Below are 57,671 nucleotides of genomic sequence, written 5' to 3'. Positions count from 1 at the left end.
CATGGGAAGGGAATGATCTTCAGATCAGAACCTTTTGCGAGAGACTTGTATTGACTGCGAAGAAGCGAGTGGTTGATGAGATTGTGCTAAAAAAGTTATACGAGGAACTGTATCCTCAATTGAAAAGAGTAGATGGGGCAACAAGACAGATTATTTATCAGTCTCCGGAAGGCGAGCAAATTTGTGAACTTCTGCAGAAGCATTTTGGAAATCGAAAAGCAGTTGCGGATCAACTGGGAATTAGTACGACGACGCTTTGGCGCCGCATGAAAAAGTATGGAATTGAGAAGTGACGGAAATTATTAGAGGGACAAATTATGATATGAAATGAATGAAATAAATCCGAAATGAGTAATAGCAAAAAATGAAAATGTGATACTGCTACACAAAAATATAGATGAAATCTTGATGACTTCGCCCATGGAATTCAGATTTTTAGTTGTATATCCTAACTCTATCAAACAACAGAGCGCGCTGTTGCATAGGGAGAAGGTAAAGTGAAAGTCAAACTTGAAGGGAGTTAGGAAATCCATGAGTGATGCAAGCAGGATGATACTGGGATTGATCATTGGCATAGGACTGATGATTTTCCTGGTCATGAAAACAAAGGTTCACACATTTATTGCACTTCTTTTGGCAGCTCTGGTTACTGGATTGATTGGGGGAATGCCGATCAATGATGTCGTATCAGGATCAAAGAAAACGGTGGGGGTTATCAGTGCGATTCAAGATGGTTTCGGCAGTACATTAAAGAGTACGGGCATTATCATTGGCCTTGGCGTTATGATGGGAGGAATTTTAGAAGCATCAGGGGCAGCGGAACGTCTGGCTTTTACGTTTATTAAGAGGCTTGGTCAAAAGCACATTGATTGGGCGTTAGCTATTACAGGATGGGTGGTTGCGATTCCTGTTTTTGCGGATTCCGCGATTGTTATTTTCGCGCCCCTGGTCAAGGCACTTTCTTCCGTAACAGGAATTTCTGTTGTCGGGCTTGCGCTTGCCCTGGCCTGTGGACTCCAATTGACCCATTGCCTGGTTCCGCCAACACCTGGACCGCTGACTGCGGCTGGCATGCTGGGAGTGGATGTGGGACAGATGATCTTTGTTGGGGCCCTGGTTTCTATTCCTATGCTGATCATTGTGATGTTTTATGTGAAATCAATTGGCAAGAAAATTTATCAATTGCCTTTGGAGAATGGAGAGTTTGAGCGCAGGGATTTCAAGAAAGAATATATTAGAACTATGGATGAGGTGGAGAGTGTCATGGACACGAAGAAGCTCCCGGCATTTGGAGCCTCAATAGCGCCTATTATTGTTCCGATTTTACTTATTTTTGTAAAGACTTTTTGGGATATGTACAAGAAGGGAAATACTTCTGTTGCCGGAAGCATACCAGACACTCTGATCAGTCTTCTGGGAGCCCCCATTGTTGCGCTGGGAATCGGTACAATCTTGGCAATCTATGGTCTGGTCGGAAGTGTCGATAAAAAGAAGGTTCTGGGGATTATGGATCTGGCAATCAAAGATACTGGAGCAATTATGTTGATTACCGGGGCTGGCGGATCTCTGGGAAATGTGATTAAGGTTGCAGGTATTGGAGATGTTCTGGGAAATGCAATTGCGGCGACACCTCTTCCGGCAATCCTGATTCCATTTATCATTGCAGCTTGCATGAGACTTGCGCTGGGATCTGCGACTGTGGCGATTACAACGGCAGCATCTATTTCGGCGGGTCTGATCGGGACGATTTCGGTATCTCCACTTTTGATGGCTATCAGTTCTTGTGTCGGAGCGATTTCTTTCTCCTACTTTAATGATTCTGGTTTCTGGGTATTTAATGGTATGTTTGGCTTATCGGAATTAAAGGATCAGGTGAGATGCAAGACGGCTGTATCGCTGATTATGGCGGCGGTGGGGATTGTTGAGCTACTGCTCATGGGATTGTTTATTCGCTGAATTAAATGGAGCGGTTGGCCTAGAATTAGATAAGGAGAACGGAAATGTCAAAGATTATTAAAATGGAAGTAATTCCAGTGGCTGGTAAGGACTGCATGGAATTAAATTTGAGCGGCGCACATGCGCCTTACTTCACTAGAAATATTGTTATTCTGACCGATGAAAACGGAGTTGAAGGAATCGGAGAGGTTCCGGGTGGAGGCAAGATTACAAAAGCATTGGAGGATTGCATCCCTCTCGTTGAGGGAAAGAGAACAGAGGAGTACAGAAATATTCTGCTTGATGTACAACACCATTTGAATTCTAAGGGAGAAGAAGATGTTCGTGGAAACCAGACATTCGATCTTCGAACGGGAGTTCATGTTCGAACGGCGATTGAGGCTCCTTGCCTTGACCTTTTGGGAAAGCAGCTGGGGGTTCCGGTTTGCAGACTCCTTGGTGATGGACAGCAGAGGGATAAGGTTCGGATGCTTGGATATCTTTTCTTTGTTGGCGATCGAAAAAAAACGGATCTGGAATATGATTCGGAGCCGGATACGGAGTGTGAATGGTATCGGATTCGCCATGAAGAAGCTCTTGATGCGGAGCATGTTGTTGCCTTTGCGAAGGCGACACAGGAGAAATATGGATTTAAAGATTTCAAGCTTAAGGGGGGGGTTCTTGCCGGCGATCAGGAGATGGAGGTGATCCGGGCACTGAAGGAAGCTTTTCCAGATGCTAGAATCGATTTGGATCCGAACGGCGGTTGGACTTTGGAACAGGCTTGTGAATACGTCAAGGGGATGAAAGGAATTCTTACATATTGTGAGGATCCATGCGGTGCAGAAGGCGTATACTCTGGGCGTGAGGTGATGAGTGAGTTCCGGCGCCGAACAGGTTTCCCAACGGCGACAAACATGATTGCCACAGACTGGAGGCAGGTGGGACATTCTTTGGAATCGCAGGCGGTGGATATTATTTTAGCGGACCCGCATTTCTGGACTATGAGCGGTTCTGTCAGAGTGGCTCAAATGTGCCATGAATTTGGTTATACGTGGGGGTCGCACTCCAATAATCATTTTGACATATCCCTGGCCATGTTTACGCAGGTGGGGGCAGCTGTACCAGGAGAGTACAATGCTCTTGATACGCATTGGATTTGGCAGGAAGGGAGAGAACGCCTGACCAGAGAGCCGCTGCAAATCAGAGATGGATGTGTGACAGTACCTGATAAGCCAGGGCTGGGAGTGGAGATTGACCGAACACAAGTTGCGAAAGCGCATGAACTTTACAAGAATAAATGTTTGGGAGCCAGAGACGATTCCATTGGTATGCAGTACTTGATTCCTGGCTGGAAGTTCGATCCTAAGAGGCCGTGTCTTGTCAGATGAGACTGGGCTAAGAGGCTGTATTAGCAGCCTGACAGGAACAGTATTGTTTATAGTCCGGTCAGCAGGGCATAGGTGTTATATAACAACTGGATGATTTGATCGAAAGGAGAAGATGCAGTATGAAGATAGGATTTATTGGACTTGGAATTATGGGAAGCCCCATGGCAAAGAATATCATGAAGGCAGGATATGATCTCGTGGTGAACACACACAATGCCGCGACGGTCCGGGAATTTGTCGGTCTGGGTGCGGAAGCGGCTGCAAATGGACGTGAAGTTGCAGAGAAGGCAGAGGTGATCATCACAATGCTGCCGAATTCCCCGCAGGTCAGAGAGGTGTGCCTTGGAGAAGGCGGCGTGCTGGAGGGAGCAGGGGACAGAACGGTTGTCATTGATATGTCATCCATTGACCCTACGGAATCCAGGGCAATTGCTGCAGAGCTGTCTAAGAAGGGAATTGAGATGCTTGACTGCCCGGTATCCGGAGGAGAGCCTAAGGCCATTGACGGTTCCCTCTCTGTGATGTGCGGCGGCAGGAAAGAGATTTGGGACAAGTATTATGATTTGCTTATGACAATGGCGGGGTCTGTTGTCTATGTGGGGCCGATCGGTTCCGGCAATGTTGCCAAGCTGGCGAATCAGATGATTGTTGCAGCTAATATCGGGATTGTCGCAGAGGCTTTGACCTTTGCCAAGAAGGCGGGCACGGATCCGGAACTCGTCTACAAGGCGATCCGCGGAGGATTGGCAGGCTCTACCGTGCTTGACGCGAAGGCGCCGATGATGCTTGCAGGAGATTATAAGCCGGGCTTCCGTATCAATCTTCATGTTAAGGATCTGACGAATGCATTGAATGCATCCCATGCGATCAACATGCCAGTGCCAATGACAGCGCATATGATGGAAGTGATGCAGGAGCTGATGAATCATGAGGAAGGGGGATGCGATCATAATGATGTCGTTCGTTATTATGAGCGTATGACCGGGGTATCGATTGCAGAGGACAAAGAGCAATGAATACAGATTATATCAAAGGGGTGATTGTTCCAATCATCACCCCATGCGATGCGGATGAAAAAATTGATGAGGCGGGTTTGCGGAGACAGGTTGATTTCTGCATTGACGGTGGTCTCCAGGGGATTTTGGCCTTCGGCTCAAACGGTGAGTTCTATCAGATCGAAGAAAATGAGATGGAGCGGGGGTTGGAAATCATGCTTGATCAATCTGCAGGCCGTGTTCCGATCTACTTTGGCATTGGAGCGATTAACACAAGAAAATGTGTCCGTCTGGCTCAAATGGCGGCAGCGCATGGGGTCGCCGGCATTTCCGTGCTTCAGCCGATGTTTTTAAAGCCGACGCATCGGGAACTGTTTTTGCATTTTAAAACAATCGCAGAAGCGGTACCGGATACACCGGTTCTTCTCTACAATAATCCCGGCCGTGTCGGTTACAGTATGACGGCGGATCTGGTTGACGATTTGGCTCATAAGGTGGAAAACATTGTGGGAATGAAGGATACCTCAGGCGATATTACATTGACGGAGGAGTTCATTCGAAGAACAAGGGATGTGGGATTTAAAGTGTTTGGAGGCAAGGATACGCTTCTGTATGCCAGTCTCTGTCTGGGGGCTGTCGGCGGTGTCTGTACATCCGGGAACTTCATGCCGGAGATGATCGAGAAAATCTATGCCAGGTATGTCGCCGGCGATGTAGGGGGGGCATTGGAAGCGCAGTTTGAATTGAATCCGGTGCGCCTGGCTATGGATGGGGCTAGTTTTCCTGTTGCATCCAAGGACATGGCGAATATACGCGGCCTGGCTGTCGGCAATCCTTACAGACCGAGTTTACCGACAGAGGAAGAGCCTGTTTATGAGATGATGTGCGCCAGGATGAGAGAAGCAGGTCTGATTTGATCAGAATTTTTGAAAAGCAGAATAATCTGAAAGAGAGATTTGGCCTGGCTGAAATTTGTATGACAGTTAAAACCTGCCGTAAATGAATCATAAATTTTTATGATTCATTTACGGCAGGTTTTTTGTTGGGACATATAGATTTGTTTATGAGATGGACTTGTATGAATTTGCTTTTTTTGCAAGCATGAAATGAGGGGATTATTGATAAACTGTTAAAATCCCTGCAGAGAACATGCAAAAGAGGTAATATAACAGAAAAGAATGATAGCGTGTTGGAAGCCGCTTTGGACCACGGCTGAAAGTCAGATGATACAGGGTTCATGCCCGGGTCTGTTGAAAAAGCCGGAGCGAGTGAGTATGAGGGAGGAAGAACATGGCAGTAGAATACGCATTCGGGATCGATATTGGTGGAACAACGGTTAAAATCGGCATTTTTACAGATGACGGCAAGTTGGAGGATAAATGGGAGATTCCGACTCGCACCGAGAATAATGGAGAAATGATCTTAGATGATATTGCTGCCTCGATTCGGGAATATCTTGAGAAGAAGGAAATTACTTCGGACAAGGTGCTGGGCATTGGAATTGATGTGCCGGGACCGGTTTTAGGCGCTTCGGTCGTCAACAAGTGCGTCAATTTGGGCTGGGGCGTGACGGATGTCGCTTCCAAGATGCGCATGCTGACCGATGTTGAAAATGTCCAGGTGGCCAACGATGCCAATGCAGCCGCACTCGGCGAGATGTGGCAGGGGGGAGGCCAGGGACATGATAATGTGGTTATGATTACTCTTGGAACTGGCGTTGGCGGAGGCATTATCCTGAACGGTCAGATCGTGGAGGGGAATTTCGGCGCAGGCGGAGAGATCGGGCATATGATTATGAATCCCCATGAGAAGCAGGCTTGTGGCTGTGGCAAGAAAGGGCATCTGGAGCAGTATGCCTCAGCAACAGGCATTGTCCGCAAGGCCAATGAAGTGCTGTCGGCAGATCAGAGAGAGTCTGCCCTTCGCAGGCATAAGAAGCTGACGGCCAAGGATGTCTACGACGCGGCTAAGGCAGGTGATCCGCTGGCGCTGGAGATTGCGGATTTCGTTGGGCGAATGCTCGGCCTGGCCTGCGCCCGTATCTCCTGTGTGATTGATCCGGAGATTTATGTGATCGGGGGCGGAGTGTCCAAGGCGGGTGACATTCTGCTTGAGAGCATCAAGAAGCATTTTATCGAGGAGGCCTTCCACGCTTCTGAGGAGGCTCGCTTTGCTTTGGCAACCCTGGGCAATGATGCCGGCATGTACGGGTCTGTGAAGATGGTGCTGTAGGGTGATTCGGACAAACACATATGCTTCGCCCATGATTGCCCTCCTCGAAGGTCGGTCAATATATAATACAGAAAATGAGGGGAATTATGTGACAATAACGTTGCTGTATGATTTGGATGTTCCATATGTATTCCATGATAATACGTTCCTGCGAGATGTGCTTGATTATACGGAAGATGACCAGGTATCTGTAATTTTGATGAATCCTCCATACGGCGGTTCGGAAAAAGCTGAGGTGAAGAATCATTTTCCGTCCGATTTGGCGAGTAGCGAAACGGTTGACTATGTCGGTTATCATGTATCGTCTGAAGGGAAACGGTCGTGCGGCAGTCATCCTGCAGGATGGTTTTCTGTTCGGCATTGATCTGACCGAGCGGGATTAACTTGAGGTGCCATACTGGAACCTCAAAAAAGAATTGTTTGAGGTTTCAATTTGTGACATCAAAGCAAGGAGAATGGACGCATGAATGAAATAACTACAGAGAATTCAAATGTATTGGATCCTGCTGCAGTCATTAATGCCGATATACGAAGTCTCGTTTATGTAATTCGCGGGCAACAGGTCATTTTGGACAGTGATCTGGCAGCATTGTATCAGGTAGAGACAAAAAATTTCAACAAAGCAGTTGGACGTAATATAGAGCGTTTTCCGGAAGATTTTCGTTTTCAGCTCACGAAAGAAGAATTCGATGATTTGAGGTTCCAAATTGGAACCTCAAACAACAGAGGTGGTCGTAGATACCTTCCATATGCATTTACAGAGCAAGGCATATCCATGTTGGCCAGCGTGCTTCACAGCGATGTTGCTGTGCAGGCGAGCATTAAGATCATGCGGGCGTTTGCTGAGATGCGCCGCTTCATTTCAAACAATGCGCTGCTCTTTGAGCAGATCAGCAGCATTGAATTGAAGCAGCTGGAGTATCAGAAGAGTACCAATGAACGCTTCGACAGGGTGTTTCAATACATTGATAACCATGCCGAATCAGAGCAGAAAATCTTCTTCGATGAGCAGATTTACGATGCGTTCAGCCTGCTGGTCTCCATTATTCAAAAAGCCAGCAAAGAAATTATTCTGATCGACGGATATGTGGATGTTGATACGCTGGATTTGCTGGCAAAGAAGAAAAGCGGCGTCAATGTAAGATGCTATACATTCTCGAACACAACGCTCAGCAAACAGGATATCAGTAAATTCAATGCTCAGTATGCAACGCTGACGGTGAAGAAAACGTCAGTTTTCCATGACAGATTTTTGCTTTTAGACGGAAAGACATCCTATCATATCGGTGCGTCCCTGAAGGATGCCGGAAAAAAATGCTTCGGCATTTCACTTTTGACAGATCCCGATATGGTGAAGGAGCTTTTGGATCGACTGAAAACAGTGTAAGGAGGGCAATATTCATTTCGACATACTCTTTCGATAAGCAGTAGGATTCATTTTCATCTGTCTCTGGAAGGCGCGGGTGAAGGCCTCGGAATTCTCATAGCCGACTTCTTCGCTGATCCTGGCAATGCTCTGCCCTGTGGAGTTGAGAAGGCCACAGGCCCGGTCGATCCGGGTCGTTCGCAGGATAGAACAGAAGTTGCGGCCGGTCTCCTCCTTGATAACCGGAAACAGTGGGATGTGGAGTGGTGAAAATGGCCAGCTAATTCTTGCAGGCTGATCTGCCTGAAATTCTGATTGATATAGGCCAGAGGGGCCATGGCACGCTCGTTGTTGGACTGATTGCGCTCATGTATGATGGAGGCGCTCCGGGAGTATTTGCGAAGAACCTAGGCGAAGAAGATGGGAACCATGTTCTCCAGGGAAAATGCGCTGTATTTATCCTGTGACTGGGATTCTAAGTACATTTCAAGCACAGAATCCCGAATGTCAGAGTCGTCGCCTGTAGAGAAAACAATTCGTTTCATGGGGTGTCTGCTGTAAAGACTGTTCATGAAGAAACTGGTTAAATATATTGAAAAAGACATGTTCAAAGGTCTTTCAACGCAGCAGCAGATTAATCGCGATGCTGTCATTGAAGATTTCCAGAGTGTACTTGCGCTTGGAAGCAATAAAACAGATATCCCTGGCATGCAGGGGAAGGTCCTCTTTGTCCAGGGTTTGTTTGCAGGATCCGGAGAGCATATAGATGATTTCGAAGTAAGTGTGGCTGTGCTCAAGAGCCGGTGTGTAGCGGTAGTGTTTGCTCAGGTAGACAGAAGCAGAGAAAAGCGAGATCAGGGAATGAGAGAGGAGCATCATCCGGCTTGGCTGTCATGCCTGGAGCTGTGCCCCCGCCTGTTTCCTGAGAAAATACTATCAATCAGATTGCGAATTGAAGAGAGATTGATTCAAAGAGGAATATATTAGCTAACGTTACGGGGATTCTGTGGAAAAGTGATATTTCACTCTTCCACAGCCTTTTTAGTCAAATCCTGAACCGCCTGACGCTTGTGGAGTGTAACGGGGATGTATTCCGTATGAGGAAAGTCACTGTAGTCTCCGTTCATCCGTCGGATCAGAATTTTGGATATCTGCAGAGAAAATAGATCCATGTCCTGAGAGACGGCTGTGATCGATGGATATACACATTTAAAAAGAGCATCATCATCAAAAGAAATAACAGAGAAATCCTGAGGGATGCGATAGCCGTGCGTGTTGATTGCAGCGAGTCCGCCCAGAGCCAGTTCGTATGATGTAAAAATCACGGCAGAGATTTCAGGATGCTTATGAATGGCGACAGGGAGAGTCTGCTCCCCGTATTTTTTGATTGCTTCCGGGGTGGTATACCTGTGGCTTTTCTCGATCATTGGAAGCGGCAGTCCGGCATGAGAATAAGAATCCGTAATTCCCAGGATCCTCTGGCCGATATTATATGAATCGTCGAGTGGGGCATTAACATACACATGTTGATGCCCTGATTCTGTGAGATGCTTGGCAATCTCTCTGCCGCCGCTGTAACCGTCGCTCAGCACACAGTCCACAGGGGTACTTTCCATTGCGTTTGGGATCTGGTCAATGACGACGATCGGTATATTTGCACGAATAAAAGGCTGATAGGAAGTGTCCTTTGCGTTGTCGGCAAGAAGAATAATGCCGCTGAAATTTTGAGTGCACATTTCCTGCGTGAGCTTCTTTTTTTGATCCGTATTGCGATAGTAAGAGCGAACGATCACAGTGTATCCGGATTGAGAAAAAATCTGGGTCAAATTCGCGATGAGGGGCCCCCAGAAGTAGTTCCCGATATCGCTGATGATCAGACCGATCAGATTCGTTTTCCCGGAGCGAAGAGACTGTGCCGCCAGATTGGGTTCATAATGCAGCTTTTGGATTGCGTTTTGGATCAGCTCCTGATTTGCCTGGCTGATCGGCTTGTTGTTTAAATATTTTGAAATCGTTGCTGTGGAAAGCCCGGTACTTTTGGCGATATCCTTTATGGTTGTTTTCATGTTTCCCTCACAGAAGACTTTTCTTTTTATTAGCAAAATTTTAGCATCCTTTTTTGCCTTACTCAACAAAATATATGTCATTAGCAGGAAAATAAACGAAACGATTTATACATGATAGAAATATTTATAGTGAAAAATAGACAAAAAGAAAAGAAAATATCTATATAAAACAGACAAATATACAGGATATACTTGAAATATTCTTTTTAAGGCACATATAATATAGCTAAAGAAAACGAAACGTTTTACATATAAATCGAATCTTAAGGAGGGGAAAATGAAGAAACGAATGCTTAGTTTACTGCTGGCGGCTGCAATCACCGGATCGCTCCTTTATGGTTGTGGCAACAAGACATCCAATTCGACGAAGACGGCACCGAATGACGATGCGCTCAATATTGAGAATCGTGAGTACAAGGATGTGCATATTACTTTTTTGAACAGGATGGATTCAGGACTGAAGGATGGGCAGTGGTATCAAAAGAAAATCCAGGAGTTCATGGAGAAATACCCGGGGATTACCGTAGAAAATATTTCGATTCCCACAGAGGCTGATTATCTGGATCAGGAATCTGTACTTATGTCCGATGCCAGCTCTATGCCGAGCATCTTCCAGGAATATGGAGGATCTCGTGTGGCGAACTATATTAAGGCCAAGAACTTAGTTGATCTGAAGCCTTATTACGATGCGGATTCTGCCTGGAAGAATACGTTTGGCGAAGTCGGCTGGGGGCTTACCGATTTTAAAGACTATGGATATAAAGGAGTTTATGGCGTTCCCTGGTCAACGTATTTTATCTCTCTTTTTTACAATGAAGATCTCCTGAAAGAGGCAAATGTTGACCCCAAATCCATCAAGAGCTGGGACGACCTGATGGAGGCCTGCAAAAAGCTCAAGGCAGCAGGGATTCAGCCCTTTGAGATGGGAGAAAAGGATAACTACAGGTTTGGTCATCTTCATACGGTTTTGAACTATAAGTCCTATGGTACAGATGTTGCGACTAAGCTTGGCAAGGATGAAATTTCCTATGATGGCGATGAGGAGAAAGCAATTTATCAAAAGATGATCGATGCGACGCAAAATGGCTATCTGGGAACGAACCTGCTGGGATACGATGATGATCAGGAGCGGGAGCTGTTTAACACAGGCAAGGCGGCCTTTTTGTTCCTGGGATCCTGGTATTGCGCAGAAGCATCAACGGGGAATAATGAGCTCTACAATAACAAAAAAGTACATGCGATCGCTTTTCCCTATGTCAACAAAGAGTATGAGCATTCGGATATGGGCGGGGCAAACGAGTGCTTTTATGTGACAGATACCGGAGATAAGGACAAAATTGCGGCCTCTGTTCTCCTGTTAAAGTTCCTCACAAGCCAGAAGAATATTGATGAACTGGTGGGATCTTATCCTGTGCTGACAGCAGTGAATCCGACCGTTACCGCCGATAATTATCTGATGAAGGAGGTCTCTGACCTGATGAAACAGTCGACGGATATCAAGGGAGATATCGAAAATTATGATACGCAGCAGCATATGATCAACACGGTCCGCAATGCTCTGCAGGGGATCCCGACAGGCCATACGGCGGAAGAGGTCGGAAAGGATATTGTGGAGACGTCAAAGGAGTACGAATAGCTTCTGAGAAAATGAAGGGGACGTTTTCAGAAGCCGGTAGAAGCTCGTGAATTGAGGCTGTGAAAAAATGACTTTCTCATTTCTTCACAGCCCTTTTGGGAAAGGGGTCTAATGATGCGGTCCAGAGCTTATAAAAAACAAAGGCGCCAGGCATTTCTGTTTTTACTGCCGGGTGTTATTTTGACCATGATTTTTGTTATTTATCCGACGATCCGGACTTTTATTCTCTCCTTTCAGAATTGGAACGGAGTGGCAAATGCGGCGAGAGAATGGGTTGGAGTCAACAATTATGTGTCTGTGCTGACAAGCAAAAAGTTTTGGAATGCCATGCTTAATTCCCTGTATTTTACGATAGGCGGCTTTGTTATCTTAATGCCGGTGGCTTTTTTGATGGCTCATCTTGTCACAGCCAAAATTAAATTCACAGGTTTCTTCAAGACGACCTATTTATTCCCCGTTATGCTGGGGACGACTGCGGTCGGGCTGATGTGGACATTTATTTTAAATTCCAAGTTCGGCGTCATCGCTCAATTTCTCACATCCATCGGTCTCTCTGATCATATTATCGATTGGCTGAGCACGCCGACGGTCAATATATGGTGTGTTGTTCTGGTGAATGAGTGGATGTACGCGGGATATAATATGCTCATTTTTGCGGCCGGTCTGGTCGCGATTCCGAGAGATATTCATGATGCCTGCAAGATAGACGGGTGTACTGGAATCAAGAAATTGATTTATGTGACGATTCCACTGTGCAAGAACATGTTTATGGTCTTCTCTGTTCTCTGCATTACAGGGTGTTTGAAAGCGTTTGACATTGTCTGGTCTATGACGAGGGGAGGCCCGATGGGGCGCAGCTCCACCCCGGCGATTCTATTGTACACAGAGGGATTTCAGTTCAAGCTAATGGGACGAAGTAGCGCGATAGGAATTATTCTTTTAGTCCTTGGCCTCGTGATCTCTGTCGGTTTGAATAATACGCTTTTTAAGCCGGATCAAAATCAGTAGGGAGGAATCATCATGAACCGATATGTGATGAGAAGAGGAATCCGAAAGACAGCGCTTTATTTGATTGGTTTTCTCTTAGTTGCCTTGTTTGTGTTACCGCTGATCATTACGTTTTTGTCATCTTTTAAGTCAAACTCGGACATTTTACTTGGAATGTTTTCGTGGCCAAGGGAATGGCTGGTCAGCAATTACACGGAAGCAGTAAAGACGGCCGACGCGCTTCACTCCATTACAAATTCCCTGTTGGTGGCATTCATGACGCTGACGCTTACAATTGTGTTCGCTTTTCCGGCGGCCTATATGCTTGCGCGCAAGGACTACAAATTTATTAAGCCAATCTATTTTCTATTTATGGCAGGGGTCATGGTACCGGTGCACTGTACGCTGACATCCATTTCAGAAATGGCGAGTACCTTTGGAACGAAAAACAGCTATCTATTCCTGGTCCTTCTCTATGTGGCTTTCAATATATCACAGGCGATTTTTCTCTTTACCGGATATATTCGCGGCATTGACCGCGGGCTCGATGAGGCGGCAAGAATTGATGGCGCGAGTGATCTGAAGATCATCTGGGGGATTATCTTTCCGCTTTGCAAACCGATTGTCGCGACAGAGTCGATACTGGTCTTTATCTATGGTTATGGAGAGCTGATCTTCTCCCTGGTACTTCTTACGGACCAGCGAAAATACACCATATCCAGGGCAATGCTGAATTTTACGGCAAATTTCACCACGAGCTACGGACCTCAGTTTGCCTTTGTCATAATGTCCATGATTCCGATGGTTATCGTATATGTTTTGCTGCACAAGCAGGTTCAGGAAGGAATGCTCTCCGGAGCAATTAAGGGTTGAGACTGCTGCTGAGCGATCAAAAATAAGGATATGCCTGTCTGAGGAGGAAGGAAAATGAAAGATACGAAACAAAAATGGTTTAAAGAGGCGAAGTTTGGCTTGTTCATTCATTTTGGTCTCTATTCTCTTCTCGCCGGAGAATATAAGGGGGAGAGAACGGATAGTATTGCGGAATGGATTATGAACGATTTGGATATTCCAGCCAAAGAATATGAAAAGCTGATAAAAGACTTTAATCCGGTTCGCTTTGATCCAAAGTTAATTGTCTCAAAGGCCAAGTCATGGGGGATGAGGTACATTGTCCTGACATCGAAGCATCACGAGGGTTTTGCCCTGTATCACTCCAGGGTATCTGATTACAATATCATGAATACGCCATATGGAAGAGATCTGCTGAGGGAGCTCAAGGATGAATGCGACAGGCAGGGGATGAAGATGGGGCTGTACTATTCGCAGGCTCAGGACTGGGATGATCCGAATGGGTATGCGGCGCGAAAGGATAACAGCCGGAAAAATTTCCGGAAGTATCTGGATCAAAAGTGCCTGCCTCAAATCGAAGAGCTTCTGACGCAGTATGGAGATATCGCCCTGCTCTGGTTTGATACCCCGATGGGGACGACAGAGGAAGAAAGCCGTGAGATTGTAGAGACAGTCAAAAAGCTTCAGCCAAACTGTATTGTCAGCGGGAGAATCGGCAATGGCCTTGGCGAATATATGACGACAGGGGACAATTTTATACCGGCAGTGCCGTTTGAGGGGGATTGGGAAGTTCCGGCAACCTTGAACGATACCTGGGGCTACAGCAAATTTGATCACGCGTGGAAAAATTCACAGAAGTTAATCCGGATACTGCTGAAAATAAATGCCAGAGGAGGAAACTATTTACTGAATATCGGGCCAAAAGCAGACGGATCGATTCCCGAGGAGTCCGTTGAAATTCTTGATCAGGTTGGCGGGTATGTTCGCGAAAATGCGGATAGTATCTTCGATACCTTTCGTCTCCCGAGTTATTCATACGAAATACAGGAGCTGCTGTTTACCTGCAAGCCGCACAAGCTGTTCGCGCATGTAGTGGAAGCGATTCACAGATCCTGCCTTGAGATCTTAAATATTGCCAATCGGGTAAATCGGGCTTATATCACAGCCACTGGAGAGGAACTGGAGTTTGAGAGCGGAATTACCTGTGAGGGAGATGGCTTCCTGAGTATCAGGCTGCCAGAAAAATATAGAGAAAAAGCCTACTATTGTATTACTATTGAATATGAAGAAGAGAAGCCAAGATTTACAGAGATCAGAGACAAAGACTGATCTGTCTGTCACGAGGGGGAGTTGTCAATCACATGTCAGTTACGATTAAGGATGTTGCAAAAGAAGCGGGGCTTGCAATATCAACCATATCCAAATATCTCAACGGCGGAAATGTACGGGAGGATAATAGGATAAAAATCGTGGCCGCGATTGAAAAACTCAGCTATGTGATAAACTCCTCCGCCAGGCAATTGAGATCCGCACGAACTTATATGATAGGCGTTTTGATCGGGGCGGCGAAAAGCCCTTATACGGCAAATCTTTTAAGTGAGATCGAAAAATATCTTCAAGAACAGGGCTATGCGGTCACCTTTGCGGGACAGAATCTGTCACCTGAAAGAGTTCTGCGTTTTGCAAACTACCTGCTCACACAGGGGGTCGATGGGATGATTGTGTGGCCCGTATTTGCCGGCCTGCAGAGCATGGAGTTGCTCAGGGGAGAGAACGTGCCCGTGGTCATGCTGGAAGAAAACTGGGAGGGGTCTCCCTTTGACTGCGTGCAGGTCGACTGCAGCAAAGGCACATATGATCTGGTGGATCATTTGATTCGGAACAAGCATGAGAGAATCGCAATGATCACAGGACCAAGGGGCAGAACAGTAGCAGATGAGCGGCTGAATGGTTATATGAGGGTGATGGAGGATTACTGTCTGCCGGTCAAAAAGGAGGCGGTGATTCGCGCGGATTTCTCTTTTGAGAGTGGATACGAGGGGATGAAGAAGCTTTGGGGATTGAAAGATAGGCCGACAGCTATTCTTGCGGGCAATTATGATTTGGCCCAGGGAATGATGGCGGCTGTGGCGGAATTAAAGATTTCTGTTCCGGAGGAACTGTCGATTGTTGTGTTTGACGATTTTGAGTTAAGCCAAATGGTGAGACCGAAATTGACGGCATTTCAGCAACCGGCAATTGCCCTGGCGGATTCGGCCTGTCAATTGCTCCTGGATCAGATTACAAACGGTATCCCGGCGAAAAGGAGGGTGGTTCGTATTCCCGGAGAAATTCAGTACCGGAATTCTGTCAGAAATCTGCTGGAGTGCGAGACGACAATGCCGACACCATCGTCTGACATCAGAAGATAGAGAACCGCATCCTCTTAGGTTACCGAGACCAGAAAAATGCAGGATCCTTGGAAGTATGCATCCATGCAGAGAATTATAACTCTCATTTCTCTTCCCTGGGGATTCGTATGGTTACCTCTGTCCCCCGGCCGGGAACAGATTGGTAGCTGAGTCCATAGCCCTCGCCGTAGAGGAGGCGGAGGCGGGAGTGGATGTTGTAGATGGCGACATTGGAGCCGTTTGCCTTGAACATGGGGGTGTAGGTCAGAAGATGATCGAGAAGCTCCTGATCCATGCCGACGCCGTCGTCCGAAATCAGCAGATAGAGGGCGTTATCCTCCCAGGCAGTGATGACGATAGTTCCGGTCGGCGGGTTTTTCTCCAGGATGCCGTGGAGGATGGCATTCTCCAGGATAGGCTGGAGGGTGAGCTTGGGGATATGACAGGAGTTCAGCTCGTCCGGGACGTCCACCACCAGGTCGATGGCATTTTCAAAGCGCATATTCTGCAGCTGGACATAAATACTGGCGTGCTCGATCTCGTCTCCGATGGTGGAGACGGGATCTTTTTTTGACAGGGTCAGCTTGTAGAAGCGGGACAGGCGCATGACAATCTCGCTCACTTTGTCGTACTGCCGGGCCTGAGCCATCCAGTGGATCATATCCATGGTGTTGTAGAGAAAATGGGGGTTGATCTGGGCCTGCAGGGCGTTGAACTCAGCGATAGTCTTTTCCTCGGAAATCCGCTGCTGTTCAGCCACAAGCGCGTTGATGCGGCCGGCCATATAGTTGTAGGAATCCACCAGCTGGCCCACCTCATCCTTATAGGGAGAGGGGGGCATGGGAGAGGGGGTATCGTCGGCTTTGACCTGGGACATCTGGGCGGAGACCTGGCGGATTCGCCGGACGATAGACCCGGCCAGAAGCTCGGCGATGAAAATACCGCCGACCATGCAGATGAAAATGATGGCGAGATAGCGCAGGATGATCTGATTGCCCTGGCGGATCAGGCTGCTCTTGGGGATGATGATCACCAGGTACCATGAGGGGCCGGGGATCCTGTGGAAGGCGGCGTAGACATCGGATCCGAGGACATTTTTCTCGACAAAGGCGTTGGAGGACTCCAGATAGTCGGTGATCTGGCCATAGTCGATGCGGTAGGTGGCGGACCGGGCCCTGTCGGTCTCGGCGATGATCTGATTGCGGTCGTTGATCAGATAGGAGACCCCATCGGGAAAGGTCAGATTGTCGCGCAGGGCTTGTCGGTAGAGGCCTGAGGAGTAGTAGACAGCCAGATAGCCGGACAGGGACTTTCCCTGATAGAGAAAACGAAAACGGCGGATGTAGGCGCTGTCGCCGTAGGTGCTGGCCTCGATCGGTCCCAGATAAGAGGAGGGGCAGTAGAGGTGATCGACAGAAGAGGCCTGGAAAATGCCATACCAATAGCGGCCTCTGGCCTGGGTCAGGGGCGCGAATATAGGAGAAGCAGTTGGACTGGCGAAGAAGTCATCCCCCTCCGGAAGATCGATGTAGATCCGGGTCTGATAGCCCTCTGACTGATAGGAATGCGCCTTGGTCAGAAAGTCCTGTGCCAGGGAGGTCTGCGCAGCCTCTTTGAAATCGGCCGGGGCGGCGGATGAGAAGAGATTCTGGTAGTAGGCACAGGAGGACAGGTCGTTGGCGACATTCTGGGAGCGGACGGCAAGGGCTCGCAGAATCGGAGAGGCCTTGGCGGAGGATTTCTGAGCCTGGGAGATGGTGTTGGAGATCACCATATCGCGAAAGTCCGCGGAGAAGGCAAGCCCGATGAAGAGAGCGGGTATGACGACAGCGGCCAGGAGGACAAGGGACAGCTTGGTTCGTATTTTCAGGTTCAGAAGGATCTTTTTCATTGCGAAGCCTCGTTACGACCTTTACAGGCGCTGTCCCAAAATCTCTCAGCGAGTGAGAAAAGAGAAGCGGTTACCTGGCGCTGTGGGGTTACTATTTCCAGAGTTTCTCGCGGAATTCTGTGGGAGAGAGCCCGGTCGACTTTCGAAAGCTCTTGCTGAAATAGTTGCCGTCGTTGTAGCCGACCATGCCGGAGATTTCGCTGATCCGGTTGCGGGGGTCAGACAGGAGCTGCTTGGCCCGTTCCATCCGAAAATCGGTCAGATAGGCATTCAGGGTCTGCCCGGTCTCGCCCTTGAAGAAGGTGCAGAGGTAGGAGACGGAGAGGTTGGCATAGTCGGCGATGTCCTTGACGGAGAGCGAGGACTGGCTGTAATGCTGCCCGATGTAGCTTCGGATCAGATAGATGGTTTGGTTTTCGGCCTTCTGAGAGGAGAGGTCCTCGAAATACGCCCGGATACGGTCCTTGAGTCCCCGGTTCAGGTCATCCAGGCAGAAGCAGGCATTGACCTGATCCATGACGGATTCCGTGGGGGTCAATGGCGAGGGGACAATTCCCTGCTTTTCGCGGATATGGTCGAGCTCGCGAAAGAGATCGATATAGAGGGACTTGATCTGGCTGGGAAGCAGAGCCCGGGATTTGAGGCTGAGATCGGAAAGCTCTGCTCTGTACTGGTTGGCGTCTTCTTTTCGCCCGTCAGCCAGGGCATCTGTCAGAAGACGGCCCAAGTCCTGCAGGTCTGACAGAGAAACTTCTGGGATCTCAGACCAGTCGGTTTGGTTTAAGATGCTGCCGGGTGGACAGGAAAAAGCCCTCTGCAGGAGGAGGACAGCGGACTGAAAGGAGAGATAGGCCCGGCTGATTCCCCGCTCCATTTCTCCGACGGCGACATAAGAGCGGCTGAAGGGGAGGAAGGCCTCCCGCAGGAAATTGGCGGCCAGCTCTATCTGCCGGGGCTGATATCTCTGACCGCTATAGATATGGTAGACCACATAGTAGAGGTGTTTCTCGCTGGAAATGACATGAAGACCGTGGGGGGCCAGCATCTGCGCAAGCCCCTGATGGATGGAGGGAAGCTGTGGAATCACAGAGGAGACGTCCTCTAACTGGACGACAATGGAGTTTACATAGAGAAAGTTATCTTCCTTGTCTTCCCGACAGTAGCTGCAGTAATCGGCCCAGAGACGATCGACCCGGTCGGCGTCCTGGGCGTAGGGAACGGTCAGCTGAAAAGCCAGGGTCTCGGAAATTTGCTCTAAAGACCGCTTGTGACTGTCCTGCTGCAGGCGGTTGGCTTGAACCTGAGATACGGCTTTTCGCAGGGCGTTCCTCAGCTCTTCAATATCGATGGGCTTATCAATGTAGTTGACAGCTCCGAGCCGCAGGGCGGTCTTTACGTATTCCCGGTCGGTGTAGCCGCTCATGAAGATGGTGACCAAGTTAGGATTTGTCTTCTGCAGGGCGCTGACCATGGTCAGGCCGTCCATTTTGGGCATGCGGATATCCGAGAGAAGGAGATCGACCGGCTGCTCACAAGCGATCCGAATTCCCTCCGCCCCGTCTCTCGCGCTGAGAATCTGATCGATTCCCAATCCGGCAAAATCAACCGAGCCCAGGATCCCCTGCCTGGTCAGTTCTTCGTCGTCAACGATCAGTAAAGTCATAATAATCCCAATTTCTCCTCTCACCCTTGCTCTCAGTCTACAAGATTGCCCGGTCGAATGACAGAAAAATAATACCCGGGATCAGAAAAATTTCCTCTTTTGGCGGATGACTCCGGCTGTTAGCATTAATTTCAGAGAGAGTCTATCAGGAAAAGGGGGCGTGAACTTGTCTGATTATGTATTGGAATTAAAGGGAATTACCAAGATTTTTCCCGGCGTTAAGGCATTGGATCATGTGCAGTTCCAACTCAAGCCGGGGGAGATTCATGCCCTGATGGGGGAGAACGGAGCCGGAAAATCAACCTTTATCAAGGTGATCACAGGGGTACACCAGGCGGAAGAGGGAGAGATGTATCTGGACGGCAAGAAGGTCTCCTTCCGGGGGCCGAGGGATGCCCAGGCAGCGGGAATCGCCGCGGTCTATCAGCATCCGACCTCCTACCCGGATCTGTCCGTGACGGAAAATATCTTTATGAATCATGAGCGGGTCAAGGGCGGTTTCATGCAGTGGAAGGAGATGAACCGCCTGGCCCAGGACTATCTGGATCAGCTGGATGCTGATTTCGAGAGCACAGCGGAAATGGGAACCCTGTCCGTCGCCCAGCAGCAGATGGTTGAGATCGCCAAGGCGGTGTCAACATGTGCCAAGATCGTGATTTTGGATGAGCCGACAGCGGCTTTGACGGCCAATGAGTCCGAGAAGCTCTACAAAATTGTAGAGAAATTAAGGGACGACGGGGTCTCCGTCATCTTCATCTCGCACCGCTTTGAGGATATGTACCGGCTGGCCTCCCGGGTTACGGTCTTTCGCGACAGCCAGTATATTGGCACCTATCAGGTCGATGAGATCAGCAATGCCCAGTTGATCAAGCACATGGTCGGCCGGGAAATCAGTGATATGTATCCCAAGGAGAAGGTGGAGGTCGGAGAAGACATGCTCCGCGTCGAGAACTTTTCCAGGCTGGGCTATTTCAAGGATGTCAGCTTCCATGTCAGGGCCGGCGAGATCGTTGGACTGACCGGGCTGGTCGGCGCGGGACGAACGGAAGTCGTCGAGGCGATCTGCGGGATCACGGGACACAAGGATGGCCGGGTTTTTGTCGAGGGCAAGGAGGTTCGCATTAAGAATCCCACGGACTCCAAGAACCTGGGTCTGGTTCTTCTGCCGGAGGACCGGCAGAAGACGGGGCTGATCATGAGCTGGGGACTGGGACGCAATGTCACCCTTCCTATCTATGACCGGCTCTCTAAGCGGGGATTTACCGATGAGAAGCGGGAGAGGACGCTGGCCAAGGAGGTCCTCGAAGGGGTTGACACCAAGGCGGTCAGCATCTTCGACGCGGCGTCGACCCTCTCCGGCGGCAACCAGCAGAAGGTGGTCGTGGCCAAGGCCCTGGCCCAGGACAACATGAAGGTGGTCATCATGGACGAGCCGACCAAGGGTGTTGATGTCGGCGCCAAGTCGGAGATCTACGGCATTATGAGCAAGCTGGCCAAACAGGGCTACGCCATCATCATGGTCTCCTCGGAAATGCCTGAAATCCTGGGGATGTGCGATCGGATCTACGTCATGTGCAAGGGCAGAATCACAGGAGAGCTGCCCGTCGACCAGGCGAGCCAGGAGAAGATTTTAGAGCTCGCCATGGAAAAGGAGTCTGGGGGGAGAGAAGTCTAATGGAGAAGAAGTCATTTTTGAAGAAAATCGGCGGATCAAGAGAGATATCCCTCTTTCTGATCCTGCTTGTCCTGATCGGGCTGGTGTCCATCAAGTCCCCCGGCTTTTTGTCCATGCAGAATATCACGGAAATTCTCAAGAACAATTCCGTGACCATGATCCTCTCGTTAGGGATGCTCATGGTTCTTCTGATCGGGGGGATTGATATCTCCGTGGCCTCCACCCTGGGATTTGCCGGGATGACGGTCGGCATGCTCTTTAAGACCGGCCTGGTGTCAAGCACGCTTCTGGGCTTTGTTATCGCCATCGGTATGGGGGCGGTCTGCGGACTTGTGGTCGGCCTGATTATCTCCTATGGAAGGGTGGCTCCCATCATCTGTACCATGGGCGCCATGTATATCTATCGGGGTCTGGCCTACCTTGTGGCTAATGACCAGTGGGCCGGTGCGGACGCCCTGGGAGAGTTCAAGAGCTTCGCTCTGACGAGCAGTCTGGGCATCAACAATGTCATCCTGGTCACGATTGTCTGCTATCTGCTCTTCTTCGTTATTTTGAAGTGGACCAAGTTCGGCCGCAATATTTACGCGGTCGGCTCCAATGAAGAGGCGGCGGGGATTTCCGGAATCAATGTCCATGGAGTCAAGATCGCCGTCTATACCCTGATGGGTACGCTAGCAGGACTGTCCGGAGCCCTGTCCACATCGGTCTATGCGTCAGCCCAGCCCAATATGCAGTACGGCAAGGAGATGGACGTCATCGCGGCCTGTGTCATCGGCGGTGTCAGCATGAGCGGCGGCAGAGGCAGCGTCATCGGCGCCCTCCTGGGAGCGCTGATTCTGGCGGTTATTTCCAAGGCCCTGCCCCTGATCGGAATCGGGGCTTTGGCCCAGAACACCATCAAGGGGGTTCTGATCGTCGCGGTAATCATTGCCAATGTCATCACGCAGAGGATTATGGTTCGGTCGACGCTGGAGAAGAGAGAGATCTAAGGGGGATATTATGGCAGGAAAATCTGGAAGAACGATTGCGGCAACCGAGAACAAGCCGCTGGCAAGCAGACTGCTGAACTGGGAGTCCATGCTCGTAGTTCTGCTTGTGCTCGTCAATATCATCTGTATCGGCATTTCTCCCGTATACAACGCGACCAATCTGCTGCGGGAGAGCCCCAAATACCTGGCGGAGATTTTTCTCCTCTTTCCCATGGCCTTCATTCTGCTTCTGGGAGAGATCGATATCTCGGTCGGATCGATTGTCTGCCTCTGCGCGACGACGGCCGGCATGGCGTCCAACCTCAAGATCCCCTTCGTCGGCGTCTTTCTTCTGACCCTCCTTGTGGGTCTTGCCTGCGGGGCCATCAATGGACTTCTGGCCGTGGAATTCCGCGAACTGCCGACCATGATTATTACGCTGGGAACACAGATCATATACCGGGGGATAGCGGAGCTGATGCTGGGCGAGGGAGGGTCAGTCTCGATCAAGGATTTTCGGGGATTTAAGGTCCTGTCAACCAAAGTCGGACCCTTCCCGATCAGTTTCTTTCTGGTCGTGCTCACAGGCATCGTCTTCATCATCGTCGCGTCCAGGATGAATTACGGACGCAAGCTCTATGCCATCGGCAGCAACGCGAGAACATCTTTCTATTCCGGGATTAAGGTGAAGCGGACGATCTTTATCGCATACGCTTTGATGGGTCTCTTTTCCGGTCTTGCCGCTCTCTTTTTGACAGCGGCGACCTATGGGGCCAATACGACGACCGGCAAGGGCTTTGAGATGGACGCCATTGCCATGGCTGTATTCGGCGGGGTGTCCACGACAGGAGGAAAGGGAAAGATCCTGGGAGCCTTCATCGCGGCCTTTACCATCCTCTGTCTTAGGGTCGGCCTGGGACAGAAGAACTTAAATTCACAGATCATCTTGATTATCATCGGCATTCTCCTGATAGTCTCTGTCCTGATCCCCAATATTTCCGGCGGATTCAAGGTCAGAAGAAAGCAGGCGTAGAAAAAAGAATATGAGTGTCCTCAGGGACTCATAGATATAGAAATCATGGGGTAGACAGAAGGAGGAAAACCATGAAGAAGAAAGTGTTGAGTTTGCTTTTATGTATGACCATGGCTGTGGGGCTCTTCGCGGCATGCGGAGGGAACTCCAAGAAGGAAGAGTCCAACAAGTCGGGCGGAGATGCCAAGACGGAGAGCGCGTCCGGCAAGACCTTCGCCCTTGTTCCTAAGAGCGCGGGCAATCCCTTCAATGAGAAGGAGGCCGAGGGCTTTCAGAAGGCCGTTCAGAAGCTGGGCGGCAAGGCTGTCGTTCAGTATCCGGAATCAGCCACTGCGGATGCGCAGATCACAGTCATTCAGTCTCTGATCTCACAGAAGGTGGATTCCATCTGTGTGGCAGCCAACGATGAGAATGCCCTGGCAGCAGCCCTTCAGGAGGCAAAGGACGCAGGCATCAAGGTCTGCTCCGTAGACTCTGCTGTCGCCGCGTCCAGCCGCGCGGTTCATGTCAATCAGGCAGGTACCGATGAGATCGGATCCGCCCTGATTCAGGCGGTCTATGATATCACCGGAGGAGAGGGACAGTTCGCCATCCTCTCCGCGTCTTCCCAGGCAACCAACCAGAATGCCTGGATCAGCTCCATGAAGTCCTACATGGAGAAGGACAGCAAGTACTCTAAGCTTGAACTGGTAGAAGTGGCTTACGGGGATGACGAGGCGCAGAAGTCTACGGATCAGACCCAGGCCCTCCTGCAGAAGTATCCCAAGCTCAAGGTCATCTGCTCCCCCACGACAGTAGGTATCTCTGCCGCGGCCAAGGTCCTGCAGGACAAGAAGTCCTCTGTCAAATTGACCGGACTGGGACTTCCCTCTGAGATGGCAGCCTACATCGGAAATGACGACGCACATTCCTGCCCCTATATGTTCCTCTGGAACCCCATTGACTTAGGCGCTCTGGGAGCCTATACGTCAGCAGCTCTTGTGACGGGAAGCATCAAGGGAAATGAGGGGGATACCTTCAAGTGCGATCTGGGCGACTATAAGGTGGTCAAGGCTTCTGACGGCGGCACCGAGATTATCCTGGGCGCTCCCTTCAAATTTGATCCCAGCAATATCAACGAGTGGAAGAGTGTATATTAATGGTCAAGGGATTTAAGATGAAACTCTATCCGGGTCAGGAGGCGGAGTATGAGCGCCGCCACAGGGAACTCTGGCCCGAGATGGTTGAAATGATCCATGCCCATGGAGGCAAAAACTATTCCATTTTCCTGGACCGAGAGACCCTGACTCTCTTCGCCTATATCGAGATAGAAGATGAAGAAGTCTGGAACCAGGGGGCGGACACCGCGATTAACCGCAAGTGGTGGGACTTCATGGCGGACATCATGGAGACCAACCCGGACAAGAGTCCGGTGGCGGTGGATTTAAAGCCACTCTTTCATCTGGATTAGCTGATCCGGGGAAAGCGCAGGATAGGAAGTTTTTAAGAGCCTGGGCCCTGCAAATGAATATCGGGGCTAAAACCCCGTGAATGAAATATCGGAGCACGGAGCCCCAAAATAAAATATCGGATCCTGAGTTTCGGAAATAAAATATCAGGAGTCTGGGTCCTATGAGCCCGGCTAATCTGTCATCGTAAGGCAGATTGGCCGGGTTTTCTAATAAAAAACTCTCGCGAAATAATAGCATCGCAGAAACTGTGAAATATTTGTCAAAAAACGAGCAATACTTGCCAGAGGGACTTGTAAATTCATCCCCTGTCAATTACTCTTAGAACAGAAAAACCGAAACGTTTCGGATTTGCAATGATTTGTAATGTCAGGGAAAAAGGAAATAAGAAGCTATCGGATGTAATTGATCGTAAGGAGGGGAAAATGTCATTTGTCACTTCAGACAAGATGCTTGCGGATGCCCAAAGAGGGCGTTACGCAGTAGGAGCCTTCAATGTAGAGAATATGGAGATGATCAAGGCGGTCATCGCCGCCGCGGAGGAAGCGCAGGCGCCGGTCATGCTGCAGACGACTCCCTCGACGGTCCGCTACGGTTCGCTGGAGACCTTTGTCGCCATGGTGAGGGCGGAAGCGGATAAGACAGAGATCCCGGTCTGTCTCCATCTGGACCATGGGGACAGCTTTGAGCTCGCGATACAGGCCATTAAGGCAGGATATACATCGGTCATGATTGACGGCTCCAAGCTTCCTTTTGAGGAGAATGCCGCACTGACCCGGCGTGTGGTCGATGTGGCTCGTGCAGTCGGAATTCCGGTGGAGGCTGAGCTCGGCAGGGTCGGCGGCAAGGAGGATGACCTGGAAGCGCATGCCGATCAGAATACAGATCCGGATCAGGCCAGGCAATTCGAGGAGTTGACCGGCATTTCGTCTCTGGCAGTAGCCATCGGGACAGCGCATGGTTTTTATGTGGGAGAGCCTGTGCTGGATAAGGAAAGAGTGGCGGAGATCGCTGCCAAGGTCAAGGCCCCTTTGGTGCTCCACGGGGCTTCCGGTCTCAGTGAGTCGGACGTTAGAGAGTGCGTGTCCAAGGGGATGTGCAAGGTGAATTTCGCCACTGAGCTTCGCGTCGCCTATACCGACGCGGTGAAAAAGCTGCTGGCCGAGGCTCCGAAGACCTATGATCCAAAGAAGCTGGGACTGGCTGCCACGGAGGCGGTCAAAGAACAGGTGATTGCCCGCATGAAAATGTGCGGATGTGTGGGAAAGGCATTTGTCTGAAGGACAAGGAGCATCTATGGGAGCGACCATCAAGGATATTGCCCGGGAGACAGGGCTTGGTCTGGCGACCATATCCTCCTATCTGAATGGTAGAAATGTCCGGGAGAAGAACCGGATTAAGATCGAGGCGGCGATTGAAAAGTTGCACTTTGAAGTCAACGAGACAGCCCGGGGCCTGAAAACTAACCGGACCAGGACGATCGGGATTTTGATTCCGGAGCTCAACAATGTCTTCTGCGCTGAGATTATCTCCGAGGCGGAAGACATTCTGCGGCAGAAGGGCTATGCGACCATCCTCTGCGACTGTCGCACGGATCCCGCGCGAGAGAGGGAAGCCATTGCCTTTCTGCTGCGCAGGCGGGCGGACGGCCTGATGGTCATGCCGACAGGGGAGAACGGAGAAATTTTAAAGACCTTCCTGCGCCGCAAGCGTCCTGTGGTTGTTCTTGATCGAAAGATCAGAGGGCTGGACGCGGACTGTGTGCTTGTTGATAACGAAGACGCGGCCAAAAAGGCGGTGGATCGATTCCGGGCAGCCGGGCACACAAAAATCGGACTGATTACCGGCCCGCAGGATATCTATACTGCCGCCGCCAGAAGGCAGGGCTTTCAGGCGGCCATGGCAGACGCCGGATTGGAAGTCTCAGATTCTATGGTCGTCTGCGGTGATTACACGATTCAGGGCGGGGCCAGGGCCATGCACAAGCTCCGGGAGGAAGAACCTGAGATCACGGCGGTTCTTGTCGCCAACTACGAGATGACGATCGGAGCCATGATAGAAATCAACGAGTCCGGGATTCAGATTCCCGAAGAGATGTCTGTAATCGGCTTTGACAATCTGGAGTTTGCCAAGGCAGTTGCCCCACGTCTTAGCATTATCACCCAGCCCACCAGGGAGATTGCCAGGGAGGCGGTGGACCTGCTCTTGACCCGCCTGTCGGGCGATGCCGGGAGGCCGACGCAAACCGTGGTGCTGCCGACCGATTACGTTGAGGGGAAGTCCGTCGGGGTCAGGGCAGAAGAGGTGAGGACTGCGCCTTCTGACGAGAGATTGTCGGACAGGATAATCCCGGGCACTTGAGGAGGGATTGTCTGCATGTCGTCAGGAAGTTTGCGATGGGGAGGAAACCCCGGACATCTGAGAGAACTGTATTTATACCGGGCAGAATGATACGAATCCGGGAAAATCCTGGCAGTCTGAAGTATATTGTCGGACAGAACATCTGTGAGGGGAATTTATGGGGACATACTTGTTGGGAATCGATATTGGGACCAGCGCCTGCAAGGTCGCCGTCTTTGATCAAAAGGGGCGCTTGATGGCCTCCGGGACGGGCGATTACAGGGTCTATTATCCACACCCCGGCTGGGCGGAACAGGATCCGCAGGACTGGTGGAACGCGGTCTGCCGGACACTTCCCGGGGTCTTAGAAAAGAGCCACATTCATCCGCGAAAGATCGCAGGGATTGGAATTGCCGGCCAGAGCTGGTCTGCCGTCGCCCTGGATCATGAGGGAGGGGTTCTTTGCAGGACACCCATCTGGATGGATACGAGAGCGTCTGAGATCTGCCGGGAGGTGAATGCCAAAATCGGAGCAGACAGGATCTTCGATTTGTGCGGAAATCCCCTGCAGCCCTCCTACACCACGCCAAAGATCCTCTGGTATCAGAAGAAGACACCTGAACTGTACGGGAAAATCCGCTGGATTCTACAGTCCAACAGCTATATTGCGTATCGTCTGACCGGTCATCTCTCGCAGGACCTGTCGCAGGGCTATGGCCTGCATTGCTTTGATATGGCAAGGGGAAGATGGGATGGTGATATGGCCGGGGATATGGGCATTTCCACAGATATTTTTCCGGACATCTATCCCTGCCATGCCATTGTGGGAAAGGTGACGGCTCAGGCGGCCAAAGAGTGCGGACTCTGCCAGGGAATCCCGGTTGTGGCCGGTGGTCTGGATGCCGCCTGCGGAGCCCTGGGAACGGGTGTACTGCATCCGGGACAGACCCAGGAGCAGGGAGGTCAGGCCGGAGGGATGAGCATCTGCATGGACCAGCCGCGGGGAGACGTGAGGCTGATTTTAGGCTGTCATGTTGTGCCGGATCGCTGGCTCTTACAGGGCGGGACCACAGGCGGCGGCGGTGTGATGCGCTGGCTGGAGAAGGAATTTGGCGCCTATGAGAGAGTCCTTGCCGAAAAGCAGGGGAGAAAGTCCCTGGATCTTTTGAATGAGGAGGCGGATGCCGTGGCGGCCGGAAGCGAGGGGCTGATCTTCCTCCCCTATATGGCGGGGGAGCGCTCTCCGATCTGGGACCCAAAGGCCAAGGGCGTCTTCTATGGACTGGATTTTTCCAAGACCAGGGGGCATCTGATTCGCGCGGCTATGGAGGGGGTAGCCTTTTCCCTAAAGCACAATCTCGATGTCGCCGAGTCCCTGGGAGTCAAGGTGGATGTCCTTCGCGCCATGGGAGGAAGCGCCAACTCTCTCCTCTGGACCCAGATCAAATCGGATGTCACCGGCAAGCCCGTCGATGTACCGGCGTCTGATACGGCGACGACGCTGGGAGCAGTTCTGTTGGCTGGAGTCGGCGTCGGACTGTATGAGGATTTTGACCGGGCGGTGGATCAGACCGTTGAGGTTCGAAGAAGGCACCTGCCCGACCCGGATAAGAGGCTTGTCTATGAGGCCAATTACAGGAACTATCGGAAGTTATATGACCAGCTCAAGGATATGATGAGAGAGGGAGGAGACAGTTGACAGCAAAGACGATGAAGGCCGGCCTGCTGCGCGCCACGTGCGACATTCGCTATGAGGATATTGAAAAACCGGTTCCCCGGAGAGATCAGGTTTTGATCAAGGTGAAATATACCGGGATCTGCGGGTCTGATATTCCCAGGGTCAACGGCCGGGCGGCGCATTTTTACCCCATTGTCCTGGGACACGAGTTCTCGGGAACTGTGGAGGAGGTCGGAGAGGATGTGACGAGCTTGAAGCCGGGCGACCGCGTGGCCGGGATCCCTCTGATTCCCTGCATGAAGTGCGAGGACTGCCAGAGGGGGAACTATTCGCTCTGCAAGAACTATGATTTCGTTGGTTCGCATTCCTTCGGGAGCTTTGCGGAGTATGTTTGTGTACCGGAGACAAACGCAGTGAAATTCGATGACTCGGTTTCCTTCCGCCAGGGGGCCTTTTTCGAGCCGGCCACGGTGGCTCTGCACGGCCTGGAGAGGACGAATTATGTCGGAGGGAGAACCGTTGCTGTCCTGGGGGGAGGGACGGTCGGCATGATGACTTTGCAGTGGGCTAAAATCTTTGGGGCAAGGCAGATCGTCGTCTTCGATATTGTAGATGGGAGATTAGAGCTTGGAATGCGCCTGGGCGCCTCCGCGGGAATCAACAGCTCGCGGGAGGGCTTCATGGAGGAGGCGAAGGCTATAACGGGCGGACGGGGCTTCGACTACGTGTTTGAGACGGCAGGCAATACCGTCACAATGAAGATGGCATTTGAGCTGGCAGCAAACAAGGCCGAGCTGTGCTTTATCGGAACGCCCACCAGAGAACTCAGTTTCTCTGTGCGGGAGTGGGAGAATCTCAACCGCAAGGAATTTCGCCTGACTGGGTCCTGGATGTCCTACAGCGCTCCCTTCCCGGGACATGAGTGGGAACTGGTGGCTCACTATTTTGCCAGCGGAGATTTAAAGCTGGACGACTCTTTTGTCTTTCGCGTTATTCCCCTGAGTCAGATCGATGAGGCCTTTGAGCTCTACAAGAGGCCGGGAGCGGTGAAGGGGAAGATTCTCATCGACAGCGAGGCGTAAGAATGATACTGACAGTGACATTAAATGCCGCCATTGACAGGCGATACGTGGTTGAGAACGCGAAAATGGGCGAGGTCAACCGCGTGATAGAATGCAAAAGCTGTCCCGGAGGCAAGGGCTTAAATGTGTCCAAGCCCGCCGCCATTGCGGGCGCTGAGGTTCTGGCCACCGGCTTCGTCGGAGGCTATGCGGGCCGTTACATTGAGGAGGCTCTGCGCCCCATGGGGATTACGCCGGCCTTTTATCATATGGAGGAGGAGAGCCGTTCCTGCATCAATATCTGGGACAGTGTCAATCATATCCAGACGGAATACCTGGAGCCCGGATTTACCGTTGGAGAAGACGATTTTAGGGCCTTTCGAGATAAATTCGCCGGGCTGGCGCAAAAAGCGGATGTGGTGACCTTGTCCGGCAGCGTACCCAGGGGGCTGGATGGCTCGGCCTATCAGGACCTGATTGAGATCTGTAAAGAAGCCAAAAAGAAGGTGATTTTGGACACCAGCGGAGAGCTCCTGGAAAGGGGGATTGAGGCGGGGCCGACCATGATCAAACCCAATCTGGATGAGATCCGCATGCTTACCGGAAAGAGCTGCGATCACCTGGAAGATATCCTGCGTGCGGCAGAGCTCCTGCACGCAAAGGGGGTGGAGATCGTCGTTGTGTCCCTTGGCGGTGACGGGGCCCTGGCGGTCGGCGATGAGGGCACTTACAGGGCCAGAGTTCCCAAAATCAACGCGGTCAATACCGTGGGCTGCGGGGACTCTATGACCGCCGGCTTTGCCCTCGGCCTCAGCCAGGGGCTCTCCCTGAAGGAAATGTTAAGAAGGGCCAGCGCCATTTCCGCTGCCGCGGCCCTTCGCGAGGAGACCGGCTTCTTTGTGAAAGAGGATATGGAAGATATCTATCCGCTGGTTGAGATTGAGGAGGCCTGAGATGTGTCCGGAATAGAGATATTTTCGGGACAGGTCGAGCTCTTAGGAGAGGCTTCCATCAGGTTGTTTCAGGCCGGGGCGATCTTTGAGAGAGGCTTCCATCAGGTTGTTTCAGGCCGGGACGATCTTTGAGAGAGGCTTCTATCAGGCTGTTTCGGGCCGGGAGAGATCTTTTTGAGGAGATTTTATCAGGCTGTTCGGCCTGTAAGAACAGGATACAGTTAACAGAATCACAGATGAAAGAGACAGGAGGATTTAGTATGCAGACGATTCATCCGGACAGTGTTCCTAAAATTATGCTGAATGACGGCAGAGAGGCGCCGTGCATCGGGATGGGAACCTTTGGGTCTGACCGCTTTACGGCAGACCAGGTGGCAGAGGCAGTGTACGGGGCAATCAAGGCGGGCTACCGCATGTTTGACTGCGCCGCCTGCTACGGCAATGAAGCCATGATCGGAGATGTCTTTCAGAAGGCTTTCAGCGACGGCATATGTAAGAGAGAGGATCTCTTCATTATGACCAAGGCCTGGAATGACATGCATGGAGACGGCGATATCCTGATCGCCCTGGCGAAGAGCTTAAAGGACTTGAAGCTGGATTATGTGGATATGTATTTCCTCCACTGGCCCTTCCCCAACTATCATGCGCCTTACTGTGACGTTGACAGCCGCAATCCCGATTCCAAGCCCTTTTCGGTTGAGCGCTTCATGAAGACCTGGCGGCAGATGGAGCGCCTGGTGGATATGGGGCTGACCCGCGGGATCGGAATGTCCAGCATGACGATTCCCAAGCTCAAGGCGGTCCTGCCGCTCTGCCGGATCAAACCGGCCATGTGTGAATTTGAGGAGCATCCATGCTTTCAGCAGGAAGAGCTCTTTTGCTATTTGCGGGGGCATGGGATCCAGCCGGTCGGCTTCATGCCGCTCGGTTCTCCCCAGAGGCCGGAGCGGGATATGGAGCCCGGTGATGTCGCCGATATGAAGACGCCGATCATGCAGGAGATCGCGGCGGCTCACAAGTGCCATCCGGCCCTGATCTGCCTGAAATGGGCAGTGCAGAGGGGGGCGATTCCCATTCCCTTCTCTGTGCATGAGGCGGAATACGTCAGCAATCTTGCCAGCACCATTGACGGTGATCCTCTGACAGAAGAGGAGATGGACAGGATTCAGTTATTGGAGTCCAACAATCGTTTGGTCAAGGGTCAGGTCTTCCTGTGGCCGGGGGCCAGGGACTGGCATGACCTCTGGGATGAAAATGGCGAGATCGTTCAGTAGAAGAGACGGATGGTCTTAAAATCTCCAAGTCTGTGGGTCGACGGATGAGTGATAGGGGATAGCATTTAAAGAAAGCGAGGAGGATATAAGTGAAACTTGGCGTTCGGGCGCATGATTTATGGAAAGTTTGAGTAATAAGCTTGTAATCGCCTTTTGTCAGGAGATTCCAAGCTTATTTTTTGATTTTATTCTTGAAAAGTATTTGCCGCTTCATCTATCATGCAACGGAGATCATCTTCAAGATTAACTGTATTAACTGTGATTATATGTGCCGGGAGATGACATGGGCTCTTTCTTACTTGCTGTCATTTATCTGATCTTCATCAGTCTGGGACTGCCGGACTCCCTTCTGGGTTCCGGCTGGCCCAGAATGCAACTGGACTTCGGCGTGCCCTCGTCCTATGCGGGCTTTGTGTCCATGACCATTTCCTTTATGACCATTATCTCGGCGCTGCTCAGCCCCAGGCTGATCCGGGCGGTGAAGACCCAGTGGATTGTGATTGTCTCTATCGGGCTGACGATTCTGGGCCTGCTGGGATTTTCAGTCAGCGGCAGTTACTGGCTGCTCTTTGTCTTTGCTATTCCCTATGGCCTGGGGGCAGGGGCCATTGACTCTTCGGTCAACCACTATGTGGCCAGCAATTATTCCGGTGCGGTTATGAATTTTCTGCACTGTTTCTATGGGGTTGGCGCGGTCATCAGTCCCTGCATCATGTCTTTGGCTCTTCGCCTGGCCCGCTGGAATGAAGGCTATCGCTGGACGGCTTTTCTGCAGACAGGTATTTTGGCTGTCTGCATTCTCTCCCTGCCCCTCTGGAAGCGGGGAAGATTGGCTTTTTGATCGTTGGAATCGGAATGGGGCCCATCTATCCGGCCATTCAGCACATGGCACCCGTGAATTTCGGAAGGAAGTACAGCGCGGCGGTCATCGGTCTTCAGATGGCGTCTGCCTATGTGGGCAGTACGGCAATGCCCATGGTTTTCGGCCTGCTTCAACATGGAATCGGCATATGGATCATGCCGGTTTATCTGACGTTTTTCGTGGTGCTCAATGTAGCTTTTCTGGAGTTGACCTACCGAAAGTTGCCGAGAGAAAATGGTTACTGTGAGAGAATAGAAAACAACAGCTGAGAATTTGTAAAAGTGCACAAATATTCACCCTATTTTTCGTAATTTTGCAATCTATAAGAATAATCTGCAAAGTGATAGGATAATTCCATTGAAGTGGAAGTAGTCGTACATCAAAAAGGGGGTGTTATTTATGACAGGTTTTCCGCTGATTATTGCATTTATTATCGCTATTGTGGTGATGATTCTTCTGATCTCAAAGTTCAAGTTACATCCATTCATCGCCATTATGCTGGTCTCACTGGCACTGGGAATTCTTGCGGGCATTCCGCTCGTTGATGTCAAGGGGGCGGACGGAAAGACGACGGCAGGTCTGGCGACGGTCATCGGACAGGGCTTCGCAGGGACATTTACCTCGATCGGAATCGTCATTATCCTGGGGGCTTTAATCGGAACGATCCTGGAGAAGACCGGAGCCGCTTTGAAACTTGCGGACATGGTCATTAAACTGGTCGGAAAGAACCATCCGGTTCTGGCCATGGAACTGATGGGCTGGGTGGTTTCTATTCCGGTCTTCTGTGACTCCGGTTTCGTCATCTTAAATCCCATCCGCAAGGCTCTGGTACAGCGCACCATGGCTTCGTCCGTGTCTATGAGCTTCGGCCTGTCTGCCGGACTTTATATCGCTCACGTTTTTATCCCGCCCACACCGGGCCCGATTGCGGCAGCCAATACCCTGGGAGTCGGTGATAATCTGCTCCTGGTGATGGGCATGGGCGCCGTCTGCTCCATTCTGCCCCTGATCGCCGGTTACATCTATGCGGTTATGATCGGCCGGAAAGTCAAGGCGGATGACGAGGCGGACCGCAATCTGATGACCAAGACCTATGAGGAACTGGTGGCTGAGTATGGCAAACTGCCCGGAGGCCTCAATGCCTTAGCGCCGATCATCGTGCCGATCGTCCTCATGGCCCTGTCCTCAATCGCGGCCATGGCCAAGTGGTCCGGTTCCGGCGCGAATCTGGTCAAATTCCTTGGGACACCAATCATTGCTCTGGCAGTCGGCACTCTCTTCGCCTTCTTCCAGCTGATCACGACCAAGAAGGTGGAACACTTCTATGATCTGGTCAATGAGACCCTAAAGACGGTCGGCCCCATCCTCTTTGTGACTGCGGCAGGCGGCGTCCTAGGCAAGGTGATCGCCTCCTCCGATATGGTCAAGTATATCTCCGCTCATGCAGGTGTATTCTCCGCCATGGGAATTCTCTTCCCCTTCCTCCTGGCGGCGATCTTCAAGACAGCGCAGGGCTCTTCTACGGTTGCTCTTACCACCACAGCGGGGATTGTGCAGCCTCTCTTGGGCGTCCTTGGCTTTACCTCTCCCATGCAGATCACCCTGGTGGTTATGGCCATCGGCGCCGGCGCCATGACAGTGTCTCATGCGAATGACTCCTACTTCTGGGTTGTCACGAACTTCGGTGAGATGTCCCCGGATCGCGGTTACAAGACCCAGACAGCGGGGACACTGGTTCTGGGGATTGCCTCGATTATTGAGATCTTTATCTTAAGCCTTTTCCTGCGCTGACGAGAATTCGGGAGTCAATAGAATGATGCAGAGACAAATGTCTTCTGCCTGACGGAAAAGCAGAAAGAATCAGGCTCCTCTTTCAATTTGTATTGCAATCTACAATACTGTGCAGTACAATAATTTTGAAAGGTGATGTTACCATGAAAGATGCAACTGTAAGCGCTCGTGTCGAATTTGATGTCAAGAACGAGGCGGAAGATATTCTCCAGAAACTCGGTATCCCTGTATCTGTCGTAATCAATTCTCTTTACCGGCAGATCATATACAGACATGGCGTTCCCTTCTCACTTACGATTCCGAAGGAGCCGAAAACGCTTGATACCATGTTCGATGCCGAACGGAACGCAAAACTTGCACACAGCTATGAGCAGTCGCTCCGTGGCGAAGGCCGCCCGTTCACTGAGGTTTTAGATGAACTCGAAAGGGGCCTCAGATAAATGAATTCTTATGAAATCATCATGACACCGGACGCCACGACAGATCTTGTGGAACTGCGCGATGATATTGCCGATGTCCTGCTCGTTCCGGATACGGCGCTTTCCTATATTCGTGCGATCCGTAAAGAGATAAGCAAGCTGTCGGAAATGCCCGGCCGGATAAAACCTGTCGATGACGAACCCTGGCATTCACGCGGAATCCGGGAAATCATGGCAAAGAACTTCTATGTCTACTACCGGATTGATGAGGAAACCAAACGGGTCTACATCATGAACGTCATCTACAACAAACGCGATCAGCTACGGCAGCTCGCCAATATGAAACTCGACTGACAAAACGCTCCCCGTCACTGTGGCGGGGAGTTTCCCTTACGTCTATGAAGGCATTGAGCCTGTCGCTCCAGAGAGCAGACGCAACTACCTTATCAATCCGCACTACTTCAGCGGTGTTTATAACAGTGCGGATCATTAAGAGGCTTTGGGACCAGGTATACGCCCGTCTTGAACATACGTATGACCTTTCGAAAGTGAAGAAAATCTACATCTAGGGTGATGGCGCGTCCTAGATCACGAAAGTGCACAGGCGTCTGGAAGGCTTATGCCAAGTCCACTGCAATTGAGGACAACCTGTAACGAAGACGAATGTCTTCGGCTGTCCGGTACTTGTTTTTTGACAGCTCCTTTTGCTAAAGTAAGAGACGATTTTTATGTGGGAAACAGGGGCATTCTATGTTAGGAGTCATTCAGCAGGTCAATCAAGCTGTAAGTAATTTCATCTGGGGAGTGCCGGCCATGGCCGCCATTATTGGTGTCGGGATTTTTCTGACTATTCGGACACGCCTGATTCAGGTCCGCAAGTTTCCTGCGGCCATGCGCAATACCCTGGGCAAGCTTTTTGACAGGACCGAGGCCAGGGAGGGGACGATGTCTCCCTTCCAGGCGGTCTGCACAGCCCTGGCGGGAACGGTCGGAACCGGTAATATCGCCGGGGTAGCCGGAGCTCTTGCTCTTGGAGGGCCGGGGGCTGTCTTCTGGATGTGGTGTTCCGCCTTCCTGGGTATGTGTACCAAGTTCGCCGAGGTGACTTTGGCCGTTCATTTTCGGGAGAGCAATCCCAGAGGAGAGCATGTGGGCGGTCCCATGTACTACATTAAGAACGGGCTTGGAAAGGGCTGGCTCTGGCTGGCCTTTGCCTATGCGGCCTTCGGTGTGCTGACGGTCTTTGGAACGGGCAATGCCACCCAGGTCAATACCATTGTCACCTCCGTAGACAGCTTCTTAGACAGCTTCGGCCTTCTGGCCTCAGGCAGTCACCCCAAGCTGGATCTGGCGCTTGGACTTGTCATTGCGGGTCTGGTCGCTCTGGTCCTGTTGGGCGGAATCAAGAGAATCGGTTCTGTGACGGAGAAGCTGGTTCCCTTTATGGCCCTGCTCTATATTATTTTGGGCCTGGGAGTTGTTCTTCTCAATTGGAGAAATGTCCCCGCCGTCATGCGCATGATCTTTGCCGGGGCATTTACCCCGCAGGGGGTGACGGGAGGACTGATCGGGTCTGCCTTTTTATCTCTTAAAAAGGGGGTGTCCAGGGGGATTTTTTCCAATGAGGCCGGCCTTGGGACGGGCTCCATCGCCCACTCTACAGCGGATACGGATGACGCGGTCGGACAGGGACTCTTTGGCATTTTTGAGGTCTTTATGGATACCATTGTCATCTGTACTCTGACGGCCCTGATTATCCTCTGCTCGGGGGTCCCCGTGGCCTACGGGCAGGCGGCCGGAGCGGAACTGACGATTTTGGGTTTCACGACGACTTACGGAAGCTGGGTTTCGGGCTTTACCATGGTTGCTCTGGTCTGCTTCGCCTTCTCTACCACGATTGGCTGGGGGCTCTACGGCTCCCGCTGCGTGGAGTTCCTCTTCGGTCACAGGCTGGTCAAGCCTTTTCTGGTCCTTTACTCTCTGGTCGCCGTTGTCGGCGCCACAATGGATCTTGGTATGCTCTGGGATATCGCCGAGACCTTTAACGGTCTGATGGCAATCCCCAACCTGATTGCCCTCCTGCTTTTGTCCCCTGTTCTTGTGCGTCTGGTTCGAGAGAGGGAGAGACAGGATCAGACGGGGGAAATTGCCGGCAAATAGGAACGGCAGGCGAATACGCACTCCAGGAGGGTACCGTTGTCATGCATAAATTCGCAGGTATGATCAGTATAAGATCATACCTGCGGATTGTCGGCGGAAGAGCGCGATACTTCATGTGACAGAAAAAATGCAATTGTAGTATTTTGTCCGTATATCTTCAGAAAGGACAGGGATATGCCTTTATTTGTCACTCGATTCATAAAGAAGAATCCCCATTTGGCGGGGATTCTTCTGGTTATCATTGATTCCTTTTTCTTCTCTCTGATGGCTCTCTTTGTCCGTATGTCCGGGGACCTGCCCACCATGCAAAAGAGTTTCTTTCGCAATGCCATTGCCGCGGTTATTGCAATCATGACGCTGATGGGAACGGAAGAGAAGCTGAAGATCAAAAAGGGCAGTCTGCCCGCTCTCCTTTTTCGCTCCCTCTGCGGAGGCCTGGGGATGATTGCCAACTTCTGGGCCATCGATCACATGGCTTTAGCGGATGCCAACCTGCTCAATAAGCTGTCGCCCTTCTGGGCTATCATCGCATCCATTTTTATCCTGTCCGAGATCCCCAGAAAGAAGGAGGTTCTCTTTGTCATTCTGGCCTTCATCGGGGCCAGCTTTGTGGTTCGCCCCACGGCGGGGCTGGCCTCTCTGCCGGCCTTGGCCGGTCTTTTTGGCGGAATGGGGGCGGGCTTTGCCTATACCTTTGTTCGCAAATTGGGGATGCAGGGGGAGAGAGGACCTCTGATTGTGGCCTTCTTCTCCACATTTACCAGTTTACTCAGTTTGCCTTTCATGGTCTTTGATTTTCATCCAATGTCGGCAGCACAATGGGCCTGTCTGCTGGGGGCGGGGACCTGTGCGGCCCTGGCTCAGTTCGCAATTACCAAGGCCTATCAGCTGGCGCCGGCCAAGGAAATCTCTGTCTTTGATTATTCTCAGGTGCTCTTCGCTTCCCTTTGGGGCCTCCTCTTCTTCGCGGAGCTTCCGGATGTATGGTCGATGATCGGCTATGTGATCGTCATCGCAACGGCGGTTGCCAAATGGAGATACACTATGGTGGAAGACGCCAAAGCGGCCTGAGAGAAAGTCCCGACCGGATCTCTTCTTGTTCCTTTTCTGTAAAATCACTTAATCGCATTGCTACATATTCGATTCTATCAATGGATTCGATTTTGTTGAAATCGGAGTCGGTATCGACGTTTGAGCTAATTGCGTAAGGTAAAATATAATAGAGGTCAATTATTCGGGGACGGTTGGGAGAAAGCGAAAGGGAAAGAGGAGGATTGACGGTCAGTGAATCTGTCTTTGACATTATGTATGAATGGTGATATTGTACGATTCACAGGCTGTTCACGAATACAGCGCATGGGTGTTATTTTAATAAAAAAAGAGGTAGTCATATGTCAGAGAAGAAGCTGGAGATCTTCGGCTGGGTCGGAACAGCCTTGTCGATTATTATGTATGTGTCTTATATCCCACAGATTATCCATAATCTGAATGGAATCAAGGGAACTCCTATCCAGCCTTTTGCCGCGGCGGTCAATGGGACGATTTGGGTTATCTATGCCCTGCTGAAGGAGAAGAAAGATTATCCGCTGGCCGCCGCAAATGCCCCCGGCGTTATCTTCGGATTGATAACGGCGATCACAGCCATATTGTAAAACTTCTCTTTGGCATATCGGGCGCTCGGTCGATTTGCCCTGTAGGAATGTTTGAATTTTATCCCGGCTGCTTGCCGGGGAAGGGATATTGAGGAGATAAATTGATGTTGCAGCAGATTCGCAGGCGCTGGAGACATACCCCGTTGATCTGGAAGCTGGCGGGAATATTGCTTCTTGTGCTTATTTTTTTGTTTGGAATCAATCGCTGGAAGATTGAGGCGAAAAACCCGCAGGACGGGGCCAGTGCGGTTGACTATCAGTCCGCATGGGACGCAAAAGACGCCCGGGCCTATTTGACCGGGAGTATTCTGAGATTTGTAAAAATACCGGCGAAGCTTGAGGTGACCGGGACCGTTGATACCGGAAAGCTTGGGGATTATACCGTTCACTATACGGCGCACCGCTTCCTCTGGCACATGAACGAGGACAGGGTTATTTCTGTCAAAGACCTGTCCGCCCCGGAGATCACCCTGGTAACCAAGCCGGATTCTTATACCCTTCCGGGCAAGGCCTATGAGGAAGAGGGATACTCTGCTGTGGATGCTGTCGACGGGGATGTCACCGATAAGGTGCAGAGGAAGGAAGAGGCCGGAGTGGTTACCTATACGGTGACGGATAATGCCGGGAATACGGCGACCAAGACCAGACAGATCAACTATGACGATAAGGTGCCCCCGGTCATTACCCTGGTTGGCGGAGATAAGATAAGTGTTGTCTTAAAGAGCAAGTACGAAGATAAGTATTCCGCCGTGGATAATGTCGACGGGGATATTACGGACAAGGTTCAAGTCGAGGGGACGGTCGATACGGACAAGGAGGGCAGCTACACACTGACCTATTCGGTGACAGACGCCCACAACAATACGACGACTTGTACGAGACAGGTGACCGTCAGCAAGGACGCCCCGAGCGATGTCGCCAGCGAGGGGACGGACACGCCGACCGAGGGCAAGATTATCTATCTGACCTTCGATGACGGCCCGGGCAAGTATACGGGCCAGCTCTTGGATATCCTGAAGAAGTATAATGTCAAGGTGACTTTCTTTACAACCAATCAGTTTCCCCACTATCAGGATATGCTTACCAGGGAGGCGAACGAAGGGCATACCGTTGCGATCCACTCCTATACGCATATCTACAGCCAGGTCTACGCCAGCACCGATAACTACTGGACGGACTATGATCAGATGAAGAAGCTGATTGAAGAGAAGACGGGCAAGTCGGTGAATCTCTTCCGTTTCCCCGGCGGTTCTTCTAATGCCATCTCCAAGAAGTACACAGCGGGGATTATGACCCAGCTGGTGGAGCAGGCGAAGGAGAAGGGCTACACCTATGCCGATTGGAATGTCAGTTCCGGTGACGGAGGAGAGGTCCGGACCTCACAGGCGGTCTATGACAACTGCGTCAGAGGTGCATCGAACAACCGCGTATCCGTCATCCTCTGCCACGATATTAAGGATTTTACGGTTAATTCCATGGACGGCTTTATTTCCTGGGCCCTGCAGAACGGTTACACCTTCCTGCCCATGACAGAGCACAGTTTTCCTGCCCACCACGGACACATTAACAATTAAAGCGGCTGCAATTCAAGAGTTTGTTGGAAATACCACCTGAGAGTCTGGCTCCCGGGTGGTATTCTTTGTTATACTTCTTGTGAGGGAAGATCCATGACGGGGGAAATTCGCGGAATGTGTGTCCAAGCTTCGTGGAGTGGATCGAATTGATTCATTAGGGATCGGATTGAATATTTTTATTTAAGGAGGAAAATCTATGAGCTTTCATAACATTACTGTTGCGGGCGGCGGCGTCCTGGGGAGCCAGATCGCCTTTCAGGCGGCCTACACCGGCTTTCATGTGAAGATCTGGCTGCGCAGCCAGGCCTCCATCGGCCGCTGTCAGCCCAAGCTAGACCGCCTGTACAAGATCTATTTGGGAATTCTCGAGGAGATGAAGCACAATCCCGCGGCCTATGCCCGCGGTTTGTCCAAGAAGCAGAATCTGTCCGAGGCGGAGATTGAGGAGCTGAAGGAACGGGTTGAGAAGGCTTACAGGAGCATCGAGCTGACAACCTCTTACGAGGAGGCGGCTAAGGACGCAGATTTGGTGATTGAGGCGATTGCCGAGAATATTGAGGAGAAGGAAGCCTTCTACACAGAGCTGGCCAAGTATCTGCCGGAGAGAACGGTGATTGCGACCAATTCCTCCACCCTTCTGCCCAGCTCCTTCGCACAATTTACCGGCCGCCCGGACAAGTTTTTAGCCCTGCATTTCGCCAATAATATCTACAGGAGCAATACGGCAGAGGTGATGGGGCACGCCGGCACCAAGCAGGTCTACTATGATCAGGTGGTAGAATTCGCCGAACAGATCAACATGATCCCCCTCAAGGTTCTAAAGGAGCAGCCCGGATACATCCTGAATTCCATGCTGGTTCCCTTTTTGACCGCGGCGGAAGGTCTGCTGGCCAACGGGGTCGGGGATTTCGAGACCATCGACAAGACCTGGAAGCTGGGGACAGGAGCCCCCTATGGCCCCTTCCAGATCCTCGATATCGTGGGCCTGACGACGGCCTATAATATTGTAATCATGCATCCCGCCGCCAAGGATCCGACCAGTACCCAGGGCAAAATCGCAGCCATCCTCAAGGAGAAGATCGACGCCGGAAAGACCGGGGTCAATGCCGGAGAGGGTTTCTATCAGTACTAAGCTCAGTGATAAGCTGCCGATTTTGATGCATGGCAATCAAATGCCCGCAAAGAGACCTCGTACAAGAGGGATATTTCGTCATTGACTGTGGACAGAGAGGAAGGGAAATGGCCTACGACAGACAGAGAGAAATCCAGGAGGCGATCGAGGCGGGCCAGAGGGCCAAATACAAGCTGGAGCTGGCGAGAGACCAGCTGAGAAGCGCTGGAAACTGGGGCCTTGTCGACCTGTTCGGAGGCGGCTTCTTCACGACGATGATCAAGCACGGCAAGATGGGCGATGCCCAGCGCCTGATTGAGGACGCGAAGGCGGAGCTGCGCAGCTTCAGCCGGGAACTGGCCGATGTGGATGAGTTTCAGGAGATCGGGATCAACATGGGTGATTTTCTGAGCTTTGCCGACTATTTCTTTGACGGTTTCATTGCCGACTGGATGGTACAGAGCAAGATCAGCCGGGCGAGAGAGCAGGTGGAGGAGGCCATCCTCCGGGTGGATCAGATCCTGTCCAGACTGAGGACCATGTGATGTCCGGCTTGTATGGACACAAGAAGTTGACGGTTGCCGTCCGCCGGGATTTTCTTTGCGGCAGGAGGGCAGAGGAAGAGGACAGCCGGGAGAAAGAGGAAGCATATTTCGCCGCGCGAAAGCGGGCCGAATTCTATGCCGGGATCTGGGGCGCTCCCCTGGTGACATTGACAGCTCAGCGCCCTGCCCGTCCCGATGAGTTGATTGTGGAATTCTCAGAAGAGGGAGTCGCTCTGCTGGCGGATGGGATGCGCAACCAGGGGGATTTCGAGCGCTTTTTGGGCCGCCTTCGTCCGGGCTGCTGGGAGCGTGAAATGCTGATCAAGGCGGCGCGTTTCCGAAAGAAAGAGCAGACCGCGGAGCCTCTTTCGGAGAGTCCGGGAAAAGACAAAGAAAGGCCGCGGCCCAACGGTCTGCGCGCCTTAGACGCCACAGCCGGAATGGGGGAGGATGCCCTGATTCTCGCCGCGGCCGGCTTTACAGTCGAACTTGCCGAGCAAGATCCCATCATTCATCTGCTCCTGGAGGACAGCATCACAAGAGCCAGGGAGGGAGAGGAAATCTATCTGCGTCAGCTGGTGTCGGGCATGCGTCTGCTCGAGGGAAACTCGATTCCATGGATGCGCGCAGCTCAGCCGGGCTATTGGGATCTGATCTATCTGGATCCCATGTTCCCGGAGCGGAAGAAGTCTGCTCTGGTCAAGAAGAAGTTTCAGCTTCTCCACTATCTGGAGCGCCCGGCTGCCGACGAGCAGGAGCTGCTGCAGGCGGCTCTTTCAGCCAGACCGAAAAAGATTGTGATCAAACGGCCCTTAAAGGGGCCGGACCTGGGAGGACAAAGGCCCTCTTACCGGATCCGGGGAAAGGCGATTCGCTACGATGTCATCGTCCCGAGTCATTGTTCCGGCCCGGGAGAAGGTGTATGATCGGAATCGGAAGAGTTAGCCGCCATAGATGCGTCAGGAGGAGAATTCATGGAGTGGAAGAATTTTGATCAGTTAGAGAGCCTGCGGCTCTTCGCGGAGACGAAGCCGATAGATTTAAAGGAGACCCTGGGCTCTGCCGCGGGAGCAACGAGGGTGGAGACCTGTCATGTACCGATGGCAGCGGGGCTTGACTATAACTACGCGGCAAAGGCAGTGGATCAGAAGATCCTCCTCGCTTTGGTCAAGCTGGCTGAGGAGGCTCAGCTGGCCGACAAGTATCGGGCCCTCTACAATGGAGCCATGATGAATACGGGGGAGCAGCGTCTGGTTCTGCATCAGCTGACCCGCGGGCAGCTGGGCGATGACGTAGTCGTCGACGGAGTCAATAAGAGAGACTTCTACCGCAGGGAGCAGGAGAGGATCGCGGACTTCGCCAACCAGGTGCACCGGGGTCAGATCAGCAATGAGAAGGGGGAGAAGTTCACCAGCGTCGTGCAGATCGGGATCGGGGGCTCTGACCTGGGACCCCGCGCCATGTACCTGGCCCTGGAGGGCTGGGCTAAGACGAATCAGAGCTTTCAGATGGACGCCCACTTTATCTCCAATGTGGACCCGGACGACGCGACGGCGGTTCTCTCCGGGATCGATGTGGCTCACGCGATCTTTATCCTGGTGTCCAAGTCCGGGACAACCTTAGAGACTTTGACCAACCAGGCATTTGTCATGGACGCGCTCAGGAAGGAGGGCCTGGAGCCTGCCAGACACATGATCGCGGTCACCTCAGAGACCAGCCCTCTGGCGCACAGCGATGATTTTTTGACGGCCTTTTATATGGATGACTTCATCGGAGGCCGCTACTCTTCCACTTCCGGTGTCGGCGGAGCGGTTCTTTCTCTGGCCTTCGGACCGGAGATCTTCGATCGCTTCCTTCAGGGGGCGCACGCGGAGGATCTTCTGGCCAAAGAGACGGATCCCATGAAGAATCCGGATATGCTGGACGCTTTGATCGGTGTCTATGAGCGCAATATCCTCGGCTATCCGAGCACGGCGGTTCTCCCCTATTCACAGGCCTTGTCCCGGTTCCCGGCCCATTTGCAGCAGCTGGACATGGAGTCCAATGGCAAATCGGTCAACCGCGATGGCCAGCCGGTGGATTATCCGACCGGCCCCGTGATCTTCGGAGAGCCAGGCACCAACGGCCAGCATTCCTTCTATCAGCTTCTGCACCAGGGAACCGATATTATCCCCCTGCAGTTCGTCGGCTTTAAGAGGAGTCAGAGGGCCAATGACGTCACGATTGAGGGCTCCAGCAGCCAGCAGAAGCTGGACGCCAATGTGGCAGCCCAGATTGTGGCCTTTGCCTGCGGCAAGGAAGATGATAATCGAAATAAGAACTTCAAGGGAGGACGTCCCTCTTCCATCATTGTGGGTGAGGAGCTGACCCCCGAGGCTCTGGGTGCTCTTCTGGCTCATTTCGAGAATAAGATCATGTTCCAGGGCTTTGTCTGGAACTTAAACTCCTTCGACCAGGAGGGGGTACAGCTGGGTAAGACCCTGGCCAGGAAGGTTTTATCAGGCCAGACCCAGGGGGTTCTTACGGCCTATTCCAGGCTCCTTGGCCTCTGAGAGGAGCAGCGGGGAGGGATGTTTTATCGGCACATCTTTTAAAACGACATTGCATGTACCTTTTGAGAAAAGTGCAGCGAGCGGCAAAAGAGAGGCTGCATCCCTGCCTGTGAGGAAGTTTTTCTAAGAGAGGAAGGCGGCGATGGATTACCAGAAGATACGGGGCGGGGATTTGCCGGGAGAGAAGATCTCTGTGACAGAGGGCATTATCCCCATTGCCGACAGGATCTATACTGTGGTCAAAGACTATATTGCCGGCCGAAGAGAGGTCGGACAGGCGAAGACGGTGATTGCCTTCTGCGGGGGCTCCGGTGTGGGCAAGTCCACAGTTGCGGCCATTGTCAGAGCCCGTCTGAACGAGGACGGAATCGGGGCTTATACCATGTCCGGGGATAATTATCCCCACCGGATTCCCGCTTTCAATGACGCCAAGAGAGAGCGGGTCTATGCCGAGGGCGGCAAAGAGGCCTTAGACCGTTATCTGGGCAGTGATGATGAGCAGGATTTTGACACGGTCAACGTGATTCTGAAGGCCTTCCACAGGGGAGACAGGCTGATTCCCATGAAGCGGATGGGGCGAAAGCCGGGAGAAGTCTCTTACGAAAAGGTGGATTTCTCTGACATTGATGTCCTGATTTTGGAGTGGACTCATGCCAACTCGGATGATATCCGGGGCGTTGATTTCCCGGTTCTGCTCAACAGCACGCCCCAGGAGACGCTGGAATTTCGCAGAGCCAGGGCAAGAGACGGCCATGTGGACTCCCCCTTTGTCTCCATGGTGCTGGGGCTGGAGCAGAAGAAGCTGGCGGCCCAGGCCCATAGGGCCAAGCTGATCGTATCGAGGCAGGGAGAGTTTTTGACCCATGAGGAATTTCAGAGCCTGATGAGGGACTTGCTGTAAGAGTTGCTGAGTTCGCGTTCGACTGCGGACGCGGGAGGCGCAGGCGGAAGGAGAGAGATTGCATGAATCAGAACGGTCCTATGCTCAACGCTTATCCTGACAGTATCGGCTCCTGTCTGGAAGAGACGGTAAGTCTTTTGGAAGAGGAGTGGAAGGGGGCCTTTAAGTCCTTTTACCTGCTTCCAAGCCTCTATCACTCGGACCTGGACCGGGGCTTTTGTGTTGTGGACTACGACATCAACGAGGATCTGGCCAGCCGGTCGGACCTTCGCAGAATGCGGGATATGGGCCTGGATCTCAAGCTGGATTTCATCTTAAATCACGCCTCTGCCATGTCTCCCCAATTCCAGGATCTTCTGGCCAGGGGGAAGGAGTCCGAGTACAGGGATTTCTTCATCGACTGGAACGAGTTCTGGAAGGGCTGCGGTTCTATGACAAAGGAGGGCTATATCCAGCCCGAGGACAAGTACATCAGGGATATGTTCTTCCGCAAGCCCGGCCTGCCCATTCTCATGGTTCAGTTCCCCGACCAGAGCATGCACCCCTACTGGAACACCTTCTATCAGAAGGTCTGGGAGGAGAATGGCAAGAAACGCTATCAGGGACAGATGGATCTGAACATCCGCTCGCCCAAGGTCTGGGACTTCTATGAGGAGGTCCTGGATAAGATCGCCTCCTATGGAGCGTCGATTCTCCGCCTGGACGCCTTCGCCTACGCCCCAAAGGCTGTGGGCAAGAAGAACTTCTTAAATGAGCCGGAAACCTGGGACCTGCTCGAGCGGGTTCATGGCCTGGCTAAGAGGAGGGGCCTCAGGCTTCTGCCGGAGATCCACGCCTCCTATGAGGAGGGGATCTACCGAAAGATCGGTGAGCGGGGCTACATGGTCTATGATTTCTTCCTACCCGGCCTGGTCATCGACGCGATCGAGTCCGGCGACGGAGGCCGCCTGGCTGCCTGGGCCGAAGAAGTCACAGAGAGGGGAATTTCCCTGGTCAATATGCTGGGCTGCCACGATGGGATTCCCATGCTGGACTTAAAGGGACTCCTCCCGGAGAGGCGCATACAGGATCTGATCGACCTCATGGTAAAGAGGGGAGGCTATGTCAAGAACCTGCACGGGGCTAGGAACATCTATTATCAGGTCAATACAAGCTATTATTCCGCCCTGGGCGAGGATGACAGAAAAATGCTCATGGCGCGCGCACTTCAGATCTTTATGCCGGGCAAGCCCCAGGTCTGGTACTTGGACCTTCTGGGCGGAGCCAACGACTATGAGGCCATGAAGCGGGCCGGAGAGGGAGGACACAAGGAGATTAACCGCAGCAACCTGACAGCCCGGGAAGCCAGACGTCGCATGGAGCTTCCCCTGGTCAAAGAGCAGCTGCGTCTGCTGAGGCTGCGAAATGAGCATCCCGCCTTTGAAGAGGGAAATCATTTTAAAGTGCGCTCTGAAGGCCATATCCTGACCCTCAGTCATGAGAGGGATGGGGCCAAGATCTGTCTGAGAGCGGATCTGGCTCAAATGGATTACCGGATCACAGAGGCCTGACCGGGGCCTGTGGGACTTTTGTGACAGGTGGAAGGGGAATTGACCGGAGGCCTCAGGGACTGGTATGATCTATGGGTGTGAGATCATCCGGGGGAAGCCGGATGGCAGCGCCAGCATCGGGCTCCTCGGAAGGCCGATGCTATATGATATGGAGATGTACCCAAGTGGCTGAAGGGTCCGGATTCGAAATCCGGTAGGTCGGTTCTGCCGGCGCGGGGGTTCAAATCCCTCCATCTCCGTTGGGAAAATGATGCGCGGCGCCAGCCGGTATCCTGTTGTTTATCACAGTGGAATGCTTAAACGGCGTGCGTCTTACTGCTGAGAAATTGTGCTAAAATAAACATTGGTTTCAAATGAACAAAATCACGAGGGAGGTAGCAGAATGAAACTTGTAGCGACAGACAAGGCACCCGCGGCAGTCGGCCCCTATTCACAGGCCTACGTATCCAATGGATTTGTCTTTGCTTCCGGACAGATCCCCATTGTTCCCGAGCAGGGAAAGGTGATCGAGGGAGGAATCAGCGAGCAGGCCGAGCAGGTGTGCAGGAATGTGGGACAGGTGCTCGCGGCGGCCGGCAGCAGCTACGATAAGGTGATTAAGACCACCTGTTTTCTGGCTGATATTGCCGATTTCGCCGCTTTTAATGAGGTTTACAGCCGCTATTTTACCTCTAAACCCGCCAGAAGCTGCGTCGCGGTCAAGGATCTGCCCTTGGGCGTGCTCTGTGAGATTGAGGTCATTGCAGAGGCATAATTGGAGGCATTTTGACGTCTACCGACAGAATCGGAAGCATGGAGGGACTGTGAGAGGGTTCACAGCCCCTTTTCGAATGAAGGAGTCTATCGATGAACAAGTCTTTGTTGTCTACAAGAAATCTGGTCATGACGGCAGTCAGCATTGCATTCTGTCTGATTCTGCCCATGCTGGTGCGAATCATTCCAAACGGTGGCGTCATGTTCAGTCCCATGCACATTCCGGTTCTGATTGCGGGTCTGACCTTTGGCTGGCCGGCGGGTCTCATCACCGGGATCATCGGCCCCCTGCTCTCGTCCGTCGTCACCAGTATGCCGCCGACTCCGGTTCTGCCCGGCATGATGGTAGAATTGGCGGTTTATGGCTTTGTGACCGGCCGTATGATCAATGGCCCCTTCAGAAATAAGCGCAGCTACCGGAATCTCTACATCAGCCTGGTTGTGGCGATGCTGGTCGGACGCGTCGTTGCGGGACTGGTGCACGGCCTCCTCTTTTCCGCGGGCCAGGGATACAGTCTGAAGATGTGGGTGACCTCTTATTTCATCAGCAGCTTTCCGGCAATTGTCCTCCAATTGCTGATTATTCCAAGCATTGTCATCGCGCTGACCAGGGCCGGTCTGGCCGTGGGGAATGAGGGGTGATAAGAGATCTGGCGCAGTTGACTGCGCTGATTCAAGAAGAGGCGAGAAAAAAGGCGGACAAAAGCTATATTGTCGCGATCGATGGGAGGTCCGCGGCCGGCAAATCAACGCTTGCAGCCGCTCTGGGAGCGGAGATGGGGCTTGACCCTGTCCATATGGACGATTTCTTTCTGCCCCAGGAGCTTCGAACAAAAGAGCGTCTGGGTGCGCCCGGAGGAAATGTTCACTTTGAGCGTTTCGCCGCCGAAGTTCTTCCCAGGCTGTCGGAGGAGGACGCTTTCTCTTATACCCGCTTCGATTGTAAGATCATGGACTACGGGCCCGCGGTTTCTGTCAGGGCCGGGAGGATCCGACTGGTGGAGGGAGCCTACAGCTTTCACCCTTACTACGGGGACTACGCGGATCTGAAGATCTTCTACGATATTGATCCCCTCCTGCAGCTTGCGAGGATTGAGAAGAGAAATGGGCCGGAGGGTCTGCGCAATTTTCAGAGCCGATGGATCCCTATGGAAGAGAGCTATCACATGAACTGTCATACACTGGACCAGGCGGAGCTTGTGATCAGGGCCGGAGATTTTTTCCTGTCGGCCAGAGAAGAATAGTCGGTCAAAGAAAAATCATAGAAAATATGGCAGCCGTCCCGAGTGGGCGGTTTTTTGACGATTCTGGCGCTTGCTGTGGACGCCTTGATTTCCTCTCGCAAGAAGGCTTCTGTGAGAGTGGGTCGCGGCTCCGGATCCCGCCGTGGACGCCTTGATTTCCTCCAGGGAGGAGCTTTCCGGGAGAGGGAAATGCGGCTCCGGATCCCGCCATGGATGTCTTGGTTTCCCCCCGCAGGAAGTTTTCTGTGAGAGGGACTTAGGGTAGAATAAGGGACAACAGCTGGGAAAACAGGGGAAATAGTTGAAGGCCGGGAAAGTGATAGAGGAAATGGCCAACGGCCGGGGCGGTGAAAGAGGAAACAGCGAATGGAAATGATCAGTCGGGCATTTGAAATTCTGGAGACCAAAGAGGGGGTGATCGCTGATAATAACGCTGTCGCGGCTCGGGTGAGAGAAGAACTGAAACAGAGAGGGGTCTTTCTGGTAAATCTGATGGCCTCTCCGGGGGCCGGCAAGACCAGCCTCTTGGTGAAGACAATAGAGGCTCTGAAGAATGACTATCGGATCGGCGTCATGGAAGCGGATGTGGACTCGGATGTCGACGCGAGAACCGTGTCAGAGGCCGGGGCCAGGGTTATCCAGCTTCACACCGGGGGCTCCTGTCACATGGACGCGGATATGACCAGGCGGGGACTGGGTGGGCTTGGCATCGAAGATCTGGATCTGATCTTCCTGGAGAATGTCGGCAACCTGGTCTGCCCGGCGGAATTTGACGTCGGAGCCGGGGCCAGGGTCATGATTCTGTCGGTGCCGGAGGGGGACGACAAGCCTCTGAAGTATCCTCTCATGTTCTCGGTCAGCGATTGTCTGTTGATCAACAAGGCAGATGTCAGTCCGGTCTTTGACTTTGACTTCGCGCGCTGCCGCAAGCGGGTTCTTGATCTGAATCCGCAGATCGCCGTCTATCCTCTCTCCGCGAAGACGGGGGAGGGAATGGAGGCCTGGCTTGACTGGCTGATTGGGCAGGTAGAAGCCTTCCGCGGCCGAAGCAGAGGGAATGCCGGTTCTGCCCGGGCCGGGGAGGACAATACGTTTGCCAAAGTTGCCTCTTTTGGGGAGGAGACAGAACAAAAGCCGATCAGGGAGGACGCAGATGAGAACCATTGAATTGCACAAGTCAGTGACCGCGTCCAACGACCGGGATGCCGATCTTCTGCGCGGGCAGATGCGGACGACCGGTCAGCTTTTGATCAATCTCATGTCATCTCCGGGATCCGGCAAGACCTCTCTTTTGTCCCGGACCATTCAGGATATGACAGATGTCAGCATCGCCGTCCTGGAGGCGGATATCGCCTCGGACGTGGACGCCCTGCGCATAGAGGCTCTGGGAGCAAGGAGCATTCAGGCGCACACGGACGGCATGTGTCATATGGACGCGGGCATGACAAGAAGAAGCCTGGAGGCTCTGGCCGCGGAGCACGGAGGAAATTCACAGGAAAGCGCTGGAAGGGAGGACCTGATTTTTCTGGAAAATGTCGGGAACCTGATTTGCCCGGCGGAATTTGACACGGGGGCAGGCCTGGATGTCATGATTCTCTCGGTGCCGGAGGGAGACGACAAGCCCCTGAAGTATCCGCTCATGTTCTCCAGGGCCCATGCCCTTGTGATTACCAAGACGGATACCCTGTCCTATTTCGACTTTGACCTCAAGGCCTGCATGGACCGGGTCAGGAAGCTGAACCCGAAGATCCGCGCCTTTCCTGTCTCGGCAAAGACCGGGGAGGGCATGGAGGCCTGGGAGAACTGGCTGAGAGATCAGCTGCGGACCTGGCGCAGTCATTAGGGCTGACCGAAATGTCCATTTGCGAAGACCGCTTTTGAACATGCGGATCGCCTTCGCTTGAGCGGCTGGGAGCGGGGGAGCAAGCGGCGGAAAATTTGTCAGTTTGGGGAGGGAATCAATGAACGCACGTGAAGAATATGAGCGCTGGCTGAATCAGCTGCCGGCCAAAGACCCGCTCTGTCGGGAGCTGGAGCAGATCCGGGGGAAAGAGGATCAGATCAGGGACCGCTTCTATCAGACGATCAGCTTCGGGACAGCGGGACTTCGGGGGATCTGCGGAGCAGGAACGAATCGCATGAATGTCCTCACGGTGGGGAGGGCGACCCGGGGAATCGCGGATTATATTCTGTCCTATGGCAGAGAGCATCCCGAAGATGAGGTCTGCGATCGGGGCGTTGCCATCGCCTATGACTGCCGCTATCACTCAAAGGAATTTGCCAATCTGGCTGCGGAGATCTTTGCCGCCAACGGAATCCGGGCCTACAATTTCCCCTCTCTTCGTCCAACGCCGGAGCTGTCCTTCGCCATTCGCAGGCTGGGCTGTGTGGCAGGGATCAACCTGACCGCCAGCCATAATCCCAGGGAATATAATGGCTATAAGGCCTACTGGCTGGACGGGACGCAGATCTCGGGACAGGTCTCCGAGGGTATGCAGGCGTCCATTGAAAGGCATGACTTCTTTGAGAACTTTACCAGGCCGGATGATCCGGCGGTCAAGAGAAAAGAAATTGTCATGCTGGGAGAGGAGATGGATCGGGATTACCTCTCCTATGTAACCTCGCTCTATTGCCATGGGAAGGAGGAACTGAAGCTGGATCTGCCCATGGTCTATACCCCGCTCAACGGGGCCGGCCGAATTCCCGTGGAGACCCTGGCAAAAGAGCGTGGTTTTACCGGATTTTATACGGTAAAAGAGCAGGCGGATCCGGATCCGGAGTTCACTACTGTAGTCTATCCCAATCCGGAGGACCCAAAGGCTTTTTCCTACGCGGAGGAACTGGGGAAGAGAAAAGGGGCGGCTGTTCTCATTGCCACGGATCCGGATGCGGACCGAATGGCAATTGAAATTCAGGACGGACAGGGAGGTTATCGCTTCTTAAACGGCAATCAGACCGGAGCCCTTCTGATCCATTATCTGGCCCAAGGCCTGCGGCCTGAGGAGGACCGCTGCCCCAAGGCGCAGGAAGGCTCAGGAGAGATCTCATCAGATACGAGAGCCAGTGGCAGGGACATAGACGAGATGCTTGCAGGGCGGGAGAATCCGTCAGATGCGGGAACCGGGTCAAGAGGCTCTTATGCCATGATCAAGTCCATTGTTACCTCTGACTTCGGGGCGGCCATCTGCCGGGCGCATGGGATTGAAGTCTACGAGGCACTGACCGGCTTTAAGAATATCTGCGGCCGCATTCCTGAGCTTGAGAAGAGGGGGATCTCCTATTTCTTTGGCTATGAGGAGAGCATCGGCTGCGCGCCCGGCTCCTTTGTCCGGGACAAGGACGGGGTGGCGGCAGCCATGCTGGTCGCTGAGATGGCGGCTTATTATGCCGGATGCGGCAAGAGCCTGGGACAGGTTTTAGAGGAGCTCTATCAGACCTATGGCTATTTCGCGGACCACCCCGTCTCCCTGGTCTTAAAGGGAGAGGAGGGATCGGCCAGAATTGCCCGGATCATGGCGTATTTTCGGACAAATGCCTTCGAGAGCTTCGGGGGCCTGCCCCTGGCGCAGACGATCGACTACCGGGATGGATATGAGGATATTCCGCCCGCGAATGTGCTCAAGTACGTCATGGAGGACGGGTCCTGGTTTGCCATGCGGCCCTCCGGTACAGAGCCCAAGCTCAAGTTCTATTTCTACACGAGAAAGAGAGAAGAGGCGGCTGCCAAAAGCAGGGTCGAGGAACTGGCAAAGGCGGTTCTCAAGTTGACAGAGTCGATTCTATAGGAGTAAATTCGAGCAAAAGGCAGAGCCGGTCTGTCAGAAATCAGGAGTGACCGGGGCTGAAGCAGCTACCACTCCGCACAGCAGATATCAGTTGATTTTGCGTCGTGTCTGTGGGGAGGATCAGGAAGTCCATACCAGGGACAAGCCGCAGGAGGAGATGAGGAGGTATGCGTATGCTTGATGATTATGATAATGCCAGACAGGCGGGGAAACGCCGTGTCAGAGAGGCTATGGCTTCCGGCCAGTATCCTTATCTGACGTCTCTGGAGGATCTTGTGCCGGGAGCTCTGCAGGGAGGGGTTCGCAATCTGGGACTGGTTGAAATCCCCATTAAGAAGATTGTCGGTACAATGACCAAGGGAAGGCAGAATTCCTTTGCCTCTAACTTCATGCCCCTTCTGGGCGCGTCGACGGAGTTCGCGGAGAAATGGTCCACCCTCTATGACTCCCAGATGGAAGAGGGGATCCGCGAGCCGATCCTGGCCTATGAGTATATGTGGCGTTTCTATGTGCAGGAGGGCAATAAGAGAGTTTCTGTCAGCGCCTATGCCGGTGTGAAGGATATTCTGGCCAATGTGATCCGCATCATGCCCTTCGGACGGCCCAGAGATGAAGAAGAAGCTGCAGAGTTACGCCGTTATCAGGAGTTTGTGGACTTCTATGAGGTGTGTCCGCTCTATTCCATTGAGTTCTCGCACGAGGGGGACTATGCTAAGCTGGCAGAGGCATGCGGACAGGATTTGGAGCATGGCTGGTCAGAAGAGGCCATTAAGGACTTAAAGAGCGCCTACGGCATGTTTGAGCGCATTTTCACGGAACACGGCGGCGACCAGTTGGATATGACGGCGGCGGACGCCATGCTGATCTATCTGGCGATCTATCCGATAGAGACCCTGGCGAACGAGAGCAAGGCATATTTGGATAGCCAGGTGGATCGGATCTGGAGTGAGATTACTCTGGCCGGCGGGCAGGGAGATGTCGCTTTGGTTGAGACTGCGGACGCAGAAGAGACGGAGCGGGGAAGCAGAAAAATTTTTTCCTTCCTGCAGAGGGGGGATGCCTATACGCAAAAACGCCCCTTATCTGTGGCCTTCCTCTACGAGAAGAGCAAGGAAGAGTCCTCCTGGTCTTACGCGCACGAGCTGGGAAGACTCGCCTTAGAGTCTGAATTCGAAGGAGCGGTGAAGACCATGGCCTTTGACGACTGCGGAGATGAGCAGAAGATCTCGGATGCCATTGACCAGGCGATGGAGGCGGGCTGCCAGATGGTCTTTACGACTTCTTTAGCCATGATGCCGATCACCCAGCGGGCAGCGATCTTTTATCCGGAGGTTCGCTTCTTAAATTGTTCTGTCAATCTGGTTTCCAGTGAGGTAATGACTTATTACACCCGGTCTTATGATGCCAAATTTATCATGGGGGCGCTGGCGGCAATGACCAGCGATAATCACAAGATCGGCTATCGGGCCAACTTCCCCATCTTCGGCGCGGTGGCGGACATCAATGCCTTCGCGATCGGGGCGGCTATGGTCGACCCCAGGGTAAAGATATACCTGGACTGGTCCGGATCCAGGAATTCCAGCTGGGAAGAGCTGCTTGAGAGAGAGGATATCCGGGTGATTTCCGGTCTGGAAATGATCCGCCCCAGGCAGGCTTCCCGCGAATATGGTCTCTATTGCAGGGATGAGAACGGAATGGTGCATAATCTCTGCGCCCCGCTCAATAACTGGGGTAAATTCTATGAGCGTCTGCTTCGTCCGATTGTCAGGGGGACGGCATCCCTGAAGGATCGGCAGGAGAATCGCTCGCTCAACTTCTACTGGGGGATGGCGACGGGAGCGGTGGAGTTGATTCTCTCCAAGCACATTCCCTTCTACTCCCGTAAGACAGCGGAACGTCTGGTCGATGCCATTATGTCGGGTTATATCAATCCCTTTGACGGGGAGATTCACTCTCAGGAGGGGATGATCAAGGGACCCAAGGCGCCTCGCTTCTCCAGCCGGGAGATCATCAGTATGGACTGGCTCAATGACAATGTCATAGGCTCCATTCCCAGTCTGGAGGAGTTGACGGATGAGGCCAGAGAACTGGTGGCCGTCAGCGGCATTGATACCGTGACGGAGAAAGAGGACGCGCGATGAAGATTATGGCCATTGCCGATGAGGAGAAGAGAGCCTTCTGGGATTACTTCGACAAGAGCCGATTTGCCGATGTAGATCTGATTATCTCCTGCGGAGATTTAAAGGCCTCCTATCTGGATTTTCTGGTGAGCATGACCAACAAGCCCCTGCTCTATGTACACGGCAACCACGATCAGGATTACAGGAGAAAATCGCCCCAGGGCTGTACCTGCATTGAAGACAGGGTCTATGATTTTCACGGCCTGCGGATTCTGGGACTGGGCGGCTCGGTCCGCTATAACCAGGGCATTTTCCAGTACACAGAAGAGGAGATGAGCAGGAGAATCCGTCGGGTCAACAACGCAATCGCCCTGCGGGGGGGGATTGACATGTTGGTGACCCATGCCCCGGCCAAGGGCTATGGAGACATGGAAGACCTGCCTCACTGGGGCTTTGCGTGCTTCAATGATCTGATCCGCAGGTGGAAGCCCAAGTATATGCTCCACGGCCATGTCCATCTGAGCTATGGGGGAGACCGCTTTCACGTGCACGAGGTCGGGACCAGAATCATTAACGCCTATGAGTGTTATGAGCTGGAAGTGGGGGATGAGGATCACCCGCCGGAGGGCAAGACGGGGTCCGCCCTCTACGATCTCTATGTCTCTATGAGCCGGAAGAGAAACAAGTGATGCTTGCAGTTCCCATACCGGAGAAATTCGAATAAATTGTCGGATAGACGATGTTCTTTGGGACTGACAGTGTTATACTCGGTTAGACGTATAGATTGGATTTTCATGATGGTGCAATGCCTGGGAAGCGGTCATAGGATGATCAATGAGGATGCATATTCCAGGAAGCAGCATTTTGTCGTATGGAAAGGAGAGTGAGCTCATGAGCGATGACGGTTATGTCCGAAGTTGCAATGCAGACATAGCAGCGGGCAGCATACGAGACTGGCGCCGAATGCGAAAGCAGACACACTCTCCTCTGGAGCATTGAAGGGAGTTTTCTTCTCGCGTATTCCGGCCGCTCTTGCCCGAGAAAGGAGCCTGGAATGGAGAAGAAGCAGTTGGATTCCACACAGGAGGAGCTGATTCAAACGCAGCCGGCGGAAGAGGCTTCTGCCGGAGAAGAGAAGGTCTTTCCGGAGGATATGGAGCCTCAGAACCGCATGGAGAACGGGGCTGAGTCCAATGAGGATGAGGATATCGAGAAGCCCAATTACGAAGAAGAAATCGCCTCCATCATTCGAGGAAATATTTCTCCCAAGGTGATGGAAGAGCGGATCATGGACTACCACAGCTCGGATATCGCGGATTCCCTCGATGTGATGAATGAGACCGAGCGTAAGCGTCTCTACCGGATCCTGGATATTGAGGATCTGTCGGATATCTTCGAGTATGTGGATGAGGACCGGGCCGCCAAATATCTGATGGAGATGGATATCCGCAAGCAGATATCCATGATCTCCAATATGGATACCGACAAGGCGGTAGACCTCTTGCGCCTACTCTCTCAGGAGAGGCGGGAGATTCTGGTCGGCCTTATGGATAAGGATCTGCGCCGGGAAATGGCCATGGTCGCGTCCTTCAGCGAGGAGCAGATCGGAAGCCGCATGACCACCAATTTCATCGAGATCAAGCGGAATCTGGATGTGCGCGGGGCCATGAAGAGCCTGATCGAGCAGGCGGCGGAAAATGACAATATTTCAACCATTTATGTCGTGGATGAGAACGAGGTCTTCTATGGGGCGATCAACCTGAAGGATCTGATTATCGCCCGGCAGACAGACCGCCTGGAAGATCTGATCATTACCTCTTACCCCTATGTCTACGCCAAGGAGTCCATTGACAACTGTATTGAGTGGATTAAGGACTACTCCGAGGACTCCATTCCGGCCCTGGATGAAGAGAATCGCGTCCTTGGGGTCATCACCTCGCAGGATCTGGTCAAGGTGATCGATGAGGAGTTAGGAGAGGACTACGCCAAGCTGGCTGGTCTGACAGCGGAGGAGGATCTGTCAGAGACAGTGCCAACCTCTATTAAGAAGCGCATGCCCTGGCTGATTATCCTGCTCTTCCTGGGACTGTTTGTATCTACAGTTGTAGGCATGTTTGAGAAGGTTGTGGCGGAAGTCACTGTGGCCATGCTCTTTCAGTCGCTGATTCTGGACATGGCCGGCAATGTCGGGACCCAGTCTCTGGCGGTGACCATCCGTGTGCTTATGGACGAGAATCTGACCCTGGGTCAGAAGATGCGCCTGATCTGGAAGGAGTTCCGCGTCGGCTCGGGCAATGGAATTCTTCTGGCCTCCTTCTCGATCCCGGCAATCGGTCTCTATCTGCACTTTGCCAAGGCAGAGCCCTGGCTCTATGCCTTCGCCATCTCCGGCTGCGTCGGTGCGGCTCTCTTGATCGCGATGGCCATTTCCAGCTTGGTGGGGACCATCATCCCCATCGTCTTCAAGAAGGCTCATATTGATCCGGCGGCCGCATCCGGCCCCCTGATCACCACAGTTAACGATCTGGTTGCTGTGGTAACCTACTATAGTCTGGCCTGGATTTTCCTGATCCAGATGCTGCACTACTAGGGATATAGAGATATAGGACAAAAAGTATTGGTGAAAATCCCCGCGGCCCTTTTGAATGAAAGGCTGCGGGGATTCATCTTCTTTCGGGAGTTATAGGACAAAATGTGTTGATAGAAACCCCCTTAATCCCTTTAGAGTTATAGGACAAAATGTGTTGATGAAAACCCCTACAAGCCCTTGTAAATGATATGCTCCCCATATGGTAGACATTGGAAATATCCAAAATCC

At 52.3% G+C, this 57,671-nt stretch carries 52 protein-coding genes, 1 tRNA gene and 1 pseudogene (1 of these 54 running past the window's edge); 49 read left to right on the top strand and 5 right to left on the bottom strand.

The genetic code is table 11. The features are described 5' to 3' along the window. From HMPREF1508_RS04495 to HMPREF1508_RS04460, 8 genes are all read left to right on the top strand, one after another. A protein-coding gene (locus HMPREF1508_RS04495; protein ID WP_044959818.1) for a sigma-54-dependent Fis family transcriptional regulator crosses the window boundary here: on the top strand, positions 1–293 show its end. It extends 1,630 nt beyond the left edge of the window; the window shows 293 of its 1,923 coding nt (coding positions 1,631–1,923); the start codon falls outside the window, past its left edge; the stop codon is at positions 291–293. Between the two features lie 238 nt (positions 294–531). Next, positions 532–1,956 (top strand): GntP family permease, encoded by a 1,425-nt coding sequence (locus tag HMPREF1508_RS04490; protein WP_044959817.1) that lies wholly within the window; start codon positions 532–534, stop codon positions 1,954–1,956. 44 nt (positions 1,957–2,000) lie between these two features. Continuing rightward, the gene (locus tag HMPREF1508_RS04485; protein ID WP_044959815.1) at positions 2,001–3,326 is read left to right on the top strand and encodes an enolase C-terminal domain-like protein; all 1,326 of its coding nucleotides are present in this window, start codon (positions 2,001–2,003) and stop codon (positions 3,324–3,326) included. Between the two features lie 119 nt (positions 3,327–3,445). Next, positions 3,446–4,342 (top strand): 2-hydroxy-3-oxopropionate reductase, encoded by an 897-nt coding sequence (gene garR, locus HMPREF1508_RS04480; RefSeq protein ID WP_044959811.1) that lies wholly within the window; start codon positions 3,446–3,448, stop codon positions 4,340–4,342. Beyond that, entirely contained in the window at positions 4,339–5,238 is a 900-nt protein-coding gene (locus HMPREF1508_RS04475) for a dihydrodipicolinate synthase family protein (RefSeq protein WP_044959808.1), read from the top strand. Before garR ends, HMPREF1508_RS04475 begins: the two co-directional genes overlap by 4 nt. A 373-nt stretch (positions 5,239–5,611) precedes the next feature. After that, positions 5,612–6,553, top strand: a complete 942-nt coding sequence (locus HMPREF1508_RS04470; RefSeq protein ID WP_044959805.1) for an ROK family glucokinase — start codon at positions 5,612–5,614, stop codon at positions 6,551–6,553. A gap of 284 nt (positions 6,554–6,837) precedes the next feature. Then, the gene (locus HMPREF1508_RS10540) at positions 6,838–6,936 is read left to right on the top strand and encodes an SAM-dependent methyltransferase (protein ID WP_242834496.1); all 99 of its coding nucleotides are present in this window, start codon (positions 6,838–6,840) and stop codon (positions 6,934–6,936) included. An 80-nt stretch (positions 6,937–7,016) separates the two neighbouring features. Further along, the gene (locus HMPREF1508_RS04460) at positions 7,017–7,940 is read left to right on the top strand and encodes an ORF6N domain-containing protein (RefSeq protein ID WP_044959801.1); all 924 of its coding nucleotides are present in this window, start codon (positions 7,017–7,019) and stop codon (positions 7,938–7,940) included. A 12-nt stretch (positions 7,941–7,952) separates the two neighbouring features. Here HMPREF1508_RS04460 and HMPREF1508_RS10870 read toward each other — a convergent pair whose 3' ends face one another. Beyond that, a complete protein-coding gene (locus tag HMPREF1508_RS10870) occupies positions 7,953–8,159 on the bottom strand; it encodes a helix-turn-helix domain-containing protein (protein ID WP_443018243.1) in 207 nt (68 codons plus the stop codon). 167 nt (positions 8,160–8,326) lie between these two features. Then, the gene (locus tag HMPREF1508_RS10165; RefSeq protein WP_156923180.1) at positions 8,327–8,464 is read right to left on the bottom strand and encodes a hypothetical protein; all 138 of its coding nucleotides are present in this window, start codon (positions 8,462–8,464) and stop codon (positions 8,327–8,329) included. A 25-nt stretch (positions 8,465–8,489) separates the two neighbouring features. On the opposite strand from HMPREF1508_RS10165, the gene HMPREF1508_RS10160 reads away from it, so the two are divergent. Continuing rightward, the gene (locus tag HMPREF1508_RS10160) at positions 8,490–8,906 is read left to right on the top strand and encodes a hypothetical protein (protein WP_156923179.1); all 417 of its coding nucleotides are present in this window, start codon (positions 8,490–8,492) and stop codon (positions 8,904–8,906) included. A gap of 35 nt (positions 8,907–8,941) precedes the next feature. On the opposite strand, the gene HMPREF1508_RS04450 is transcribed toward HMPREF1508_RS10160, so the two are convergent. After that, on the bottom strand, positions 8,942–9,985 hold the full coding sequence (locus tag HMPREF1508_RS04450) for a LacI family DNA-binding transcriptional regulator (RefSeq protein WP_044959795.1): 1,044 nt from the start codon (positions 9,983–9,985) through the stop codon (positions 8,942–8,944). 277 nt (positions 9,986–10,262) lie between these two features. Here HMPREF1508_RS04450 and HMPREF1508_RS04445 point away from each other — a divergent pair, with 277 nt between their 5' ends. From HMPREF1508_RS04445 to HMPREF1508_RS04425, 5 genes are all read left to right on the top strand, one after another. Further along, a complete protein-coding gene (locus tag HMPREF1508_RS04445; RefSeq protein ID WP_044959794.1) occupies positions 10,263–11,621 on the top strand; it encodes an ABC transporter substrate-binding protein in 1,359 nt (452 codons plus the stop codon). Between the two features lie 186 nt (positions 11,622–11,807). After that, positions 11,808–12,629 (top strand): carbohydrate ABC transporter permease, encoded by an 822-nt coding sequence (locus HMPREF1508_RS04440; protein WP_242834495.1) that lies wholly within the window; start codon positions 11,808–11,810, stop codon positions 12,627–12,629. A 12-nt stretch (positions 12,630–12,641) separates the two neighbouring features. Continuing rightward, complete coding sequence (locus HMPREF1508_RS04435; RefSeq protein ID WP_044959790.1) at positions 12,642–13,481, top strand: carbohydrate ABC transporter permease; 840 nt, start codon at positions 12,642–12,644, stop codon at positions 13,479–13,481. Positions 13,482–13,535: 54 nt separating this feature from the next. Next, positions 13,536–14,789, top strand: coding sequence for an alpha-L-fucosidase (locus HMPREF1508_RS04430; protein WP_044959788.1), 1,254 nt, complete (start codon positions 13,536–13,538; stop codon positions 14,787–14,789). A gap of 32 nt (positions 14,790–14,821) precedes the next feature. Continuing rightward, positions 14,822–15,871, top strand: coding sequence for a LacI family DNA-binding transcriptional regulator (locus HMPREF1508_RS04425; RefSeq protein ID WP_044959786.1), 1,050 nt, complete (start codon positions 14,822–14,824; stop codon positions 15,869–15,871). An 82-nt stretch (positions 15,872–15,953) separates the two neighbouring features. On the opposite strand, the gene HMPREF1508_RS04420 is transcribed toward HMPREF1508_RS04425, so the two are convergent. Beyond that, a complete protein-coding gene (locus HMPREF1508_RS04420) occupies positions 15,954–17,741 on the bottom strand; it encodes a sensor histidine kinase (RefSeq protein ID WP_044959785.1) in 1,788 nt (595 codons plus the stop codon). A gap of 91 nt (positions 17,742–17,832) precedes the next feature. After that, entirely contained in the window at positions 17,833–19,404 is a 1,572-nt protein-coding gene (locus tag HMPREF1508_RS04415) for a response regulator transcription factor (RefSeq protein WP_044959783.1), read from the bottom strand. Between the two features lie 166 nt (positions 19,405–19,570). On the opposite strand from HMPREF1508_RS04415, the gene HMPREF1508_RS04410 reads away from it, so the two are divergent. The 35 genes and pseudogenes from HMPREF1508_RS04410 to mgtE all read left to right on the top strand — a co-directional run bounded on the left by HMPREF1508_RS04410 (position 19,571) and on the right by mgtE (position 57,443). Continuing rightward, on the top strand, positions 19,571–21,079 hold the full coding sequence (locus tag HMPREF1508_RS04410; protein ID WP_044959924.1) for a sugar ABC transporter ATP-binding protein: 1,509 nt from the start codon (positions 19,571–19,573) through the stop codon (positions 21,077–21,079). Next, entirely contained in the window at positions 21,079–22,068 is a 990-nt protein-coding gene (locus HMPREF1508_RS04405) for an ABC transporter permease (RefSeq protein WP_044959780.1), read from the top strand. Before HMPREF1508_RS04410 ends, HMPREF1508_RS04405 begins: the two co-directional genes overlap by 1 nt. 10 nt (positions 22,069–22,078) lie before the next feature. Further along, positions 22,079–23,080, top strand: coding sequence for an ABC transporter permease (locus HMPREF1508_RS04400; RefSeq protein WP_044959773.1), 1,002 nt, complete (start codon positions 22,079–22,081; stop codon positions 23,078–23,080). Between the two features lie 71 nt (positions 23,081–23,151). Further along, the gene (locus tag HMPREF1508_RS04395; protein WP_044959772.1) at positions 23,152–24,219 is read left to right on the top strand and encodes a rhamnose ABC transporter substrate-binding protein; all 1,068 of its coding nucleotides are present in this window, start codon (positions 23,152–23,154) and stop codon (positions 24,217–24,219) included. After that, positions 24,219–24,530 carry an L-rhamnose mutarotase gene (gene rhaM / locus HMPREF1508_RS04390; protein WP_006907141.1) on the top strand — a complete coding sequence of 104 codons (312 nt, stop codon included), beginning with the start codon at positions 24,219–24,221 and terminating at the stop codon, positions 24,528–24,530. Before HMPREF1508_RS04395 ends, rhaM begins: the two co-directional genes overlap by 1 nt. Before the next feature lie 423 nt (positions 24,531–24,953). Next, complete coding sequence (locus HMPREF1508_RS04385; protein ID WP_044959771.1) at positions 24,954–25,808, top strand: class II fructose-bisphosphate aldolase; 855 nt, start codon at positions 24,954–24,956, stop codon at positions 25,806–25,808. Positions 25,809–25,824: 16 nt separating this feature from the next. Further along, the gene (locus HMPREF1508_RS04380; RefSeq protein WP_044959769.1) at positions 25,825–26,889 is read left to right on the top strand and encodes a LacI family DNA-binding transcriptional regulator; all 1,065 of its coding nucleotides are present in this window, start codon (positions 25,825–25,827) and stop codon (positions 26,887–26,889) included. 157 nt (positions 26,890–27,046) lie between these two features. Then, positions 27,047–28,567: a xylulokinase gene (gene xylB, locus HMPREF1508_RS04375; RefSeq protein WP_044959768.1), complete on the top strand. Its 1,521-nt coding sequence runs from the start codon at positions 27,047–27,049 to the stop codon at positions 28,565–28,567. Between the two features lie 11 nt (positions 28,568–28,578). Then, on the top strand, positions 28,579–29,628 hold the full coding sequence (locus tag HMPREF1508_RS04370; RefSeq protein ID WP_044959922.1) for an alcohol dehydrogenase catalytic domain-containing protein: 1,050 nt from the start codon (positions 28,579–28,581) through the stop codon (positions 29,626–29,628). A gap of 2 nt (positions 29,629–29,630) precedes the next feature. Beyond that, positions 29,631–30,560 (top strand): 1-phosphofructokinase, encoded by a 930-nt coding sequence (gene pfkB, locus HMPREF1508_RS04365; RefSeq protein ID WP_044959766.1) that lies wholly within the window; start codon positions 29,631–29,633, stop codon positions 30,558–30,560. A 260-nt stretch (positions 30,561–30,820) separates the two neighbouring features. Next, positions 30,821–31,834 carry an aldo/keto reductase family protein gene (locus HMPREF1508_RS04360; protein WP_044959765.1) on the top strand — a complete coding sequence of 338 codons (1,014 nt, stop codon included), beginning with the start codon at positions 30,821–30,823 and terminating at the stop codon, positions 31,832–31,834. 283 nt (positions 31,835–32,117) lie between these two features. Then, positions 32,118–32,965: pseudogene (locus HMPREF1508_RS04355) on the top strand (MFS transporter). A gap of 130 nt (positions 32,966–33,095) precedes the next feature. Further along, entirely contained in the window at positions 33,096–34,487 is a 1,392-nt protein-coding gene (locus HMPREF1508_RS04350) for a GntP family permease (protein ID WP_044959764.1), read from the top strand. Positions 34,488–34,630: 143 nt separating this feature from the next. Continuing rightward, positions 34,631–34,927 carry a type II toxin-antitoxin system RelB/DinJ family antitoxin gene (locus HMPREF1508_RS04345; RefSeq protein ID WP_044959760.1) on the top strand — a complete coding sequence of 99 codons (297 nt, stop codon included), beginning with the start codon at positions 34,631–34,633 and terminating at the stop codon, positions 34,925–34,927. Then, entirely contained in the window at positions 34,928–35,260 is a 333-nt protein-coding gene (locus tag HMPREF1508_RS04340) for a type II toxin-antitoxin system RelE/ParE family toxin (protein ID WP_044959758.1), read from the top strand. It abuts the gene before it with no gap. Between the two features lie 396 nt (positions 35,261–35,656). Next, a complete protein-coding gene (locus HMPREF1508_RS04335) occupies positions 35,657–37,066 on the top strand; it encodes an alanine/glycine:cation symporter family protein (protein WP_044959757.1) in 1,410 nt (469 codons plus the stop codon). A 174-nt stretch (positions 37,067–37,240) separates the two neighbouring features. Next, entirely contained in the window at positions 37,241–38,137 is an 897-nt protein-coding gene (locus HMPREF1508_RS04330; protein ID WP_044959755.1) for a DMT family transporter, read from the top strand. Between the two features lie 320 nt (positions 38,138–38,457). Then, the gene (locus tag HMPREF1508_RS04325; protein WP_044959753.1) at positions 38,458–38,718 is read left to right on the top strand and encodes a SemiSWEET family transporter; all 261 of its coding nucleotides are present in this window, start codon (positions 38,458–38,460) and stop codon (positions 38,716–38,718) included. Between the two features lie 104 nt (positions 38,719–38,822). Further along, positions 38,823–40,292: a polysaccharide deacetylase family protein gene (locus tag HMPREF1508_RS04320; protein WP_044959750.1), complete on the top strand. Its 1,470-nt coding sequence runs from the start codon at positions 38,823–38,825 to the stop codon at positions 40,290–40,292. 196 nt (positions 40,293–40,488) lie between these two features. After that, complete coding sequence (locus tag HMPREF1508_RS04315; RefSeq protein WP_044959748.1) at positions 40,489–41,424, top strand: 3-hydroxyacyl-CoA dehydrogenase; 936 nt, start codon at positions 40,489–40,491, stop codon at positions 41,422–41,424. Between the two features lie 107 nt (positions 41,425–41,531). After that, positions 41,532–41,948 (top strand): hypothetical protein, encoded by a 417-nt coding sequence (locus HMPREF1508_RS04310; protein ID WP_044959744.1) that lies wholly within the window; start codon positions 41,532–41,534, stop codon positions 41,946–41,948. Continuing rightward, a complete protein-coding gene (locus HMPREF1508_RS04305; protein WP_049906886.1) occupies positions 41,948–42,874 on the top strand; it encodes a class I SAM-dependent methyltransferase in 927 nt (308 codons plus the stop codon). The genes HMPREF1508_RS04310 and HMPREF1508_RS04305 overlap by 1 nt, the downstream gene beginning before the upstream one ends. A gap of 48 nt (positions 42,875–42,922) precedes the next feature. Then, positions 42,923–44,500, top strand: coding sequence for a glucose-6-phosphate isomerase (locus HMPREF1508_RS04300; RefSeq protein WP_084640240.1), 1,578 nt, complete (start codon positions 42,923–42,925; stop codon positions 44,498–44,500). A 142-nt stretch (positions 44,501–44,642) separates the two neighbouring features. Further along, on the top strand, positions 44,643–45,401 hold the full coding sequence (locus HMPREF1508_RS04295) for an adenylyl-sulfate kinase (protein ID WP_006907168.1): 759 nt from the start codon (positions 44,643–44,645) through the stop codon (positions 45,399–45,401). Positions 45,402–45,463: 62 nt separating this feature from the next. Further along, positions 45,464–46,951, top strand: a complete 1,488-nt coding sequence (locus HMPREF1508_RS04290) for an alpha-amylase family glycosyl hydrolase (protein WP_044959743.1) — start codon at positions 45,464–45,466, stop codon at positions 46,949–46,951. 150 nt (positions 46,952–47,101) lie between these two features. Continuing rightward, positions 47,102–47,190 (top strand) — tRNA-Ser (locus tag HMPREF1508_RS04285). Positions 47,191–47,333: 143 nt separating this feature from the next. Continuing rightward, positions 47,334–47,705 (top strand): RidA family protein, encoded by a 372-nt coding sequence (locus tag HMPREF1508_RS04280; protein WP_006907170.1) that lies wholly within the window; start codon positions 47,334–47,336, stop codon positions 47,703–47,705. A gap of 92 nt (positions 47,706–47,797) precedes the next feature. Then, on the top strand, positions 47,798–48,346 hold the full coding sequence (locus HMPREF1508_RS04275; protein WP_044959742.1) for an ECF transporter S component: 549 nt from the start codon (positions 47,798–47,800) through the stop codon (positions 48,344–48,346). Then, on the top strand, positions 48,343–48,948 hold the full coding sequence (locus tag HMPREF1508_RS04270; protein WP_006907172.1) for a uridine kinase family protein: 606 nt from the start codon (positions 48,343–48,345) through the stop codon (positions 48,946–48,948). The genes HMPREF1508_RS04275 and HMPREF1508_RS04270 overlap by 4 nt, the downstream gene beginning before the upstream one ends. A gap of 366 nt (positions 48,949–49,314) precedes the next feature. Further along, on the top strand, positions 49,315–50,115 hold the full coding sequence (hypB, locus tag HMPREF1508_RS04260) for a hydrogenase nickel incorporation protein HypB (protein ID WP_044959739.1): 801 nt from the start codon (positions 49,315–49,317) through the stop codon (positions 50,113–50,115). Continuing rightward, a complete protein-coding gene (gene hypB, locus HMPREF1508_RS04255; protein ID WP_044959737.1) occupies positions 50,102–50,791 on the top strand; it encodes a hydrogenase nickel incorporation protein HypB in 690 nt (229 codons plus the stop codon). The genes hypB (HMPREF1508_RS04260) and hypB (HMPREF1508_RS04255) overlap by 14 nt, the downstream gene beginning before the upstream one ends. A gap of 118 nt (positions 50,792–50,909) precedes the next feature. After that, on the top strand, positions 50,910–52,733 hold the full coding sequence (locus HMPREF1508_RS04250) for a phospho-sugar mutase (RefSeq protein ID WP_044959736.1): 1,824 nt from the start codon (positions 50,910–50,912) through the stop codon (positions 52,731–52,733). A 173-nt stretch (positions 52,734–52,906) separates the two neighbouring features. Then, positions 52,907–54,874 carry a BMP family ABC transporter substrate-binding protein gene (locus HMPREF1508_RS04245; protein ID WP_044959734.1) on the top strand — a complete coding sequence of 656 codons (1,968 nt, stop codon included), beginning with the start codon at positions 52,907–52,909 and terminating at the stop codon, positions 54,872–54,874. Then, positions 54,871–55,542 carry a metallophosphoesterase family protein gene (locus HMPREF1508_RS04240; RefSeq protein WP_006907179.1) on the top strand — a complete coding sequence of 224 codons (672 nt, stop codon included), beginning with the start codon at positions 54,871–54,873 and terminating at the stop codon, positions 55,540–55,542. Before HMPREF1508_RS04245 ends, HMPREF1508_RS04240 begins: the two co-directional genes overlap by 4 nt. A gap of 365 nt (positions 55,543–55,907) precedes the next feature. After that, the gene (mgtE, locus tag HMPREF1508_RS04235; RefSeq protein ID WP_242834494.1) at positions 55,908–57,443 is read left to right on the top strand and encodes a magnesium transporter; all 1,536 of its coding nucleotides are present in this window, start codon (positions 55,908–55,910) and stop codon (positions 57,441–57,443) included. Positions 57,444–57,671 lie beyond the last annotated feature (228 nt).

The sequence above is a fragment of the Shuttleworthella sp. MSX8B genome, from assembly GCF_000524295.1.
Classification (GTDB): domain Bacteria; phylum Bacillota; class Clostridia; order Lachnospirales; family Lachnospiraceae; genus Shuttleworthia; species Shuttleworthia satelles.
The sequence above is the reverse complement of the archived record's forward strand: the minus strand, read 5'-3'. Positions and strand labels throughout refer to the sequence as shown.

Excerpts from the sequence above, each read along its gene's own strand:
- HMPREF1508_RS04245 (WP_044959734.1), top strand. The coding sequence starts at position 52,907 with ATGCTTGATGATTATGATAATGCCAGACAGGCGGGGAAACGCCGTGTC.
- HMPREF1508_RS04275 (WP_044959742.1), top strand. The coding sequence starts at position 47,798 with ATGAACAAGTCTTTGTTGTCTACAAGAAATCTGGTCATGACGGCAGTC.
- HMPREF1508_RS04330 (WP_044959755.1), top strand. The coding sequence starts at position 37,241 with ATGCCTTTATTTGTCACTCGATTCATAAAGAAGAATCCCCATTTGGCG.
- HMPREF1508_RS04305 (WP_049906886.1), top strand. The coding sequence starts at position 41,948 with ATGTCCGGCTTGTATGGACACAAGAAGTTGACGGTTGCCGTCCGCCGG.
- xylB (WP_044959768.1), top strand. The coding sequence starts at position 27,047 with ATGGGGACATACTTGTTGGGAATCGATATTGGGACCAGCGCCTGCAAG.
- HMPREF1508_RS04440 (WP_242834495.1), top strand. The coding sequence starts at position 11,808 with ATGATTTTTGTTATTTATCCGACGATCCGGACTTTTATTCTCTCCTTT.
- HMPREF1508_RS04430 (WP_044959788.1), top strand. The coding sequence starts at position 13,536 with ATGAAAGATACGAAACAAAAATGGTTTAAAGAGGCGAAGTTTGGCTTG.
- HMPREF1508_RS04380 (WP_044959769.1), top strand. The coding sequence starts at position 25,825 with ATGGGAGCGACCATCAAGGATATTGCCCGGGAGACAGGGCTTGGTCTG.
- HMPREF1508_RS04400 (WP_044959773.1), top strand. The coding sequence starts at position 22,079 with ATGGCAGGAAAATCTGGAAGAACGATTGCGGCAACCGAGAACAAGCCG.
- HMPREF1508_RS04425 (WP_044959786.1), top strand. The coding sequence starts at position 14,822 with ATGTCAGTTACGATTAAGGATGTTGCAAAAGAAGCGGGGCTTGCAATA.
- HMPREF1508_RS04300 (WP_084640240.1), top strand. The coding sequence starts at position 42,923 with ATGGAGTGGAAGAATTTTGATCAGTTAGAGAGCCTGCGGCTCTTCGCG.
- HMPREF1508_RS04315 (WP_044959748.1), top strand. The coding sequence starts at position 40,489 with ATGAGCTTTCATAACATTACTGTTGCGGGCGGCGGCGTCCTGGGGAGC.
- HMPREF1508_RS04450 (WP_044959795.1), bottom strand. The coding sequence starts at position 9,985 with ATGAAAACAACCATAAAGGATATCGCCAAAAGTACCGGGCTTTCCACA.
- HMPREF1508_RS04295 (WP_006907168.1), top strand. The coding sequence starts at position 44,643 with ATGGATTACCAGAAGATACGGGGCGGGGATTTGCCGGGAGAGAAGATC.
- HMPREF1508_RS10165 (WP_156923180.1), bottom strand. The coding sequence starts at position 8,464 with ATGAAACGAATTGTTTTCTCTACAGGCGACGACTCTGACATTCGGGAT.
- HMPREF1508_RS04240 (WP_006907179.1), top strand. The coding sequence starts at position 54,871 with ATGAAGATTATGGCCATTGCCGATGAGGAGAAGAGAGCCTTCTGGGAT.
- HMPREF1508_RS04360 (WP_044959765.1), top strand. The coding sequence starts at position 30,821 with ATGCAGACGATTCATCCGGACAGTGTTCCTAAAATTATGCTGAATGAC.
- HMPREF1508_RS04310 (WP_044959744.1), top strand. The coding sequence starts at position 41,532 with ATGGCCTACGACAGACAGAGAGAAATCCAGGAGGCGATCGAGGCGGGC.
- HMPREF1508_RS04395 (WP_044959772.1), top strand. The coding sequence starts at position 23,152 with ATGAAGAAGAAAGTGTTGAGTTTGCTTTTATGTATGACCATGGCTGTG.
- HMPREF1508_RS04475 (WP_044959808.1), top strand. The coding sequence starts at position 4,339 with ATGAATACAGATTATATCAAAGGGGTGATTGTTCCAATCATCACCCCA.
- HMPREF1508_RS04470 (WP_044959805.1), top strand. The coding sequence starts at position 5,612 with ATGGCAGTAGAATACGCATTCGGGATCGATATTGGTGGAACAACGGTT.
- HMPREF1508_RS04345 (WP_044959760.1), top strand. The coding sequence starts at position 34,631 with ATGAAAGATGCAACTGTAAGCGCTCGTGTCGAATTTGATGTCAAGAAC.
- hypB (WP_044959737.1), top strand. The coding sequence starts at position 50,102 with ATGAGAACCATTGAATTGCACAAGTCAGTGACCGCGTCCAACGACCGG.
- HMPREF1508_RS04340 (WP_044959758.1), top strand. The coding sequence starts at position 34,928 with ATGAATTCTTATGAAATCATCATGACACCGGACGCCACGACAGATCTT.
- HMPREF1508_RS04350 (WP_044959764.1), top strand. The coding sequence starts at position 33,096 with ATGACAGGTTTTCCGCTGATTATTGCATTTATTATCGCTATTGTGGTG.
- HMPREF1508_RS04405 (WP_044959780.1), top strand. The coding sequence starts at position 21,079 with ATGGAGAAGAAGTCATTTTTGAAGAAAATCGGCGGATCAAGAGAGATA.
- HMPREF1508_RS04370 (WP_044959922.1), top strand. The coding sequence starts at position 28,579 with ATGAAGGCCGGCCTGCTGCGCGCCACGTGCGACATTCGCTATGAGGAT.
- garR (WP_044959811.1), top strand. The coding sequence starts at position 3,446 with ATGAAGATAGGATTTATTGGACTTGGAATTATGGGAAGCCCCATGGCA.
- HMPREF1508_RS04445 (WP_044959794.1), top strand. The coding sequence starts at position 10,263 with ATGAAGAAACGAATGCTTAGTTTACTGCTGGCGGCTGCAATCACCGGA.
- pfkB (WP_044959766.1), top strand. The coding sequence starts at position 29,631 with ATGATACTGACAGTGACATTAAATGCCGCCATTGACAGGCGATACGTG.
- HMPREF1508_RS04320 (WP_044959750.1), top strand. The coding sequence starts at position 38,823 with ATGTTGCAGCAGATTCGCAGGCGCTGGAGACATACCCCGTTGATCTGG.
- HMPREF1508_RS04415 (WP_044959783.1), bottom strand. The coding sequence starts at position 19,404 with ATGACTTTACTGATCGTTGACGACGAAGAACTGACCAGGCAGGGGATC.
- HMPREF1508_RS04290 (WP_044959743.1), top strand. The coding sequence starts at position 45,464 with ATGAATCAGAACGGTCCTATGCTCAACGCTTATCCTGACAGTATCGGC.
- HMPREF1508_RS04280 (WP_006907170.1), top strand. The coding sequence starts at position 47,334 with ATGAAACTTGTAGCGACAGACAAGGCACCCGCGGCAGTCGGCCCCTAT.
- HMPREF1508_RS04490 (WP_044959817.1), top strand. The coding sequence starts at position 532 with ATGAGTGATGCAAGCAGGATGATACTGGGATTGATCATTGGCATAGGA.
- HMPREF1508_RS04335 (WP_044959757.1), top strand. The coding sequence starts at position 35,657 with ATGTTAGGAGTCATTCAGCAGGTCAATCAAGCTGTAAGTAATTTCATC.
- mgtE (WP_242834494.1), top strand. The coding sequence starts at position 55,908 with ATGGAGAAGAAGCAGTTGGATTCCACACAGGAGGAGCTGATTCAAACG.
- HMPREF1508_RS04435 (WP_044959790.1), top strand. The coding sequence starts at position 12,642 with ATGAACCGATATGTGATGAGAAGAGGAATCCGAAAGACAGCGCTTTAT.
- rhaM (WP_006907141.1), top strand. The coding sequence starts at position 24,219 with ATGGTCAAGGGATTTAAGATGAAACTCTATCCGGGTCAGGAGGCGGAG.
- HMPREF1508_RS04460 (WP_044959801.1), top strand. The coding sequence starts at position 7,017 with ATGAATGAAATAACTACAGAGAATTCAAATGTATTGGATCCTGCTGCA.
- HMPREF1508_RS04325 (WP_044959753.1), top strand. The coding sequence starts at position 38,458 with ATGTCAGAGAAGAAGCTGGAGATCTTCGGCTGGGTCGGAACAGCCTTG.
- HMPREF1508_RS10540 (WP_242834496.1), top strand. The coding sequence starts at position 6,838 with ATGTCGGTTATCATGTATCGTCTGAAGGGAAACGGTCGTGCGGCAGTC.
- HMPREF1508_RS04385 (WP_044959771.1), top strand. The coding sequence starts at position 24,954 with ATGTCATTTGTCACTTCAGACAAGATGCTTGCGGATGCCCAAAGAGGG.
- HMPREF1508_RS04485 (WP_044959815.1), top strand. The coding sequence starts at position 2,001 with ATGTCAAAGATTATTAAAATGGAAGTAATTCCAGTGGCTGGTAAGGAC.
- hypB (WP_044959739.1), top strand. The coding sequence starts at position 49,315 with ATGGAAATGATCAGTCGGGCATTTGAAATTCTGGAGACCAAAGAGGGG.
- HMPREF1508_RS04420 (WP_044959785.1), bottom strand. The coding sequence starts at position 17,741 with ATGAAAAAGATCCTTCTGAACCTGAAAATACGAACCAAGCTGTCCCTT.
- HMPREF1508_RS10160 (WP_156923179.1), top strand. The coding sequence starts at position 8,490 with ATGAAGAAACTGGTTAAATATATTGAAAAAGACATGTTCAAAGGTCTT.
- HMPREF1508_RS04250 (WP_044959736.1), top strand. The coding sequence starts at position 50,910 with ATGAACGCACGTGAAGAATATGAGCGCTGGCTGAATCAGCTGCCGGCC.